Origin of the sequence: Pseudomonas sp. G5(2012), assembly GCF_000408945.1 — a bacterium.
GTDB lineage: Bacteria > Pseudomonadota > Gammaproteobacteria > Pseudomonadales > Pseudomonadaceae > Aquipseudomonas > Aquipseudomonas umsongensis.
The window spans coordinates 1-57,010 of sequence record NZ_APIO01000003.1; the positions used below are offsets into that span (position 1 = coordinate 1).

53 protein-coding genes are annotated in these 57,010 nt (G+C 60.3%); 31 read left to right on the forward strand and 22 right to left on the reverse strand.

All coding sequences use genetic code 11. The features are described 5' to 3' along the window. Positions 1-163: 163 nt before the first annotated feature. The 5 genes from rluB to PG5_RS01785 all read right to left on the reverse strand — a co-directional run bounded on the left by rluB (position 164) and on the right by PG5_RS01785 (position 4,914). Positions 164-1,381 carry a 23S rRNA pseudouridine(2605) synthase RluB gene (gene rluB, locus PG5_RS01765; protein WP_020795368.1) on the reverse strand — a complete coding sequence of 406 codons (1,218 nt, stop codon included), beginning with the start codon at positions 1,379-1,381 and terminating at the stop codon, positions 164-166. A 242-nt stretch (positions 1,382-1,623) separates the two neighbouring features. Continuing rightward, complete coding sequence (gene scpB / locus PG5_RS01770; RefSeq protein WP_020795369.1) at positions 1,624-2,577, reverse strand: SMC-Scp complex subunit ScpB; 954 nt, start codon at positions 2,575-2,577, stop codon at positions 1,624-1,626. A gap of 11 nt (positions 2,578-2,588) precedes the next feature. Beyond that, positions 2,589-3,287, reverse strand: coding sequence for a ScpA family protein (locus PG5_RS01775; protein WP_172901685.1), 699 nt, complete (start codon positions 3,285-3,287; stop codon positions 2,589-2,591). Between the two features lie 120 nt (positions 3,288-3,407). Beyond that, positions 3,408-4,037, reverse strand: coding sequence for an L-threonylcarbamoyladenylate synthase (locus tag PG5_RS01780; protein WP_020795370.1), 630 nt, complete (start codon positions 4,035-4,037; stop codon positions 3,408-3,410). A gap of 13 nt (positions 4,038-4,050) precedes the next feature. Continuing rightward, entirely contained in the window at positions 4,051-4,914 is an 864-nt protein-coding gene (locus tag PG5_RS01785; protein ID WP_020795371.1) for a PHP domain-containing protein, read from the reverse strand. Positions 4,915-5,001: 87 nt separating this feature from the next. Between PG5_RS01785 and PG5_RS01790 the strand changes: the two genes are divergently transcribed. The 6 genes from PG5_RS01790 (at position 5,002) to PG5_RS01815 (ending at position 9,290) form a co-directional block, all read left to right on the forward strand. After that, positions 5,002-5,598, forward strand: a complete 597-nt coding sequence (locus PG5_RS01790; protein WP_020795372.1) for a septation protein A — start codon at positions 5,002-5,004, stop codon at positions 5,596-5,598. 1 nt (position 5,599) lies between these two features. After that, a complete protein-coding gene (locus PG5_RS01795; RefSeq protein ID WP_008021382.1) occupies positions 5,600-5,899 on the forward strand; it encodes a YciI family protein in 300 nt (99 codons plus the stop codon). Positions 5,900-6,009: 110 nt separating this feature from the next. After that, positions 6,010-6,423 carry a hypothetical protein gene (locus PG5_RS01800; protein WP_020795373.1) on the forward strand — a complete coding sequence of 138 codons (414 nt, stop codon included), beginning with the start codon at positions 6,010-6,012 and terminating at the stop codon, positions 6,421-6,423. Between the two features lie 7 nt (positions 6,424-6,430). Then, positions 6,431-7,108, forward strand: a complete 678-nt coding sequence (locus PG5_RS01805; RefSeq protein WP_008055526.1) for a response regulator transcription factor — start codon at positions 6,431-6,433, stop codon at positions 7,106-7,108. A 226-nt stretch (positions 7,109-7,334) separates the two neighbouring features. Next, positions 7,335-7,793 carry a pilus assembly protein gene (locus tag PG5_RS01810; RefSeq protein WP_020795374.1) on the forward strand — a complete coding sequence of 153 codons (459 nt, stop codon included), beginning with the start codon at positions 7,335-7,337 and terminating at the stop codon, positions 7,791-7,793. 159 nt (positions 7,794-7,952) lie between these two features. Next, complete coding sequence (locus tag PG5_RS01815) at positions 7,953-9,290, forward strand: HAMP domain-containing sensor histidine kinase (RefSeq protein ID WP_020795375.1); 1,338 nt, start codon at positions 7,953-7,955, stop codon at positions 9,288-9,290. 34 nt (positions 9,291-9,324) lie between these two features. Here PG5_RS01815 and PG5_RS01820 read toward each other — a convergent pair whose 3' ends face one another. After that, positions 9,325-9,888 carry an NAD(P)H nitroreductase gene (locus PG5_RS01820; RefSeq protein WP_020795376.1) on the reverse strand — a complete coding sequence of 188 codons (564 nt, stop codon included), beginning with the start codon at positions 9,886-9,888 and terminating at the stop codon, positions 9,325-9,327. Between the two features lie 119 nt (positions 9,889-10,007). Here PG5_RS01820 and PG5_RS01825 point away from each other — a divergent pair, with 119 nt between their 5' ends. After that, a complete protein-coding gene (locus PG5_RS01825) occupies positions 10,008-11,462 on the forward strand; it encodes a TrkH family potassium uptake protein (protein ID WP_020795377.1) in 1,455 nt (484 codons plus the stop codon). Here the strand turns inward: PG5_RS01825 and PG5_RS01830 are convergent. After that, the gene (locus tag PG5_RS01830) at positions 11,419-12,480 is read right to left on the reverse strand and encodes an AraC family transcriptional regulator (protein WP_020795378.1); all 1,062 of its coding nucleotides are present in this window, start codon (positions 12,478-12,480) and stop codon (positions 11,419-11,421) included. The two genes, PG5_RS01825 and PG5_RS01830, sit on opposite strands and share 44 nt — an antisense overlap. Positions 12,481-12,641: 161 nt before the next feature. On the opposite strand from PG5_RS01830, the gene PG5_RS01835 reads away from it, so the two are divergent. Together PG5_RS01835 and PG5_RS01840 are read left to right on the forward strand one after the other, a co-directional pair. Further along, entirely contained in the window at positions 12,642-12,953 is a 312-nt protein-coding gene (locus tag PG5_RS01835; RefSeq protein WP_033043007.1) for a DUF962 domain-containing protein, read from the forward strand. An 18-nt stretch (positions 12,954-12,971) separates the two neighbouring features. Next, the gene (locus PG5_RS01840) at positions 12,972-13,562 is read left to right on the forward strand and encodes an HD domain-containing protein (protein WP_020795380.1); all 591 of its coding nucleotides are present in this window, start codon (positions 12,972-12,974) and stop codon (positions 13,560-13,562) included. 136 nt (positions 13,563-13,698) lie between these two features. Here the strand turns inward: PG5_RS01840 and PG5_RS01845 are convergent, their stop codons facing one another. Then, positions 13,699-14,514: a UDP-2,3-diacylglucosamine diphosphatase gene (locus tag PG5_RS01845; protein ID WP_020795381.1), complete on the reverse strand. Its 816-nt coding sequence runs from the start codon at positions 14,512-14,514 to the stop codon at positions 13,699-13,701. 172 nt (positions 14,515-14,686) lie between these two features. Here PG5_RS01845 and PG5_RS01850 point away from each other — a divergent pair, with 172 nt between their 5' ends. Beyond that, positions 14,687-15,445, forward strand: coding sequence for an AraC family transcriptional regulator (locus tag PG5_RS01850; RefSeq protein ID WP_020795382.1), 759 nt, complete (start codon positions 14,687-14,689; stop codon positions 15,443-15,445). A 72-nt stretch (positions 15,446-15,517) separates the two neighbouring features. After that, positions 15,518-16,411, forward strand: a complete 894-nt coding sequence (locus PG5_RS01855; protein WP_020795383.1) for a DMT family transporter — start codon at positions 15,518-15,520, stop codon at positions 16,409-16,411. Here the strand turns inward: PG5_RS01855 and PG5_RS01860 are convergent. From PG5_RS01860 to recQ, 4 genes are all read right to left on the reverse strand, one after another. Continuing rightward, on the reverse strand, positions 16,405-16,695 hold the full coding sequence (locus PG5_RS01860) for a SelT/SelW/SelH family protein (protein WP_020795384.1): 291 nt from the start codon (positions 16,693-16,695) through the stop codon (positions 16,405-16,407). The genes PG5_RS01855 and PG5_RS01860 overlap by 7 nt on opposite strands. 128 nt (positions 16,696-16,823) lie before the next feature. After that, positions 16,824-17,996 carry a FimV family protein gene (locus tag PG5_RS01865; RefSeq protein ID WP_020795385.1) on the reverse strand — a complete coding sequence of 391 codons (1,173 nt, stop codon included), beginning with the start codon at positions 17,994-17,996 and terminating at the stop codon, positions 16,824-16,826. A 128-nt stretch (positions 17,997-18,124) separates the two neighbouring features. Next, the gene (locus PG5_RS01870; protein ID WP_020795386.1) at positions 18,125-18,559 is read right to left on the reverse strand and encodes a MarR family transcriptional regulator; all 435 of its coding nucleotides are present in this window, start codon (positions 18,557-18,559) and stop codon (positions 18,125-18,127) included. Positions 18,560-18,679: 120 nt separating this feature from the next. Continuing rightward, positions 18,680-20,806 carry a DNA helicase RecQ gene (gene recQ / locus PG5_RS01875; protein WP_020795387.1) on the reverse strand — a complete coding sequence of 709 codons (2,127 nt, stop codon included), beginning with the start codon at positions 20,804-20,806 and terminating at the stop codon, positions 18,680-18,682. A 391-nt stretch (positions 20,807-21,197) separates the two neighbouring features. Between recQ and PG5_RS01880 the strand changes: the two genes are divergently transcribed. From PG5_RS01880 to lapD, 4 genes are all read left to right on the forward strand, one after another. Next, complete coding sequence (locus PG5_RS01880) at positions 21,198-21,785, forward strand: YecA family protein (RefSeq protein WP_020795388.1); 588 nt, start codon at positions 21,198-21,200, stop codon at positions 21,783-21,785. Between the two features lie 10 nt (positions 21,786-21,795). Further along, positions 21,796-22,191, forward strand: a complete 396-nt coding sequence (locus PG5_RS01885) for a YbaN family protein (protein WP_020795389.1) — start codon at positions 21,796-21,798, stop codon at positions 22,189-22,191. A gap of 79 nt (positions 22,192-22,270) precedes the next feature. Continuing rightward, positions 22,271-22,978, forward strand: a complete 708-nt coding sequence (lapG, locus tag PG5_RS01890) for a cysteine protease LapG (protein WP_042955209.1) — start codon at positions 22,271-22,273, stop codon at positions 22,976-22,978. Between the two features lie 22 nt (positions 22,979-23,000). After that, positions 23,001-24,941, forward strand: a complete 1,941-nt coding sequence (gene lapD, locus PG5_RS01895) for a cyclic di-GMP receptor LapD (protein WP_020795391.1) — start codon at positions 23,001-23,003, stop codon at positions 24,939-24,941. A 213-nt stretch (positions 24,942-25,154) separates the two neighbouring features. Here lapD and PG5_RS01900 read toward each other — a convergent pair whose 3' ends face one another. Beyond that, on the reverse strand, positions 25,155-30,809 hold the full coding sequence (locus PG5_RS01900; protein WP_020795392.1) for a retention module-containing protein: 5,655 nt from the start codon (positions 30,807-30,809) through the stop codon (positions 25,155-25,157). A gap of 524 nt (positions 30,810-31,333) precedes the next feature. Here PG5_RS01900 and PG5_RS01905 point away from each other — a divergent pair. From PG5_RS01905 to PG5_RS01915, 3 genes are all read left to right on the forward strand, one after another. Continuing rightward, a complete protein-coding gene (locus PG5_RS01905; protein ID WP_020795393.1) occupies positions 31,334-32,692 on the forward strand; it encodes a TolC family outer membrane protein in 1,359 nt (452 codons plus the stop codon). Between the two features lie 134 nt (positions 32,693-32,826). After that, a complete protein-coding gene (locus PG5_RS01910) occupies positions 32,827-34,986 on the forward strand; it encodes a type I secretion system permease/ATPase (protein WP_020795394.1) in 2,160 nt (719 codons plus the stop codon). Positions 34,987-34,995: 9 nt separating this feature from the next. After that, a complete protein-coding gene (locus PG5_RS01915; protein ID WP_020795395.1) occupies positions 34,996-36,360 on the forward strand; it encodes an HlyD family type I secretion periplasmic adaptor subunit in 1,365 nt (454 codons plus the stop codon). A gap of 34 nt (positions 36,361-36,394) precedes the next feature. Here PG5_RS01915 and PG5_RS01920 read toward each other — a convergent pair whose 3' ends face one another. Both PG5_RS01920 and PG5_RS01925 read right to left on the reverse strand, forming a co-directional pair. Continuing rightward, entirely contained in the window at positions 36,395-36,988 is a 594-nt protein-coding gene (locus tag PG5_RS01920) for a tRNA-uridine aminocarboxypropyltransferase (RefSeq protein ID WP_020795396.1), read from the reverse strand. 5 nt (positions 36,989-36,993) lie between these two features. Continuing rightward, positions 36,994-37,887: a LysR family transcriptional regulator gene (locus PG5_RS01925; protein WP_007984914.1), complete on the reverse strand. Its 894-nt coding sequence runs from the start codon at positions 37,885-37,887 to the stop codon at positions 36,994-36,996. Between the two features lie 335 nt (positions 37,888-38,222). Here PG5_RS01925 and speB point away from each other — a divergent pair, with 335 nt between their 5' ends. The 6 genes from speB to PG5_RS01955 all read left to right on the forward strand — a co-directional run bounded on the left by speB (position 38,223) and on the right by PG5_RS01955 (position 43,838). Next, the gene (gene speB, locus PG5_RS01930) at positions 38,223-39,173 is read left to right on the forward strand and encodes an agmatinase (protein ID WP_008060136.1); all 951 of its coding nucleotides are present in this window, start codon (positions 38,223-38,225) and stop codon (positions 39,171-39,173) included. 9 nt (positions 39,174-39,182) lie between these two features. Beyond that, positions 39,183-39,605 carry a nuclear transport factor 2 family protein gene (locus PG5_RS01935; protein ID WP_020795398.1) on the forward strand — a complete coding sequence of 141 codons (423 nt, stop codon included), beginning with the start codon at positions 39,183-39,185 and terminating at the stop codon, positions 39,603-39,605. A gap of 55 nt (positions 39,606-39,660) precedes the next feature. Then, a complete protein-coding gene (locus tag PG5_RS01940; protein WP_020795399.1) occupies positions 39,661-41,172 on the forward strand; it encodes a cytosine permease in 1,512 nt (503 codons plus the stop codon). Between the two features lie 163 nt (positions 41,173-41,335). Beyond that, positions 41,336-42,715, forward strand: a complete 1,380-nt coding sequence (locus PG5_RS01945) for a sodium:solute symporter (protein WP_020795400.1) — start codon at positions 41,336-41,338, stop codon at positions 42,713-42,715. Between the two features lie 86 nt (positions 42,716-42,801). Beyond that, a complete protein-coding gene (locus tag PG5_RS01950; protein ID WP_020795401.1) occupies positions 42,802-43,527 on the forward strand; it encodes an MBL fold metallo-hydrolase in 726 nt (241 codons plus the stop codon). A gap of 59 nt (positions 43,528-43,586) precedes the next feature. Continuing rightward, positions 43,587-43,838: a phosphopantetheine-containing protein gene (locus tag PG5_RS01955; protein WP_020795402.1), complete on the forward strand. Its 252-nt coding sequence runs from the start codon at positions 43,587-43,589 to the stop codon at positions 43,836-43,838. An 84-nt stretch (positions 43,839-43,922) separates the two neighbouring features. Here PG5_RS01955 and PG5_RS34725 read toward each other — a convergent pair whose 3' ends face one another. From PG5_RS34725 to PG5_RS01965, 3 genes are all read right to left on the reverse strand, one after another. Next, complete coding sequence (locus tag PG5_RS34725) at positions 43,923-44,051, reverse strand: PA1414 family protein (RefSeq protein WP_007914492.1); 129 nt, start codon at positions 44,049-44,051, stop codon at positions 43,923-43,925. A gap of 185 nt (positions 44,052-44,236) precedes the next feature. Beyond that, positions 44,237-45,169, reverse strand: a complete 933-nt coding sequence (locus tag PG5_RS01960) for a DMT family transporter (protein ID WP_020795404.1) — start codon at positions 45,167-45,169, stop codon at positions 44,237-44,239. Positions 45,170-45,202: 33 nt separating this feature from the next. Next, positions 45,203-46,039, reverse strand: a complete 837-nt coding sequence (locus tag PG5_RS01965; protein ID WP_020795405.1) for a S1 RNA-binding domain-containing protein — start codon at positions 46,037-46,039, stop codon at positions 45,203-45,205. Positions 46,040-46,387: 348 nt separating this feature from the next. Between PG5_RS01965 and PG5_RS01970 the strand changes: the two genes are divergently transcribed. From PG5_RS01970 to PG5_RS01980, 3 genes are all read left to right on the forward strand, one after another. Further along, positions 46,388-46,576, forward strand: a complete 189-nt coding sequence (locus PG5_RS01970) for a hypothetical protein (RefSeq protein ID WP_020795406.1) — start codon at positions 46,388-46,390, stop codon at positions 46,574-46,576. 202 nt (positions 46,577-46,778) lie between these two features. Continuing rightward, complete coding sequence (locus PG5_RS01975) at positions 46,779-47,501, forward strand: TorF family putative porin (protein WP_020795407.1); 723 nt, start codon at positions 46,779-46,781, stop codon at positions 47,499-47,501. Positions 47,502-47,577: 76 nt separating this feature from the next. Then, positions 47,578-48,438, forward strand: coding sequence for a DUF6279 family lipoprotein (locus PG5_RS01980; protein ID WP_020795408.1), 861 nt, complete (start codon positions 47,578-47,580; stop codon positions 48,436-48,438). 59 nt (positions 48,439-48,497) lie between these two features. On the opposite strand, the gene PG5_RS01985 is transcribed toward PG5_RS01980, so the two are convergent. Then, positions 48,498-48,887 (reverse strand): hypothetical protein, encoded by a 390-nt coding sequence (locus PG5_RS01985; RefSeq protein ID WP_020795409.1) that lies wholly within the window; start codon positions 48,885-48,887, stop codon positions 48,498-48,500. Between the two features lie 179 nt (positions 48,888-49,066). Between PG5_RS01985 and PG5_RS01990 the strand changes: the two genes are divergently transcribed. Continuing rightward, positions 49,067-49,801, forward strand: coding sequence for a thioredoxin family protein (locus tag PG5_RS01990; protein ID WP_020795410.1), 735 nt, complete (start codon positions 49,067-49,069; stop codon positions 49,799-49,801). Positions 49,802-49,870: 69 nt separating this feature from the next. Beyond that, positions 49,871-50,161: a hypothetical protein gene (locus PG5_RS01995; RefSeq protein ID WP_020795411.1), complete on the forward strand. Its 291-nt coding sequence runs from the start codon at positions 49,871-49,873 to the stop codon at positions 50,159-50,161. A gap of 142 nt (positions 50,162-50,303) precedes the next feature. Here PG5_RS01995 and PG5_RS02000 read toward each other — a convergent pair whose 3' ends face one another. Further along, a complete protein-coding gene (locus PG5_RS02000; protein ID WP_033043023.1) occupies positions 50,304-51,644 on the reverse strand; it encodes a DEAD/DEAH box helicase in 1,341 nt (446 codons plus the stop codon). Between the two features lie 192 nt (positions 51,645-51,836). Between PG5_RS02000 and PG5_RS02005 the strand changes: the two genes are divergently transcribed. Both PG5_RS02005 and ycaC read left to right on the forward strand, forming a co-directional pair. Then, complete coding sequence (locus tag PG5_RS02005) at positions 51,837-53,135, forward strand: mechanosensitive ion channel family protein (protein WP_020795413.1); 1,299 nt, start codon at positions 51,837-51,839, stop codon at positions 53,133-53,135. 137 nt (positions 53,136-53,272) lie between these two features. Then, the gene (gene ycaC, locus PG5_RS02010) at positions 53,273-53,905 is read left to right on the forward strand and encodes an isochorismate family cysteine hydrolase YcaC (protein ID WP_020795414.1); all 633 of its coding nucleotides are present in this window, start codon (positions 53,273-53,275) and stop codon (positions 53,903-53,905) included. Positions 53,906-54,055: 150 nt separating this feature from the next. On the opposite strand, the gene PG5_RS02015 is transcribed toward ycaC, so the two are convergent. Together PG5_RS02015 and PG5_RS02020 are read right to left on the reverse strand one after the other, a co-directional pair. Continuing rightward, positions 54,056-55,699, reverse strand: coding sequence for an acetolactate synthase large subunit (locus PG5_RS02015; RefSeq protein WP_020795415.1), 1,644 nt, complete (start codon positions 55,697-55,699; stop codon positions 54,056-54,058). Between the two features lie 179 nt (positions 55,700-55,878). Then, positions 55,879-56,745, reverse strand: a complete 867-nt coding sequence (locus PG5_RS02020) for a carboxylate/amino acid/amine transporter (RefSeq protein WP_020795416.1) — start codon at positions 56,743-56,745, stop codon at positions 55,879-55,881. Positions 56,746-57,010: the final 265 nt, after the last annotated feature.

Genomic DNA, 57,010 nt, shown 5'->3' on the forward strand with positions numbered 1-57,010 from the left:
ACCATAGAATCTCCCACAGGAGACTGCGTTGTTTCATGGAAATGTGATCCCTTGTGGGAGCGAGCCTGCTCGCGAAGGCGCCCTCAAAAACACCACCGGGCTAAAGCCAGGCGCAAAAAAACGCCAACCCGAAGGTTGGCGTTTTTCATGAAGCGCGTACAGATTACTCCGGCTTACGACGACCAAACCCCGGACGCTGGCCGGAACCGGCCGGCGCGCCGCGGCGCTTGCCCGACGGCTTGTCACCGTCGACCAGGCTGATGCCAGGACGTTTCGGCGCCGGCTTGGCCGGGCGCTTGGTGTCGGCCGGACGATCGGCTACCGGCGTACCACGACCTTCGCCACGCTCGGTACGGCCATTGGCCGGACGTGGTGTGCGTGGACCGCGTTCGCCGTCCTGACGGGCGGCTGGCTTGCGTGCTGGACGCTCGCCTTCGATCTGCGGTTCGCGGTTGGCACGCGGCGAGGCCGGTGCGGCGGCACCAGTGGCTGGACGCAGGGTACGTACGCGCTCGGTCTTGGCCATTGGACGCGACGATTTACGCTGCATCCGGTCAAGCTTGTCTTTGCTCTTGGCGTTCATCTGCGGCATCGCCACCGGTGCCAAGCCAACTTCGGCACTCAGGATGTCGACTTCGTACTGGCTCATTTCACGCCAGCGGCCCATCGGCAGGTCCGAATTGAGGAACACCGGACCGAAACGCACGCGCTTCAGACGGCTGACCACCAGGCCCTGGGATTCCCACAGGCGACGAACTTCGCGGTTGCGACCTTCCATCACTACGCAGTGGTACCAGTGGTTGAAACCTTCGCCGCCCGGCGCTTGCTTGATGTCGGTGAACTTGGCCGGGCCGTCTTCGAGGACCACGCCAGCTTTCAGACGCTCGATCATCTCGTCGTCGACTTCGCCACGCACACGTACCGCGTATTCACGGTCCATTTCGTAGGAAGGGTGCATCAGGCGGTTGGCCAGCTCACCGTCGGTGGTGAACATCAGCAGGCCGGTGGTGTTGATGTCCAGGCGACCGATGTTGATCCAGCGACCTTCTTTCGGACGCGGCATCTTGTCAAACACGGTCGGACGGCCTTCCGGGTCGACGCGGGTGCAGATTTCGCCATCGGGCTTGTTGTACATGATCACGCGGCGGACCGCCTCGGCGGCCTCTTCACGCTTGATCACCTTGCCATCGATGGTGATGGCGTCGTGCATGTCGACGCGCTGGCCAAGGGTGGCGTCTTTGCCGTTGACCTTGATCCGGCCGTGGCTGATCCAGGCTTCCACGTCACGGCGCGAGCCGACGCCGATACGGGCGAGGACTTTCTGCAGTTTTTCGCCTGCTGGGCCGATTTCCTGGTCGTCTTTCTGGTCTTTGATACTCATCTGGGCACCTCCCGGTGTGTTCTGAAAACTGGGTACTAGGGCGAAGGGATCGCCGAAGGGTCGCGAATCATACGCGCATGCGGGCGTTTGCGCATCAGAGAGTAGCTGATGGAACGTGACTTACTGATTTTTCCGCCGACCGGTGACACGCTATTAACATCAAGATCAAAAGATCGCAGCCTGCGGCAGCTCCTACATTTGGAATGCGATTCCTGTAGGAGCTGCCGCAGGCTGCGATCTTTTCAATCTTCAAGCTCGCGGCGTTCGGCTTCGATGGCTTCGGCCAGGGCCAATGCTTCGGCTTCCTCGTCGCTAAGCTCGGGTTTCGGCTGTTCCAGGGCGGCGACGGCGGCCAGCAGTTTTTCACGGGCCTCGGCGACGCCGAGGATGTCGTCTTCCTGCTCGGGCTCAGCTTCAGCCCGCAGATCCACCGGCTCCGGCTCGATGTCGATCGCCTCTGGATCAGTCTGCGGCGCATCACCATCACGCAACAAATCATCGAAGTCGGTCTTGATCCCCTCCTCCATGCTGTCCAGTTCCAGCAACAGCGTATGAAAACTGGTCTCTTCCTTGGGTTCTTCCGGTTCGGCGCTGGCATCGGCCAGCTCCTGCAGCCCGGCGGGTACTGGCGCGTCGTCGAAATCGAGCACCGGATCAGGCTCCAATTCGCGCACCTCGGCCAGCGGCGGCAGGTCATCGAGGTTTTTCAGGTTGAAGTGATCGAGGAACGCCTTGGTGGTGGCGAACATCGCCGGCTTGCCCGGTACGTCGCGGTAACCGACGATGCGGATCCACTCACGTTCCATCAGGGTCTTGACGATCTGGCTGTTGACCGCCACGCCCCGCACATCCTCGATTTCGCCCCGCGTGATCGGCTGGCGATAGGCGATCAAGGCAATGGTTTCGAGCATGGCCCGCGAGTAACGCTGCGGCCGCTCTTCCCACAAACGCCCGACCCACGGCGAAAACTTCTCACGGATTTGCAGGCGATAGCCGGACGCAACTTCCTTCAACTCGTACGCGCGGCCATCGCACGACTTGCCCAGAATAGTCAGCGCTTTCTTGAATACCGCCGGTTCCGGGCGCTCGGCCTCTTCGAAGAGCTCGAACAGGCGCTCCAACGATTGCGGTTTTCCGGAGGCCAACAGAAAGGCTTCGAGCAGTGGCGCCAGCTCGCGGGGTTCACTCAGGTTCATGATTGGACTCGTTATTCGGCTCGTGCTCGGACGTGGATCGCGGCGAACGGCTCATTCTGCACCAGCTCGACCAAGGATTCCTTGACCAGTTCGAGGATCGCCATGAAGGTCACGACAACCCCCAGGCGCCCTTCCTCGGCGGTGAAAAGCTCGACAAACGGCACAAACCCGCCGCCCTTCAGCCGTTCCAGCACATCGCTCATGCGTTCGCGGGTGGACAGCGCCTCGCGGCTGACCTGATGGCTTTCAAACATGTCGCCCCGGCGCAGCACCTCGGCCATGGACAGCAGCAACTCTGACAAACGCACATCCGGCAACAGTTTGCGCGCCCGCGCCTCCGGGGCATCGAGCTTGGGCACGACCACGTCGCGACCGACCCGGCTTAAGCCGTCGATACCTTCGGCGGCGGCCTTGAAACGCTCGTATTCCTGCAAGCGGCGGATCAGTTCGGCGCGCGGGTCTTCTTCCTCGTCTTCGACGGTTTCAGCCCGTGGCAGCAGCATCCGCGACTTGATCTCGGCCAGCATCGCGGCCATCACCAGGTATTCGGCCGCCAGTTCCAGGCGCACCGACTGCATCAACTCGACATATCCCATGTACTGCCGGGTGATTTCCGCCACCGGAATATCGAGGATATTGATGTTCTGTTTGCGGATCAGGTACAGCAGCAGGTCGAGCGGGCCTTCAAAGGCTTCGAGAAAGACTTCCAGCGCATCCGGCGGAATGTACAGGTCCAGCGGCATTTCCATGACCGCCTGGCCATAGACCATGGCGAAAGGCAGCTCTTGCTGGGCGCCGGCCTGGCTGTCGACGGGTTCCACTGCGGACATCTAGGCCTCGACCATGAACGGCGCAGGGTCACCGCAACCGACACGGATCACTTCCGGTTCGCCATCGGCGAGGTTGATCACGGTGGACGCCTTGACCCCACCGAAACCGCCATCGATGATCAGGTCCACCTGATGCTCGAGCAACTGGCGCATTTCGTAGGGATCGGTCATCGGGTCATCATCGCCCGGCATGATCAACGTCACGCTCATCAGCGGTTCGCCCAGCTCTTCCAGCAGCGCCAGGGCAATGGGATGGCTCGGCACCCGCAGGCCGATGGTGCGCTTCTTCGGATGCAACAGCAGTCGCGGGACTTCGCGGGTGGCATTGAGGATGAAGGTGTAGGGCCCCGGAAGATGGGCCTTGAGAATGCGGAAAGTGCCCGTATCGATCTTGGCGAACAGACCCAGTTGCGACAGATCGCTGCAGATCAACGCAAAGTTGTGTTTTTCGTCGAGCTGACGCAGGCGGCGAACGCGCTCCACGGCGACCTTGTCGCCGATCTGGCAACCGATTGCGTAGGAGGAGTCCGTGGGATAAATCACCACCCCGCCCTTGCGGATGATCTCGACAGCCTGCTTGATCAGGCGCGCTTGCGGGTTTTCCGGATGAATCTGGAAAAATTGACTCACATTCTCTACCTGTTCAGACGGCGGCAATAATTGGGTCATGTTTGAATCGACACCACAGTGGTGGCAGATCCTCCGGGAGCGGGCGGTATTCACCGATCTCGGACCAGCCTCCAGGGCCATGAAAATCACTGCCGGCGCTGACCAGCAGACCGAACTCGCGGGCCAGGATCGCGAGGCTGCCCACTTGTTCGGCAGGCTGATAGCCATTGACCACCTCGATTGCGTGGCCCCCTGCTTGAATATAGTCGGCAATCAGGCGGCGACGCTTGCTGCGAGTGAATTCGTAATGCCAGGGATGGGCCAGGCTGACCCAGGCCTTGGCCGCGCGCAGGGTCTCGACGGTTTCGTCCAGGGTCGGCCAATGCTGCTTGACGTCTCCCAGCTTGCCGGCGCCCAGCCATTTGCGGAACGCTTCGGCGCGATCCTTGACGAAACCTTCGCGCACCATCCAGTCGGCGAAGTGCGGGCGGGCCGGTGCGTTACCGCTATCTCCCAAGGCCTGCTGGACTTCCCTTGCGCCGTCCAGCGCACCCGGCATGCCCTTGAGCGCCAGTTTGCGGCTGATTTCCTCGGAGCGTAGCCAGCGCCCATCGCGCAACCTGGCAATCGCCTCGACCAACGGCGCGGCATCGACGTCGAAGCCGTAGCCCAGAACGTGAATGGTCGCGCCGCCCCAGGTGCAGGACAACTCGACGCCGTTGACCAGTTGCATCCCCAGCGCATTCGCAGCGTGACGGGCCTCGTCGAGGCCTTCAAGGGTGTCGTGATCGGTCAAGGCCAGGACTCGCACGCCTTTCTCGAATGCACGCGCAACCAGAACCGCAGGCGCCAGGGCGCCATCGGAGGCCGTGCTATGGCAGTGCAAATCAACATTCACAGGGCTTTGTAACCTCAAATCAGCTGGCGCTATCGCGCGCCCATATGTTTGTTATTATGCCGCCACATCCTGCTTCTGGCTGCCACTGTGAAACAATTCATCGATTTCATCCCGCTCCTGCTGTTTTTCATCGTCTTCAAAATCGATCCACGGGTCGTCGACATTGCCGGCCACGAGGTCACTGTAGGCGGTATCTACAGTGCCACCGCGATGCTGATCATCAGCTCCCTGGTGGTCTACGGCACGCTGTTCATCAAGCAGCGCAAGCTGGAGAAGAGCCAGTGGCTGACCCTCATCGCCTGCCTGGTCTTCGGCAGCCTGACCCTGGCCTTCCACAGCGAGACCTTCCTGAAATGGAAAGCCCCGGTGGTCAACTGGCTGTTCGCCCTGGCTTTCATCGGCAGCCACTTCATCGGTGACCAACTGCTGATCAAACGCATCATGGGCCATGCGCTGACCCTGCCTGAGCCGGTCTGGATGCGCCTGAACATCGCCTGGATCGCGTTCTTCCTGTTTTGCGGCGCCGCCAACCTGTTCGTCGCGTTCACCTTCCAGAGCTACTGGGTCGACTTCAAGGTCTTCGGCAGCCTGGGCATGACTTTGCTGTTCCTGGTCGGCCAGGGCATCTACCTGTCCCGCCACCTGCACGACGCCGATACCACAACGCCGAAAACCGAGGACTGACATGCTTTACGCAATCATTGCCACAGACGTCGCCAACTCCCTGGAAGCCCGCCTGGCCGCACGGCCTGCACACCTCGAGCGCCTGCAAGCGCTCAAGGGCGAAGGTCGCATCGTATTGGCCGGCCCGCATCCGGCGGTCGACAGCAATGATCCGGGGGCAGCGGGTTTCACCGGCAGCCTGATCGTCGCCGAATTCGACTCCCTGAGCGCCGCACAGGCCTGGGCCGACGCCGATCCGTACATCGCCGCAGGCGTCTACGCCAACGTTCTGGTCAAACCTTTCAAGCAAGTCCTCCCGTAAGCTCCCTCTGCGCGGTGAACCTTCTCGGTTCATCGCGTTCTCAATCGCTCATTAATCTCGTTTGCCTGCCGACAAACTCCCCAATATCCGTATTGGAATCAGGAGTCGCGATGCGCAAGGGTCCGTTGTGTCTGATGTTGGTCACGTTGTCGATCGTGGCGCCCGCCCACGGGGAAGAAGCCGCCGAGGGCGCGAACTCCACGCCGCTGTCCTTGAGCGCTGGTAGCCAGATCAACGAACTGCAGCAACGCTTGAAGGAAAGCGAGCGGCAACGAGAAGAACTGAGCAAACAATTGAACAATGCCGATGGCGAGCGCGAAAGCGTCCAGCTGGCCCGATTGCGCCAGGAGAATCAGCGACTCAAGCTGCAACTTCGGGAAGTACAGGCCGGCAGTTCGATCCCGCGCTTGTTGACCGATCAGCAACAGTGGTTCGTCATTGGCGCCGGGGTGGCGCTATTCGCCCTGCTCTGCGGTATCTTCGCCAGTGGTGCGAGGCGAAAACGTCGACAATGGCTAAATTGAGTGATCCATGAGCGAGTTGTTATTAATTGATGATGACCAGGAACTGTGCGAGCTCCTGGGCAGCTGGCTGAGCCAGGAAGGGTTTCAGGTGCGCGCCTGTCATGACGGCCAGAGCGCGCGCCGCGCGTTGGCCGAAACGTCCCCGGCGGCCGTGGTACTGGACGTGATGTTGCCGGACGGCAGCGGCCTGGAACTGCTCAAGCAACTGCGCAGCGATCACCCCGACTTGCCGGTGCTGATGCTTTCAGCCCGCGGCGAACCCCTGGACCGCATCCTCGGCCTGGAACTCGGCGCCGACGACTACCTGGCCAAACCCTGCGACCCGCGGGAACTGACAGCCCGCCTGCGCGCCGTGTTGCGTCGCAGCCATCCGGCGGCAGTGTCCAGCCAGATGGAGCTGGGCGACCTGTGTTTCAGCCCGGTGCGTGGCGTGGTCAGCATCGATGAACAGGAATTCACCCTTACAGTTTCCGAGAGCCGCCTGCTCGAAGCCCTGCTCAAGCAGCCCGGCGAGCCGCTGGATAAACAGGAACTGGCGCAAATCGCCCTCGGCCGCAAGCTGACCCTGTACGACCGCAGCCTCGACATGCACGTCAGTAATCTGCGCAAGAAGATCGGTCCTCATCCTGATGGCCGCCCGCGTATCGTGGCTTTGCGTAGCCGTGGTTACTACTACAGCCTCTGAATAGAACGCGATCCCTGTAGGAGCTGCCGCAGGCTGCGATCTTTTGATCTTAAAAAGCAAAATCAAAAGATCGCAGCCTGCGGCAGCTCCTACAGGGTTTGTCTTTGTCAGGTCGTCGGCAATCGGTCTTTACCCAAGCTTTACGTATCGCTGACCGCTGCTGACCTTGATCTGCGTAATCTGTACTCATCCGGAACGTACCGGGAATGAGACAAGGAGATTCACCATGCGCAAGACTCTTATCGCTCTGATGTTCGCCGCCGCCCTCCCGACCGTTGCCATGGCCATGCCCGAAGGCGCAGGCCCGATGGGTGGCGAGATGGACGGTTCGCACCACGGTGGGCAGATGCACGGCATGCATGGCATGCACGGCAAAGGCCCGTACAGCCAACTGGACCTGAGCCGCGAGCAGCGCGAGCAGATCCGCAAGATCATGGGCGAGCAGATGCATGAGCGTAAGCAAGTGGTCGACAAGTACCTGGAAAAACTCTCGCCAGCCGACCAGAAAGCCATGAAAGATGAAATGGCCGCCAACCACAAGAAAGCCGAAGCCGACGTGCGTGCGTTGCTGAAACCGGATCAACAGAAGAAATTCGACGAGATCCAGAAGAAACAGGCTGAACGTCGCGCCGAATGGGCCGAGTTCAAGGCGTGGAAAGCGCAACAGGCACAAAAAGCGCAATAATGCGCTAACCCCTAGGCCCAACAGCTGAACTGTGGGAGCGAGCCTGCTCGCGATGGACTTCAACGATAATGCGGGGCATCAGGTAGCCCGTGTGTCCTTGAGTTTTTCGCGAGCATGCTCGCTCCTACAGGTGATTTTGTGTTTGCTTGAGGAATTTCCGTGCGCTCATTGTTCTGGCGGATCCTGGCCAGCTTCTGGCTGGCCATCGCCCTCGTTGCAGGGCTCTCCATTCTGCTCGGGCACATGCTCAACCAGGATGCGTGGATACTCAGTCGCCACCCAGGTCTCAATACACTGGCTGAGCAATGGACGCAGACTTACGAATCCCAAGGCGAAGACGCGGCGCAGGATCTTCTGCAGAAGCGCAAGCGCCAGTATCACATCGATGTCCAGGTCCTCAACGAAAGCGGCGACCCGGTAGTACGCGGCACCTTCCCGCGACGTGCCGCTGCGTTTGAAGCGCGGCAGAACAACGATGACCGTCGCTTGCCATGGCGTCGCCTGACGGATGAATACACCAGCGACAAAAGCGGTGACACCTATCTGTTCATCTACCGGATTCCACATCCAGAACTCGACGCCTGGCACCGCGAAAGCCTGCTCTGGCCGTTGAGTGCACTGGGGATCGCATTAGTGGTGCTGACCCTGTTCAGCCTGTTGGTCACCTTATCCATCACTCGCCCTCTCAGCCGCTTGCGCGGTGCGGTGCATGACCTGGGACAAACCACCTATCAACAGAACAGCCTGGTCAAACTGGCCAACCGCCGCGATGAATTCGGCGTGTTGGCCAACGACTTCAATCGCATGGGCGCGCGCCTGCAAAGCCTGATCGGCAGTCAACGCCAGCTGCTGCGCGATGTGTCACACGAACTGCGTTCGCCCCTCGCTCGCCTGCGCATTGCGCTGGCTCTGGCCGAGCGAGCCACGCCGCAGGAACGAGAGAAACTCTGGCCGCGCCTGACCCGCGAATGCGACCGCCTCGAAGCGTTGATCAGCGAAATCCTCGTGCTGGCACGGGTTGACGCCGATAACGCCAGTGCCGAAGAGGTGGATCTCAACGCCCTGCTCAATACGTTGCAAAAGGATGCACAACTGGGTTCACCCGATCAGCTCGTGCACCTTGAAGCCGAGTCGCAACTGACCCTCAAGGGTTGGCCGACGATGATTGAGCGAGCCGTGGACAACCTGCTGCGCAACGCCCAGCGCTTCAACCCGGCGGGCGGCCTGCCGATTGAAATGCAGGCGCTGCGGAAAGGAGAACGGATTGTAGTGACCGTGCGTGACCATGGGCCGGGGGCGGACGAGGAACATTTGAGACAGCTGGGTGAGCCGTTCTATCGTGCGCCCGGACAGTCGGCGCCCGGGCATGGCCTGGGCCTGGCGATTGCGCGCCGTGCGGCGGAACGGCATGGCGGAAGCCTGGTGCTGGCCAATCACCCTGAGGGCGGGTTTATAGCCAGCCTGGAATTGCCACTGGTGCCGGGGGCTGTCGCCTAAGTAATCATTCCCACGCTCCGCGTGGGAATGATCTTTATGCGGCTGGCCAGGCGCTGACGAACTTGGCCAGGTCAACCTTCTCCGCTACCCGCGGCTCTTTTTGCGGCGTGCCAAGGTACAGGAAGGCAATCACCTCTTCGCCTTCGGCCAGGCCCAAGCCCTTGGCCACATGCGGCGAATAGGCCAGGTCACCGGTACGCCAGACCGCACCAATGCCTTGCGCATAGGCCGCCAGCAAGATCCCGTGGGCTGCACAACCCGCCGCCAGCCGTTGCTCGGACTTCGGATACTTGACGTGATCCTGCACCCGCGCGATCACGACCACCACCAAGGGTGCCCGCAGTGGTCCGTTACGCGCCTTGTCGATGGCCGCTTCGGTCACTTCAGCGTCCTGCAACTTTGCCGCCTCGGCCAGCAACTCGCCCATTTGCTCGCGCGCCGCACCTTCGACAGTCAGGAAACGCCAAGGCTGCAAATGACCGTGGTCCGGGGCACGCATGGCCGCGGCAAACAGCACTTCACGTTGCGCCTGGGTGGGGGCCGGTTCGATCAGGCGCGGGACGGAAACACGGTTGAGCAAAACGTCGAGAGCCTGCATCGGCCACCTCCAGAAAAAATTGTGCGGCTATTCTAGCTGTAACTACTGAGGCAGTGCGGTTTACATGCCCCGCCCCGCAGGTAGAATGGCGCCTTCCTTACTTCAGCCGAGCGGATTTCATGGCGTTGCCGACCTTACGTCTCATTGGTTTCATCATCGGCATCTTCCTGATAACCCTGGCCATCGCCATGGTCGTACCCATGGGTACGCTGGTGATCTTCGATCGCACCGGCGACCTGCCGTCGTTCCTCTGGGCCAGCATGATCACCTTTGTCGCCGGCCTCGCCCTGGTCATTCCCGGGCGCCCCGAGCATGTTCATCTGCGACCACGGGACATGTACCTGCTAACTGTCAGCAGTTGGCTGGTGGTGTGTATCTTCGCCGCGCTGCCCTTCCTGCTGACCCAGCACATCAGCTACACCGATTCGTTCTTCGAAAGCATGTCCGGGATCACCGCCACCGGTGCGACGGTGCTCAACCACCTGGACGACATGTCCCCCGGGATCCTGATGTGGCGCTCGCTGCTGCACTGGATCGGCGGCATCGGGTTTATCGGCATGGCGGTGGCGATCCTGCCGCTGCTGCGCATCGGTGGCATGCGGCTGTTCCAGACCGAATCCTCGGACCGCTCCGAGAAAGTCATGCCCCGTTCACACATGGTGGCGCGCCTGATCGTCGCAGCCTATGTCGGCATCACCATTTTCGGCAGCCTGGCGTTCTGGTGGGCCGGAATGAGTCCGTTCGACGCGATCAACCATGCGATGTCGGCGATTTCCACGGGCGGTTTTTCCACCTCGGACCAATCCCTGGCCAAGTGGACGCAGCCGGCGGTGCATTGGGTAGCCATCGTCATCATGATTCTCGGCAGCCTGCCGTTCACCCTGTATGTGGCGACCCTGCGCGGTAACCGCCGGGCGCTGATCAAGGATCAACAGGTCCAGGGCTTGCTCGGGATGCTGCTGGTGACCTGGCTGGTGCTCGGCACCTGGTACTGGTGGACTACCCAGCTGCATTGGCTCGAAGCGCTGCGGCATGTGGCGCTGAACGTGACGTCGGTGGTCACCACCACCGGCTTCGCGCTGGGGGACTACAGCCTGTGGGGAAATTTCTCGCTGATGCTGTTCTTCTATCTGGGTTTTGTTGGCGGCTGCTCCGGCTCAACCGCTGGCGGGATCAAGATTTTCCGCTTCCAGGTCGCCTATATCCTGCTCAAGGCCAACCTTAACCAACTGATTCACCCGCGGGCGGTGATCAAGCAGAAGTACAACGGTCACCGCCTCGATGAAGAGATCGTACGTTCGATCCTGACCTTTTCGTTCTTCTTCGCGATCACCATCTGCGTGATCGCGCTACTGCTGTCACTGCTCGGGGTGGACTGGATGACCGCCCTGACCGGTGCCGCCAGCACCGTGTCCGGCGTCGGCCCTGGGCTGGGCGAGACCATCGGTCCGGCCGGCAACTTCGCCTCGCTGCCGGACGCCGCCAAATGGATTCTCTCGTTCGGCATGCTCCTGGGCCGACTGGAGATCATTACGGTGTTTGTGCTGTGTATTCCGGCGTTCTGGCGTCACTGACCGGCAGCGGCGTTCCCGTCAATCGCGCCCGGTACTCGCCGGGCGTGGTGTCAAACCAGCGGCGGAACGCGCGGAAGAAATTGCTCGGATCAGCGAACCCCAGCAGGTAGGCAATTTCCAGCAGGGTCATGGTCGGTTGCGCCAGATACTGTTCGGCCAGCTCACGGCGGGTGTCGTCGAGCAACGTCTGGAAACTCGTGCCCTCCTCCTGCAGACGCCGTTGCAGGGTGCGTTGCGACAGGTGCAACGTCTGCGCGACCGCATCGCGCTTGGGTTCGCCCTGGGGCAGTAATCGGCACAAAACCTGCCGCGCCTTGTGCGTGACTCGACTCTCGGAAAATCGCGCCAGGTATTCGCCGGCGAAGCGGTCATGCAACAACGCCATGGCTTCGTTGGCCGTCGGCAGCGGCGCCTCCATGTCCGCCCGTTCGAAAATCAGCGCATCGTAGGGTGCGTTGAATACCAGTGGCGCGTGGAAGGCTTGTTTGTAGGGTTCGAGATTGAGCGGTTCAGCGCCTTGCACCAGGACCTTGCGCGGATGCAGCGTGCGCCCGGTCAGCCAGCCACACAGCGCCAGGGCGCAAGCCAGCGAGGCTTCGGCGCTTTGCCGGGTAGGCGGCAAATGGTCGCCATGCACCGTCAGAATAAGCGCATAGCCCTCATCCAGCAGGCGAAAACTCAGGTCGGCGCTTTCGGCGATGATCCGCTGGTAGCGCACCAGCCGCTTGAACCCTTCGGCCAGGGTCTGGCTGGACATCAAGGCATAGCCCGTCACATGAAACTGTGCAGGCCGCACCACCTTGCCCATGTTCAGGCCAATCGCCGGGTTACCGGACAGTTCAACCGCCCGTTGCCACAGTCGTGTCATGGAATCTTGCGGGAAGCGTGCATCCGGATCATCGAGTGCCGCGTAGTCGAGCCCCAGCTGCTTGAACAGAACCCGGCAATCCAGGCCGTCCATTTCCAGTGCTTTGACAATCCCCATCGCCCAGCTTGCAGAAGTCGTTCGTTCGCTCATGGCGTTTACTGTCTTGGTGAGCCGTCTGTCGCGGCAAGTTTTCCGAAGGATACTAAAGTGGCGCCTATTGTCACTGGCTGGCGCCAATGATCACTCTAGACTCAAATAAGCTACCCGCCGAACAACTTGCGGCCAGAACAATGACCACAGAGATCGCAGTCGTGGAAAACATCAAGCGTTTCAACAGTTTCGCTGAGTTTTACCCGTATTACCTCAGTGAACACAGCAACAGCACCTGCCGACGATTGCACTTCATCGGCACGACGCTGGTGATTTTCATTCTGGCGCTGACCATCGGTCGTGGCGCCTGGATGCTGTTGTGGGTTTTGCCGCTGGCAGGTTATAGCTTCGCCTGGGTTGGGCATTTCTTCTTCGAGAAGAATCGTCCTGCGACCTTCCAGCACCCTTTCTACAGCCTGCTCGGCGATTTCGTCATGTATCGCGACATGATTCTGGGACGTGTGCCGTTCTAGATCACCAGAGGATTGCCGATGAATGCCAATGCCCGTTTTACTCACATGAAGGATGGTACGCAGGAAGACTGGGCGATCATCGCCGCGGACTTCAGCGCCTATGCTCGTCAGTTGCCAATACGGATCGTCGCGCACCTGAAGTTACTGGAAGGTGACTTCGGCGGTTTCCCCGTGGACCGCCTGACCCACTCGCTCCAAACCGCCACCCGTGCCTGGCGCGATGGCCGCGACGAAGAATACGTGGTCTGCGCCCTGCTCCACGATATCGGCGACACCCTGGGTTCCTATAACCACCCGGACATCGCCGCCGCGATCCTCAAGCCTTTCGTCAGCCCTGAAAACCTGTGGATGGTGGAGAAACACGGGATTTTCCAGGGCTACTACTTCTTCCATCACCTGGGCATGGATCGGCACCTGCGCGAGCAATTTTGCGACCATCCGCAGTATCAGGCGACCATCGAGTTCTGTGCCAAGTACGATGCGGCGGCGTTTGATCCAGCGTATGACACGCTGCCGCTGAGTTTCTTCGAGCCTATGATGGAGCGCTTGTTTGCCCAGCCGAAGAATTCGATCTACAAGGCGGCGATGGAAGAGTATTCACCAGCCTGACAGATCTGCAGTGCCCGTGCCGGCCTCTTCGCGAGCAGGCTCGCTCCCACAGTTTGATCGCACGTTACTGAAGGAATTCGGTCACCTGGTGGGAGCGAGCCTGCTCGCGAAGAGGCCAGTCCAGACGCCAAAACTCTTAGGCCAGTTCCGCCACCTTCGCCGCCTTCACCTGCGCCTCCCGCGCCTGCGCATCGGCCAACCGATACAATTCGATCGTGCCATCCCAATGTTCGATCAACGCGGTGCACGACTCCACCCAATCACCACAATTGAGGTAATCCACCTCGCCGACCTTGCGGATCTCGGCATGGTGAATATGCCCGCACACCACCCCATGCAGCTCGCGCTTGACGCACTCATGGGCAATGGCCTCTTCAAAATCACTGATGAAGCTGACCGCGGTCTTGACCTTGTGCTTGAGGTACGCCGACAGCGACCAGTAACCGTAGCCATATCGGGCGCGCCAATGGTTGAGCCAGCGGTTGAGGGTCAGGGTGAATTCGTACGCTGAGTCGCCAAGAAACGCCAGCCAGCGGTGATAGCGAGTGATCACGTCAAACTGATCGCCGTGGATCACCAGCAGGTGCCGGCCATCGGCGGTCACGTGCACCGCTTCGTCCACCAACTGGATATTGCCCAGGATCAGTTTCGAATAACGGCGCAGGAATTCGTCGTGGTTGCCGGTGACGTAGATGACCTCGGTGCCGCGCTTGCTCATGGTCAACAGGCGCCGGATCACATTGGTGTGCGCCTGGGGCCAGTACATGCCGCCGCGCAGTTTCCAGCCGTCGATGATATCGCCGACCAGGTAGATCTTGTCTGCGTGATAGCCCTTGAGAAACTGCGACAGGTGCTCGGCCTGACAATCGCGCGTGCCCAGGTGCACGTCGGAAATCCACAAGGTGCGCACACGTTGCTTACGACTGGGTTTGGCGAGCTCGGCGCTGGTCATGGGCGACCCTCAGGACAAGTTTTGGCAAGCTTGAACCGGTCGGGTTAATGACCCATGACAATGGCAAGTCAGTCCTGTGACAGCGCGCGCAAGCCGTGTCGGTGTAGACTGGGCCCTGACTCATCAACCCTGCAATGAGAGCCTGTAACGAAAGCTTGTAACGAGAACCGCGATGAGACCGATCCTTACCCTGCGCCATTACACCCATGACCTGATCGTCCACAGCCACGAGCACGCGCAATTGGTGTTCGGGCTGTCGGGTGCGCTGGATTTCGAGGTCGACGGGCGTGGCAGCCAGGTGGTCCAGCAAAGCTTCGTGGTGATTCCCTCCGGTTTTCACCATGCCTGCGGCAGCCCCAATGGCAGTCGATGCCTGGTCCTGGACGTGCCCGGCGATCAATGGCTTGGCCAATCCCTGGGCGATCATGCCGATGCCAGTCGGCGCCTGCTCGACAACGCCGGTCGCTTGTCGCTGGATGCGGGACAGAGCCAACTGGTCGAATGGCTGGCCAACAGTCAGGTCGATGACCCGGTGATCGCTCAACAGGGCGCGGTGCTATTACTGGCCAGCCTCAACAACACCAGGCCGGACCCGGTTGGTGGCCGGCGCCTACCCTACGCCGCGTTGAATGCGCACATTGACCAATACGCCGCCTACCCGCTGCAAGTCGCCGACTTGGCCCGCGTAGCCGGTCTTTCCAGCGCGCGTTTGCATGCGCGGTTCGTGGCCGAATGCGGGCAGACGCCGATGGAATACATCCGCAGCCGACGCTTGCACAAGGCCATGAGCTTGCTGCGCCATTCGGCGCTGCCTATTGGCGAGATTGCCTGTCGGGTCGGCTACAGCTCCCAAAGCGCCTTTGCCGCTGCAGTGCTGCGCGAGTTCGGCGCATCGCCCGGTAAGCTGCGGCGCGAGGCTGGCGACAAATAACGCGAGTCTGGCGACAGACACAGCGCCAGCGGGCGCGGTTAAATGACCGTGCTCACTTCCTCAAGGATTGCCATGACTCCCCGTACCGCCCTGGGCGCCCTGCATATCGGCGCATTGATGTTCGGCTTGACCGGCGTGTTCGGCAAACTTGCCGTCGCCTCTGCGTCAATCATCGTCTTCGGCCGGGCGGCGTTCGCGGTGCTGGCGCTGGCGTTCTTTGCACGCTTCGCCAGCCAGACCCGCTGGCAGAAACTCGAAGCCGTGGATGTGCGCCGACTGTTGCTCAGCGGTTTGCTGCTGGCCGGGCACTGGGTGAGCTTCTTCGTTTCGGTGAAGATCGCTGGCGTGGCCATCGCCACCCTGGGCTTTGCCAGCTTCCCGGCCTTTACCGTGATCCTTGAAGGGCTGATTTTCCGCGAGCGCATCCGCGCCAATGAAATCCTGCTGGTGGCACTGGTCAGTGTCGGGCTGGTGCTGGTCACGCCTGAGTTCGACTTGGGCAGTGGCGCCACCACCGGCCTGCTCTGGTCGATCGCCTCGGGCCTGCTGTTTTCCCTGTTGTCGCTGACCAACCGCGCCAGCTCCGCGCGCATCCCGCCGGTGCAGGCGGCGTTGTGCCAGAACGTGGTGGTCGGATTGTGCCTGCTACCGGCAGCGGCCCCCCACCTGAGCGAAGTGCGAGCCATCGACTGGCTGTGGATCGGCCTGCTCGGGGTGTTCTGCACCGGCGTTGCCCATAGCCTGTTTGTCGCCAGCCTGGCGGTGATCAAGGCGCGGACCGCTGCGGTGGTCTTCGCCCTTGAGCCGGTTTACGGGATCACCATGGCCTGGCTGTTATTCAATGAAAACCCGACCCTGCGCATGCTGCTTGGCGGCGCATTGATCATCGTCGCGATCATGGTGTCCAGCAGGCTTTCCAGCGGATCAGGCAAGAAAGCCGTTGCTGCGGAGGCGGTGTCTCACTGAGTGGTGCGATCGTTGTGGCCCAGGTCGCGGTCCGGATCGATCTGGTCGCGGACTCGCTGCTTGAGCACCTTGGCCTCGGGGAAACCGCCGTCTGCCTTGCGCTCCCAGAGCTGCACCTGATCACAGAAAATGTGAAAGACCCCGCCCGTGCCGGGCACCAGCGACACCTTGCCCAGGTCATCGCCAAAAGTGCTGAGCAGTTCCTGGGCCAGCCAGGCCGCACGCAAAAGCCACTGGCATTGGGTGCAATAGGTGATGACGATTTCCGGTTTGCTGGTGGTCATGATCGGCGCATTTCCTGAAACGGAGGGGACGACCATGATAACGGTCGTTATTGCCCGCGAAGAACGATAACGCGGTTTGGCAATTACACCGCAGCGCCTGGTTCGCCAGCAAGCCTGGCTCCTACGGGTTATCTGTTGGTTCGAAGGCTTTCGTCAAGGGAAGCGGGCTCGATGGTCCATTCGATTTCAGGTTCGGGTAACGCAGGCGCTTCGCAGGGCTGGATGTTTTCCATCGGGCCCAAATCCCAATTCGTATCCATCGACAAATCATCCAGATTCAACTGGAACTCCTCGGTGGGTGGCGGCTGCGAGGATGCTGCCGGGGCCAAGACCGTCGATGTAACGAGCGCGACCGGCGCAAGAGTGCGCGATTGAGGAGAATCCACGCGCACTTCCTGAAATGTCGGCCCAGCGTGCATTTCGGGTGGACTAGCCTGGGGGTGATGTGGTGATGGCTCTGGTGAAACCTGATCCTGCTGTCGTTGACGACGTCCCCATGCAAGCAGCAGCGCCACGGCCAACAGCGTCACAAACCCCAACATCCATAGCCAATTCACCCTTGGTTCCTCAACCACGACCGGCGCTGGCGCCACGGCAACCGGCGCAGCTGGCTCTGTCGGTGCCTGCTCGACCTCGGCCAATCGGGTTTGCAACTCGGCCACCTGCTTTTTCTCAACGGCGATTTGCTCGTCCTTTGCCTGTAGCTTCCCGTTAAGCTCATCGATGGTTGCCTGCATCTGCTGGTTGTGCAGGACTCTGGCGGCCAGTTGTTCAGCCAGGGGATTCGTTTCCGGGGCGGCGACAGGCGTCGCCGGCTGCACACTCGGAAATGCAGAAGCAGAACGATCCGGCGGCGGTTCATCGTCAATCGGCGCAATGTCCGCGGCGCCCGGAGGATCGATGAGCACGGTGTACTCGCGCAACAAGCGGCCATTGGGCTGGTCGAGCTGAACGAGAAAATCCAGGTAGGGTTCCTTCACCGGTTTGCTGGAGCTGACCCGGATCAGGCTGCGATCGCCTCGCAGGATGGGCGTGAATTTCAGGTCGTTGAGGAAAAACACACGCTCGACCCCGGCGCGGCTGAACTCGTCAGCCGTTGCCAGGCGGACCGACAACTCGCCCTCTTCCAGTCCGGCAGCATCCACCAGGGCGATGTCAGCGCGCAGCGGCTGATTCAAGGCCGAATGAAGGGTGATTTCACCCAGGCCCAACGCCGGCACCCAAGCCGAGTACGTGACGGCGGCACTGGCCAGCAACAGCCTGGCACCATACCGTACAACCAACAGCCGACTCTTGAGCATGAACATCCCTTAGGTAACCAAAAACCAATCTGCACGTGTTCGCGCATCCGGTACGAACACGATATTGCCGAGTAGTTCTTATAGTCTGCCCAATGCGCTCACTAAAAAGTCTGACGGGAAGCTTTGTCTCAGGATTTTTCGAGGTTGGCCAGAATGTGCCCATGAACCCGCATGCAGACCTTTACATCGGCCTCATCGACACCCTCGAAGAGTTCATGTCGCAGTTGGGTGGCAATGGTTTCAATTTGTTCGATCAGGGGAAGCGCCGGGGCACACAACACGATTTTTTTCGCCCGACGGTCTTCTACCACCGCCTGACGTTGCACCAGGCCCTGGCCTTCCAGGCTGTCGAGCAACCGAGCCAGGGTCGGTCCCTCGACACCGACGCTTTGCGCCAGCTCACGCTGGGTCGGGGCCTGTTCGAAGCGCGCCAGGTGCAGCAGCACCAGCCAGCGGGCCTGGGACAACCCCAGGCCGGCAAGACGACGGTCAAGCTCGGCACGCCAGCCACGCGACATCTGGGCCAGTTGCATGCCAAAACGGTGTTGATCGGTCAACGGCATAAAACACTCATGATCAGACTGAAATTAGGGAAATACTAATAATTAGTCAGCTAAGCATGAGCCTTGGCTGGAGGCAAGGCTTGTTCTGTACTGAATCGTTACATCAGCGGGACCGGGCGCTCAAAGTTCAAATTCGGACTGCAGGGCGGCGCGAATACAGTACAAAACCCCTTCCGGCACCCGACCGGCAAACAGCGCGGAAATTTCCGACACAGGTGGCAGTTCGCCCTCACCGTCGAGGAACGCATCCTGGACTTCGCCCATCAAGTCCTCCGGTAGATCCAGCGCCTGTTCCAGTGACAGCTGCTGTTTGCCAATGGCTTCGGCGAGCATGGTGTAGACGTTCTTTTCCGAGCATTGCAGCTGCCCGGCGATCTGCAACGGCGTCATGCCGGCACGCGCCAGGGAGATCAGCTCGTGGCGTAGGTCTGCCACCACTTTCGGTGCTTCGGCCTGGCCACCGAGGACTTCGAGGAAAGCCTCGCCATAACGCTCCAGCTTGCGCGCACCGACGCCACTGACACGGGCCATTTGCGCCAGCGAGGTGGGCTGGCTGCGCAGCATTTCCAGCAAGGTCGAGTCGGGAAAAATGACGTACGGCGGTACGCCATGTTCTTCGGCCAACTTGCGGCGCAGGGCACGCAGGGCTTCCCACTGTTCGCGCTCTTCGCCCCGGACGAGCTGGCTCGCCTGGCTCTTGCTGCTCTTGGCTGTGGTTTGCGCCTTCAGGTCGCGACGCAGCTCCAGGGTCACTTCGCCTTTGAGCAATGGCCGGCACGTGTCGCTCAGGCGCAGGCCGCCATAGCCTTCCAGATCGATGTCGGCCAGGCCACGGGCGACCAACTGGCGGAACAACGAACGCCACTCGCCTTCGGCCATCGCCTTGCCGACTCCGTACACCGAGAGGTGCTGATGCCCGAAGTTGCGCACCTTTTCGTTGTCCTTGCCCAGCAAGACATCCACCAGGTGTCCGACACCGTAGCGCTGGCCTGTCCGGTAGATCGCCGACAGCGCCTGGCGGGCGGGCTCTGTGGCGTCCCAGGTTTGCACGCCGTCGACACAGTTGTCGCAATGCCCGCAGGGCTCGGGCATTTCTTCGTCAAAGTAGGCCAGCAATGTCTGGCGACGGCAGCGGGTTTCCTCGCACAGCGACAGCATGGCATCGAGCTTGTGTTGCTCCAGACGCTTGTGGCGTTCGTCGCCTTCGGAGTTCTGCAACATTTGCTTGAGCATCACCACATCTTGCAGGCCGTAGGCCATCCAGGCGTCGGCCGGCAAACCGTCACGGCCGCCGCGTCCGGTTTCCTGGTAATAGGCCTCAAGCGACTTTGGCAAGTCGAGGTGAGCGACAAAGCGCACGTTGGGTTTGTCGATGCCCATGCCAAAGGCCACGGTCGCGACCATGATCAGGCCTTCCTCGTTGAGGAAGCGCTTCTGGTTGTGAGCGCGCAGATCGTTGGGCAGGCCGGCGTGATACGGCAGCGCCGGGAAACCTTGTTCAGTGAGGAACGCGGCCACTTCCTCGACTTTCTTGCGCGACAGGCAATAGACGATGCCGGCATCGCTGCGACGCTCGGCGAGAAACGCCAACAACTGCTTGCGCGGCTGTTCCTTGGGCACGATGCGATAAAAGATGTTCGGCCGGTCGAAGCTCGAAAGGAAGCGCTCGGCGTCCTGCAGGTGCAGGCGTGTGACGATCTCTTCGCGGGTCCGCTTGTCGGCGGTGGCGGTCAGGGCGATGCGCGGGACGTCGGGGAACAGTTCCGCCAACTGGCCCAATTGCAGGTATTCCGGTCGAAAGTCATGGCCCCATTGGGACACGCAATGGGCTTCGTCGATGGCGAACAGCGAGATATCCAGCCCTTGCAGGAAGCTCAGCATGCGCGGCTGGACCAGACGCTCGGGTGCGAGGTAGAGCATTTTCACCTCGCCGCGCCGGATCCTTGCCGCCAGGTCACGCTGTTGTTCGGCACTGAGCGTTGAGTTCAATGCCGCGGCGGCCACACCGAGCTCTTCGAGGGTCGCGACCTGATCGTCCATCAGCGCGATCAACGGCGAAACCACGACCGCCAGGCCATCGCGCAGCAGCGCCGGCACCTGGAAGCACAGGGATTTACCCCCCCCGGTAGGCATCAGGACCAGGGCATCGCCGCCACTGGCCACGCGCTCAATGATTGCACCCTGGCGGCCACGGAAACTGTCGTAGCCGAAGATGTCCTTGAGGACGCGCTGAGCCTGTTCGAGCATAAAAACTCCAAAAATCACCGAAACATCCCTGCAAGGCTGGTACAGGACCCGCAACTTTGCACCGACAAATAGTAAGTACAGATTGCATGACGCTGTGTATTCGAGCCGCGAAGCCAGCAGGGCATCACAAAACGCGCGAGTATACCCGACCCCTGTCCGGCAAAGGGCGCCACTGAGAAGAGGGAATCAACATGAGTTCTATGTAGGAGCTGCCGCAGGCTGCGATCTTTTGATTTTGTTTTTTTGCAAGCAAGATCAAAAGATCGCAGCCTGCGGCAGCTCCTACGGGAAATGCGGTGTCCATTAGGGTGCAAATATGCCGTGCGGCTGGCCCAAGCGCTCAAGAAGGCCTAGAATTCCCGCATCGAATATTCCCCAAGGTAGCCCTTTAATGTCCTTCGCTGAGCAACTAACCCGCCTGCAAGTCTTCCTCGACGCCGATGAACTGCATGACGAGGCGCTGGACTACGTGGCCGCCCACGGCTACCTCACCGCGCTGTCGATCTGTTCCGAAGTCGTTCCCGATCGTGAATGGATCGATGCCCTCTTCGCTGAAGAGCCGCATTACAGTAGCGAAGCCCAGCGCGAAGAGATCGAAGCCACGCTGATCGGCCTTAAAGCCCACATCGCCCGTCAACTGGCCTCCGATGAAGAGTTCGAGCTGCCGTGCGACCTGGACCTGGGCGAAGACCCGGACGATTCCGACCTGCGCGGCTGGTGCATCGGTTTCATGGAAGGCGTATTCCTGCGCGAAGAAGCCTGGTTCGAAACCGCCGAAGACGAAGTCAGCGAAATGCTGCTGCCGATCATGGTCGGTTCGGGCCTGTTCGACGAGCAACCGGAATTCTCCGACATTGCCGCGGACGCCAACCTGATGGACGACATGATCGTGCAGATCCCGGAAGCCCTGACCGCGCTGTACCTGCTGTGCAACGCACCGGACGAGAAACCGGCGATCCTCAAGCCACGTCACCACTAAGGTTTTGCCTATGGACAACCCCATAGGCAACCGCTCCCTGATGTTGCGCTACGTGCTGCTGGCTATCGGCTGGCTGAGCGTAGCGCTGGGGGTGCTCGGGATTTTCCTGCCGGTGTTGCCCACCACGCCCTTCCTGTTGCTGGCAGCAGCCTGCTTCGCCCGCAGTTCTCCGCGTTTCTATCATTGGCTGGTGGGGCACCCGCGGCTCGGGCCGTGGATCCGTGACTACCTCGAGGGTAACGGCATTCCGCTCAAGGGCAAGGTCTACGCCATCGGCCTGATGTGGACCAGCATCCTGTTCTCCTGCTACCTGGTGCCAATGCCTTGGGCCCGAGGGTTCATGCTGACCAGTGCGGTGTTGGTGACCCTGTACATCCTTCGGCAGAAAACCCTGCGTAAATCCTGACGGCTACTCCCCCGCCCAAGGGTCGACGCCTACCCAACCACCACCTAGACTTCATCTCTCTGCATTCGAGCAGCCAGGCATGCCACGAAGTCCGGGTGGTCCAGAATGGTCAACATTCCGACTTCGGTTTGGCGCATGGCTGTTGCTGGTCAGTTTTCCTTTGGTTGTACCTGGCAGTGCCTGGCCCCGCTGGGATTTCGCGCAGATCGCGCAAACCGCCGAAAAGCGTTATGCCCGCCTGGGACCGACACAGGGACGTATCCAGTCCTGGAGTGAAATGCTGCAAGGCGAACGCAACCTGCCCGAGCAGGAGCAATTGAAGGCGGTGAATCGCTACTTCAACCAGCAGCTGGATTTCCAGGACGATGCTCGCATCTGGCACCAGAATGATTACTGGGCCACGCCGGTCGAGGCGCTGATCAAGGCCGCCGGCGATTGCGAAGACTACGCCCTGGCGAAATATTTCAGCCTGCGCCAGCTGGGCATTCCCAGCGACAAGCTGCGCATTACCTATGTGAAGGCCCTGAACCAAAACCAGGCGCACATGGTGCTGACTTATTACAGCAGCCCCGGCGCCGAACCGCTGGTGCTCGACAACCTGATCGGCGAAATTCGCCCCGCTTCGCAGCGCAAGGACCTGTTGCCGGTGTATGCGTTCAACGCCGAAGGCCTGTACCTGCCCGGCAAGCCTGGTAACCAGCGCAGCGGCGACTCGAAAAAGTTGTCTCGCTGGCAAGATGTCTTGCAAAAAATGCAAGCCGAAGGATTCGCCGTGGGCGACGGTTAGCCGCCACGCCAAGGAGCGCTTGATGAAACTGCGCAACCAGTTGTTTCTCGCCATCTGCCTGTTCTTGCTGGTGGCCTTCAGCGGCAGTTTTTATGCCAGCCTGGAAAGTTCTCGCGAGCAGACGCTTGGGCAGTTGCGCGCCCACGCCCAGGACGCCGCAACCGCCCTGGGCCTGACCTTGACCACACAAATCGACGACCCGGCCATGATGGAGTTGATGGTCAGTTCGATTTTCGACAGTGGCTATTTCAGCGATATCCGCGTCACCCACCTCGAGAATCGGCAGGTGTTGGTGCAGCGCAGCAACCCTGAACAAATCGATGGCGTGCCTGGCTGGTTCGTCAACCTGGTTAATTTGCGTCCCGAGGGTGGCGATGCACTGATCACCCGGGGCTGGCAACAGGTGGCGCGGGTCGAAGTGTTGAGCAATCCACAATTCGCCCTGGCCAAACTCTGGGACAGCACACTGGGCAGTCTTGTCTGGCTGCTGCTCTGCGGGCTGCTCAGTGCGGTGTTTGGCGGCTGGTTGCTGCGTCGACAATTTCGTCCGCTCGACAGCATGGTCCGCCAGGCCGAAGCCATCAGCAAACGCGAGTTTCTCAGCTTGCCGACGCTACCACGCACACCGGAATTGAAACGTGTAGTGCTGGCGATGAACCAGATGGTCGAGAAACTCAAGACGCTGTTCGCCGAAGAGGCTGCGCGCAGTGAAAAACTGCTCAACGAATCCTATCAGGACAGCCTGACAGGGCTGGCCAACCGGCGATTGCTCGACGAACAACTGGCCGATCAATTACTGGTCACCGAGCAAAATGGCGACGGTCACCTGCTGATGCTACGGCTAAACGACCTGGCCGGCCTCAATCAACGCCTCGGCGGGCAGCGCACCGATGCGTTGATCCGCGCGGTCGGCGAATTGCTCAAGCGCCTGACTCAAGTTCCGCAGCGTCGCACCTGGCTGGCAGCACGCAATCGCGGGGGCGAATTCAGCCTGCTGGCACCGGACCTCGATACCGAGGATGCAACACGCCTGGCCGCCGAGATCAGCGCCACCCTGGAGAACCTGCGCCTGACCGGTGAAAGTGATTGCATGCCCGTCGCCCATCTGGGCATCGTCGCCTTCCACCCCGGCGATCCGGCAAGCCACGTACTGCATCAACTGGACCAGGCACTGAACGAAGCCCGGCAGCATCCCGAGCGCCCCTGGGCCGTGTTGGGCCGTAGCGACAGTGCGCCAAAGCTGGCACAACAGCACTGGCATGCCTGGCTCGACGACGCCCTGAACGAAGGTAAACTGCAGTTGTATTTCCAACCGGTGGTGCAATGCGCCGACACCCACCAGGTGCTGCATCACAAAGTCCTCGCACGCCTGCTCGATCCACAGGGCGAAGCGATTGCCGCCGGCCAGTTCTTGCCGTGGATCGAGCGTTTTGGCTGGTCGGCGCGATTCGACCTGGCGATGCTTGAAGCCACCCTCGAATACCTCATCATCAACCGTTTGCCCCTGGCGTTGAGCCTGTCCGGCAGCACCTTGCGCGATCAGGCGCAGGTGCAACTGATCCTCGACATGCTCGAATCCCTGCCGGAACTGGCGCCCTTGCTGACCCTGGAAATCGATGAGCGCCAACTGCCGCCGCCGGACCAGTTGCAACGCTTGAGCCACAGCCTGCTCGACACCGGTTACCGTATCGGGTTGCAGCATTTTGGCGGTCATTTCAGCCAGATTGGCAACCTCACTCAACTGGGATTGGCGTACCTTAAAATCGACGGGGCCTATATCCGTGGCATCGATGAGGAGACCGACAAACAGTTGTTCATCGAGGCGATTTGCCGCACGACCCACAGCATCGACTTACCCTTGATAGCCGAGAGAGTGGAAACCCAAGGCGAGCTGGAAACGATCAAGGCACTGGGGGTACATGGCGTGATGGGGCGTTTGATCGGACAGCCGCTGCCGATGTGATTTGCAAAGGTTCGCACACAGAAAAAACCGCAGCCCCTTGCACAGGGACTGTGGTTTTTTGGGCTTATCCCCTGTAGGAGCGAGCATGCTCGCGATGATCTCAAGTGCACCGCGTGCATCCAGGATCCCCGCGTCATCGTTGACGTCCATAGCGAGCATGCTCGCTCCTACAGGGATATCGGCGTTCAACCAGTTTTTCATTGCGGTTTCAGGTCACACGGTATCCACCTTCAGCGAGTGGTCATTGAGCATACCGTTGATGATGGTGGCCGTGTCCGCGCCGCCGATGACCCCGCCCGCCCCCGGCGTCACCCCATAGTGACTGGCCAGGTTGACACCCGCCAGGTCGATGGTCTGGTTCGGCGCCGCGCCAGCCATGGCACTGACGTCGATGCTGGTCACCAGAGAAGCGCCGCTGCCGCTGACGGTGAAGTGCAGGTAGTCATCCAGTGAGGCGGCGGTACTGTTCTCCCCTTGCAGCAGTTGCGACAAGTCGAGCTTGTCGGCCCCCGGCGTAAAGTCGGTGATGACGTCGTGGCCGCTGTTGCCGTTGAGCCACTGGAAGGTATCGGCGCCGCTGCCGCCGGTCAGGGAGTTGTTGCCCAACCCGCCGATCAGGAAGTCGTCGCCACCCTCGCCGTTGAGCACGTCGTTGCCCAGGCCGCCGGTGATGAGGTTGCCGTTGTTGTCTCCCGTGAGGGCATCATTGAAGTTGGAGCCGGTCAGGTTTTCGATGGCGGTCAAGGTGTCAGTGCCGGCACCGAAGGTGTCCTGTGCGCCGGTCTCGCCGAGATTGACCGTGACGCCGGCAGTGGCGTGGGCATAACTGGCGGTGTCGATGCCCGTACCACCATCGAGCAGATCGTTGCCAAGGCCGCTGTAGAGCAAGTCATTGCCGTCACTGGCATGGATGATGGCGTCGCCATTGCCGGCTACCAGCGTGTCATCCCCCGCTGTCCCGGTGAGGGTGTGGCCATCCTGGTAGCTGATGTCGCTGCCGCCATGGTTATCGCTGGCGCTGTAGGTGTCATGGTTGTCGGGTGCCATGTCGTGGGCCCCGGAGTAATCGACGGTCAGCTTCAACTGGTAGTTTTCAGCATCGCTAGCACTTGGGTCCGGACCATCAGGGAGGCTGGTGACGTGGATGTGATAGGTTGCATCCGTCGTCGCCGTAATGGTCTGGCCGTCAGCGACGGCGACGTAAGCGCCATCGTTGATCGAGTACTCCATGCTGACGTGGCCGGCGGCGAGATTGTGATCCAGGTTGAGGGTTTCGCCCTGTTTGAGATTGACGGTGATCAGGTCATGGTCGTGGTTGCCGTTGACTGACCCCAGCGCTCCGCTGACCACCAGCACTGCGGTCATGGCTGCCGTATTGGCGACGAACGCACTGCGGGCAATGGCGGCATTGCTGCCGGTCAGGCTGTAGATCTGTTGGGTCCCGGTAAAGTCCGCGCCTTTGGCTATCAGGTCCTGACCGTCCTGGTTCAGGGTTTTGGCGTAGACGGTCACGTCGCTGTCGCAGGACGGCACGAGGCTGCTGTTGTGCACGTCGATGGTGATGGTGGTGGTGCTTTCGTCACCGTCGCCATCGCGCAGGGTGTAGGTGAACACGTCGCTCGCACCCGGGCCGCTGACCGAGTTCGGGTAGCTGTGGTACAGCGCATTACCCGCCGCGTCCAAAGTCAGGTAGCCGTAGGTGCCGTTGATCTGGCTGTTCAGGCCGCCATGCACCGGGGTTGAGGTGTCATCGCCGGCACGCACACCGACCACGCCGCCGCCGGCGAACTGGCCATCGGCTCCTACGTGGTCGTTCCACAGCACATTGCCGCCGATGTAGCCGCCCTCTCCCACCGAGGTGGCATCGGCGATAGCGGTCGGTACGTCATCGACGATGTTGACCACGATGGTGCTGGTGGCGATGTTGCCCAGGGCGTCGGTGGCCTGGTAGGTAAAACTTTCGTGCAGGGTGTTGGCGCCATCGTTGGCAGCCGGCGTGGTGCTGGCCGGGCCGGCCAGGGTGTAGGTGTAGCTGCCGTCGGGGTGCAGCAGCAGTTGGCCGTAGGTGCCGATGGCGTTGCTGACCAGGCTGTAGGTGATGGCGCCGCTGCCGCCATGGACCGCACCGACCAGGGTGCCACTGGCGATTTCGCCGGTGTTGCACGGCTGGGCCAGGGCATTTTCGTACACGGTGACGTCCTGATCGCTGGCTGCGACCAGGCAGCTGTTGTGCACGTCGATGATGATGGTGGTGGTGCTTTCGTCACCGTCACCGTCACGCAAGGTGTAGGTGAACACGTCGCTCGCACCCGGGCCGCTCACTGAGTTCGGGTAGCTGTGGTACAGCGCGTTGCCCGCGGCATCCAGGGTCAGGTAGCCGTAGGTGCCGTTGATCTGGCTGTTCAGGCCTCCATGCACCGGGGTCGAGGTGTCCCCGCCTGCACGCACGCCGACCACGCCGCCGCCGGCGAACTGGCCGTCGGCCCCCGCGTTGTCGTTCCACAGCACATTGCCGCCGATGGAGCCGCCCTCTCCCACCGAGGTGTGGTCGATGTTAGCGGTGGGCATGTCATCGACGATGTTGATCACGATGGTGCTGGTGGCGACATTGCCCTGGGCATCTGTGGCCTGGTAGGTGAAGCTTTCGTGCAGGGTGTTGCCGCCGTCGTTGGCCTGCGGCATGGTGCTGGCCGGTGAGGTCAGGGTGTAGGTGTAGCTGCCGTCGGGGTGCAGCAACAGCTGGCCGTAGGTACCGATGGCATTGCTGAGCAGGCTGTAGGTGATGGCGCCGCTGCCGCCATGGACCGCGCCGACCAGGGTACCGCTGGCGGTTTCGACCGGGCTGCTCGGCTGGCTGCCATTCACGTTGCCGGGGGCCAGGTCCTGGCCGTCCTGGTGCAGGTCCAGGGCTTTTTCGTAGACGGTCACGTCGTGGTCGCTGGTCGCCACAAAGCAACTGTTGTGCACGTCGATCGTGACGGTGGTGGTGCTTTCGTCACCGTCGGCATCGCGCAGGGTATAGGTGAACACGTCGCTCGCACCCGGGCCGCTGACCGAGTTCGGGTAGCTGTGGTACACGGCGTTGCCCGCGGCATCCAGCGTCAGGTAGCCGTAGGTGCCGTTGATCTGGCTGTTCAGGCCGCCATGTACCGGGGTCGAAGTGTCATCGCCGGCACGCACGCCGACCACGCCACCGCCGGCGAACTGACCATCGGCTCCTACGTGGTCGTTCCACAGCACATTGCCGCCGATGTAGCCGCCCTCTCCCACCGAGGCTATATCGGGAGTAGCGATCGGCACGTCATCGACGATATTGATCACGATGGTGCTGGTCGCAACATTGCCCTGGCTGTCGGTGACCTGGTACGTGAAGCTTTCGTGCAGGGTGTTGGCACCATCGTTGACCTGCGGCATGGTGCTGGCCGGTGAGGTCAGGGTGTAGGTGTAGCTGCCGTCGGAGTTCAGCAGCAGTTGGCCGTAGGTGCCGATGGCGTTGCTGAGCAGGCTGTAGGTGATGGCGCCACTGGCACCATGGACCGAGCCGACCAGGGTGCCGCTGGCGGTTTCACCGGCGCTACTCGGCTGGCTGCCATTCACGCTGCCGGGGGCCAGGTCCTGGCCGTCCTGGTGCAGGTCCAGGGCTTTTTCGTAGACGGTCACGTCATGATCGCTGGCCGCCACCAGGCAGCTGTTGTGCACGTCGATGGTCACGGTGGTGGTGCTTTCATCACCGTCGGCGTCGCGCAGGGTGTAGGTGAACACATCGCTCGCGCCCGGGCCGCTCACCGAGTTCGGGTAGCTGTGGTACACGGCGTTGCCTGCGGCATCCAGCGTCAGGTAGCCGTAGGTGCCGTTGATCTGGCTGTTCAGGCCGCCCTGCACCGGGGTCGAGGTATCTGCGCCGGCGCGCACGCCGACCACGCCACCGCCGGAGCCATCGGCACCGCCGACGTCATTCCACAGTACGTTGCCGGTGACAGTGCCACCCTCCACCACCGAGGTCGCATCGGGTTTGGCGGTCGGCAAGTCGTCGACGATCTTGACGTTGATTTCCCCACGCGCCTCGCTGCCGTCGGCATCGATGGCGATGACCTCGAAGTTCTCGCTGACGCTGTTGGCGCCGTCGGCGTTGGGGTGGGCCTCGGTGTAGTTCAGGGTGTAGCTGTAGCTCACCACGCCGGTGGCCGGGTCAAAGCCGGTGACGGTCAGGGTGCTGCCCAACCAGGTACTGCCGGAGATCGGCAAGGGCTGCACCACGCCACCGCTGATGATCGAGACGCCGGAAATGCTCAGGCTCTGCAGGCCGTCCGGGGCGATGACGGTGAAGGTCCCGTGCTGGGTCAGCGCCGGGGCATCGGGGTCGCTGCCGTACATGAGGTTTTTTTCGTAGACGGTCAGTTCGCCGCCTGCGACGTCCAGGCCGCCGAGGGTCACCCCGTCATCGTTGTTGTGCACGTTCAGCACCAGGTTGGCAGTACTGGTATCGCCGTCGGCGTCGGTCAGGGTGTAGGTGAAGGTCTCGGTGCCATTGCCGCCCGCGTGCAAGGCCTTGAAGTCGGCATCGCCGGGATTGAGGGTATAGGTGTAGGTGCCATTGGCGTTGAGCACCAGGGTGCCGTAGGTGCCGATGAACGTGCCGGGGGTGATTGGGCCGCTGTTGGGTCCGATCGCTACACGGTCGGCACCTTGCACGTCATTGCCCAGGACGCTGCCTTCGAGGGTGAGTCGGGTTTCCGAGGCGGTGTCGAGGTTGTTGTCATCGTTCGCCTTGGGCATGTCGTCGACGATGGTGACGTCCAGGGAACCGGTGGCGGAGTCGCCATTGCTGTCACCGGCAATCACGGTGAAGTGTTCGCTGAGTTGAGTGCCGTCGCCGCTCGAATGGTTTTCGTTGTCGTTGAGGGTGTAGCTGTAACTCACTACGCCTGTTGTTGGGTTGTACCCGGTGATGGTCAGGGTGCTGCCCAGCGGCGTGATGATCGACTGCGGAAAACCGTTGGCTACGCCAGCGCTGATCACGGCGATCCCACCGATGCTCAGGCTGGTCAGCCCGTCAGGCGCCGTGACGGTGAAGGTGCCGTTCTGGGTCAGTGCGGCGGGATTGCTTGCCGAACCGTCAGGCAGGTTGGCTTCGTTGACGGTCAGTTCACCACTCTCCACTGACAGACCATCGAGGATGACCGGATGGTTCACCGGTGGCGTGATGACCGGGGGCAAGACTTCAGGTGGCGTGACGACAGGTGGCGTGACATCCGGTGGTATGACGGCTGGCGGCGTGACCTCCGACGATGGGACTTCGGGCAGTGTGACCACTGGCGGTGTAATCAGCGGCGCAGGCTCAGCGTTGTCAGAGTTGTTATCGCCGTCGTGCCGTGCAAGCGGGAACTCTGGAATGCCATTGAACCCGGCGGTGGGGAAGCCAATGGTCGGCTCGACCCGCCCCCCGACTTCCTCGAGCATGACGAAACTGTGGCCCCCACCCTGTGCTCCATCGGCAGGTTCGGTCGAACCCGGGCCGGCCGCCGTCGCTTCGGCGGTCTGGGTTGGGTCGTCACCGGCGGCGATGGCTTTTTGCAATTGCTCGACATCGGTCAACTGTGCCTGGCTCGGAGTCGTCGCTTCAGCCGTCTCCACATGGGGCGACGAATGCGCCAACAACTGGGCGGTCATTTGCAGGCTACTGCCGCGACCCAGCGTCAGTTCCTGGCCATTTTGCAGATGCACCGCCACTGCGCCTTCGGCCCCGGTCACCAGTTGATCGCCGGCAAACAACCGGTCCCCCTCGATCAACACTCGACGGGTGCCGTCACCCGCCACCGCGAAGACCTGACCGATAACCTTGCTGACGATACCGATGAGCGTAGCCATGTGCATTCCCTCCGCTGCCAACGCTTTGTCGGCACCCTGTCTGAATGCGGAGAACATGCCTGTGGGCTCAATTGGATTCCCTGGCGAATTGTGTGCGCTGTCCGCGATCTCGATAAACCCTTTGCAATCAATGGCATTGGGCTAGCCGCCTCTACAACGTCATCCACCAGCGTTGCGTAACAGTCCTGAATCACATTGGCGACAAAAAACCGTCACCCCAGTCTGCGCCGCATCCCTCCCCTCCAGCACCTCTCCGTCCTTTTTCGATAATTGGACTTGAACTTTCCTTAAGCCCTGATGATCGCCATAAGGCACATAAATCAAGGGCTTTCGCAGTGAACAATGTGCTGGATTTGGCAGAGTACATAAGTTTTTTTTGGCATAAGTCTTATGAGAAAAACTTCTTAGGTTCGCCTCAAAATGTTCTTAGCTCTCTTGTTACAAGCATGAAACGGTTTTACCTATAAATGTCGTCAAATAATTGGCGACTCATAAAGCATCATTAGGATTCAGGGAGATGAACCATGCGTCTTTTAAACCCCCTCTGCAGCGCGGTTCTGCTGGCGATTGCCTGCGGTACCCAAGCGCATGCAATGTCACTGACGGAAGCGATCCAGAGCACTATCGCCACCCACCCGGAGCTTGCATCGCGGGTGGACAGCCGTCTGTCGGCTGATGAAGATGTGAAGGTCGCCAAGGGGGGCTTTTATCCATCGGTGGACCTCAATGCCGCGTACGGGCGCGGGTACAGCGACAACACCAACACCCGCGCGTTGGGTAATCACCACACCGAAATCCTCAATTACACCCAATCAGAACTGCGCCTTCGTCAAATGCTCTTCGATGGGTTCAACACCGCCAACGAAGTCGAGCGGACCAAGGGCGTCGTCAACTCCCGGGCGTACTACGCCCAAGGCACCGCCCAGGACCTGGCCCTGCGCACCGCCGAGGTTTACCTCGAAGTGCTCAAGCGCCGTGAACTGGTGACCCTGGCCAAGAACAACCTGCAAGCGCACCTGCGAGTCAACGACCAGATCGGCATGCGCACCCAGCGGGGGATCGGCAGCACCGCCGACGCCGACCAATCCACTGCCCGTCGGGCACTGGCGGAAAACAACCTCGACACCGCCGAAGTCGATTTGGCCGATGCCGAGTCGAACTTCGCCGCCGTCGTCGGGCGCCTACCCGATGAACTGGAAGCCCCGCCGTCGATCCGCGGCGAGGTGCCAGCCTCCCTGCCGGATGCCCAGCAAAGCATGGTGGAGAACAACCCCTACCTGAAATCCGCCCAGGCCGACGTGCAATCAGCCGAGAGCCAGTACGAAGTCGCCAAGTCGCCGTTCTACCCGCGCTTCGACGCCGAAGCCGCGGTGGGCGCGAACAACAACATCGCGGGCGAAGAAGGCCATGACAACGAGTGGCGGGGCGGGGTGGTGATGAACTACAACCTGTTCCGCGGCGGCAGTGACAAGGCGCGCCTGCAGTCCGATGCCCACAAGATCAATCAGGCGATGGACATTCGCAACAACGCCCTGCGCCAGCTCAACGAAAACATCCACCTGGCCTGGAACGCGATGGTCAACGCCAAGAAGCAAACCCCGACCGCCCGCGAGTATGCCGAAACCAGCCGACGCGTACGCGTGGCGTATCAGGATCAGTTCGGCCTCGGCCAACGGACCCTGCTCGACCTGCTGGACAGCGAAAACGAGCTTTACAACGCCAATCGCCGCTACACCGAAGTACGCTACACCGAGGAGTTTTCGATGTACCGGGTGCTGGCGAACATGGGTCAGTTGCTGAGCAAACAGCGCGTGGTGCTGCCGGCCGATGCAATCGCCCAGGCCGAAGTGAAAAGCGAAGCTCGCCTGCCTGAACTCAAATAACCCCCTGTAGGAGCTGCCGCAGGCTGCGATCTTTTGATCTTTTCTTTCTTAAAATCAAAGTCAAAAGATCGCAGCTTGGGGCAGCTCCTACGGGCTGATGTGCAGGTATCTATGCAATTACCGGAGCGATCAATGTGACCAGCATGGAAACCGCCAACACCGGTGTCGATCCACGCCTGAGCTTCGATGACCCGCTTCTTGACGGTCTGTTGATCCTCTGCAAACTCCACGGCGCGACGGTCAGTCGCGCCAGCCTGAGTGCCGGGCTGCCTATGGCACACCAACGCCTGAGCCTGGACCTGCTGCCCCGCGCAGCGGCCCGGGCCGGATTGCAGGCGCGCCTGTTGCGCCGCGACCTCAAAGACATCTCTGCACTTAACCTGCCAGTGTTGCTGTTGCTCAACAACGGTCGTACTACCGTGCTGCGCCGCTTTGGCGAGGATGGCCGGGTCCTGGTTTTGCCCAGCGAAGCCGATGGCGGCGAACAATGGACCACGACGCAAGAGCTTGCCGGGCATTACAGTGGCCAGGCGCTGTTCGCCCGGCCACGGCATGAACTCGAAGACCTTCGTTCACCGCTGGTGCCACGGGTAGAGGCGTGGTTTCGCGACACCCTGAAGCTGTCGAAATGGTTGTACAGCGACGCGATCCTGGCGAGCTTCCTGATCAACCTGCTGGGGCTGATGGTGCCGCTGTTCGTGATGCAGACCTACGACCGCGTGGTGCCGAACCAGGCCACCTCGACCCTGTGGGTGTTGTCCATCGGCCTGCTGATCGGCACCGGTTTCGAACTGGTGCTACGGGTGGTGCGCGCGCATCTACTGGACACTGCCGGCAAGAAAACCGACGTGATTCTCTCGGCGACCCTGTTCGAACGCATCACCGGCATGGCGATGAAAGCCAAGCCTGCGACCATTGGTGGCTTCGCCCAGAGCATTCACGATTTCCAGGGCCTGCGCGAGTTCCTCACCGCCGTCACCCTCACCAGCCTGATCGACCTGCCCTTCGCACTGCTGATGCTGGTGGTGATCGGCCTGCTGGGTGGCTGGCTGGTGGTGATTCCGCTGCTGGCGTTTCCGATCACGATCATTTTCGCCATGATCATTCAGGCGCGCTTGCGTGACACCGTGCAGAAAAGCCTGGCCCTGGGCGCCGAACGCCAAGCCCTGCTGATCGAAACCCTGGGCGGCCTGGAAACCCTCAAGGCCTGCAGCGCCGAAAGCGAACGCCAGCACAAATGGGAAAGCACCCACGGCGCCCTCACCCGCCTCGACAGCCACGCGCGCAATCTCTCGGCGCTGGCCACCAATGGCACGCTGTTCATCCAACAGTTTTCCGGCATGGCCACCATCGTCGCCGGGGTCTACAGCATCATCGCCGGCAACCTCAGCGTCGGTGCGTTGGTAGCGACCTACATGCTCGGCAGTCGCGTCCTGGCGCCGCTGGGGCAAATCGCCGGCCTGATCACCCGCTACCAGCAAGCGCAACTGACCATGAAAAGCACCGACGCGCTGATGTCCCTGCCCCAGGAGCGCGATGCCAGACAACGGCCGCTGGAACGCACACAACTGCAAGGCGCCCTGGATGTCGTCGGCGTGACCTTCCACTACAACGGCCAGAACGCCCCGGCGCTGGCCAATGTCAGTTTCAGCGTGAAACCCGGCGAACGGATTGGCATCATCGGTCGCAGCGGCTCCGGCAAAAGCACCCTGGCGCGCCTGGTGATGGGGTTCTACGAACCGGCGCAAGGCCAATTGCTGCTCGATGGCCTGGACCTGCGCCAACTGGACGTCGCCGACCTGCGCCATCAGATCGGTTACGTTGCCCATGACCTGCCGTTGCTGGCCGGCAGCCTGCGTGACAACCTGACCCTGGGCGCGCGCTACATCAGTGACGCACGCATGCTCGAAGTGGCTGAACTGACCGGCGTCACCGAACTCGCCCGGCAACACCCGCAAGGCTTCGACCGCCCGGTCGGCGAGCGTGGGCAACTGCTGTCCGGTGGTCAACGCCAAGCAGTATTGCTGGCCCGCGCTTTATTGCTCGACCCACCGATCATACTGCTCGACGAGCCCACCAGTGCCATGGACAACAGCAGCGAAGACGCCTTGCGGCAAAAACTCCACGCCTGGGTCCAGGGCAAGACCCTGCTGCTGGTGACCCATCGCACCTCGATGCTCAGTCTGGTCGATCGCCTGGTGGTACTGGACAACGGGAGGATCGTCGCCGACGGCCCGAAAGAAGCGGTCATCGATGCACTGCGCAAGGGCCGTGTCGGCTCTGCGGCCGTCTAGGAGTCGCCTATGCCTGCTTCATCGAATGCATCGAAAGCACGTGGCTACTTTGACAGTTTCGGCAAAAGTGCCGAAGCCGAGTACATGCCGGAAACGGCTGGCGCCGCTCTACAGGACTCCCCACGCTGGTCGCGGATCACCGTGTGGCTCGCCGCCGCGTTGCTGATCAGCGCTTTGGCCTGGGCCAAGTTCGCGGTACTGCAGGAAGTCACCATGGGCGAAGGCAAGGCGATTCCGTCGAGCAAGGTCCAGGTGATCCAGAACCTTGAGGGCGGCATCGTCACCGAGATCTTCGTGCGTGAAGGGCAAATGGTGAACAAGGGCGATACCCTGCTACGCCTGGATGACACGCGCTACCTGTCGAACAAGGGCGAAAGCGAGGTCGATCGTTACGCGCTGACCGCTCAGGTCGAACGCCTGTCGGCCGAAGCCGAAGGACGGCCATTCAAGCTGTCGGAAGAGGTGATCGCCAAGGCGCCGCAAGTCGCCGAAGACGAACGCTCGCTGTACGAACAGCGCCAACGCCGACTGGCCAGCGAACAACGCACGTTGACCGAACAACTGCGGCAAAAAACCCAGGAACTGGCGGAGTTTCGTTCCAAAGCCGGGCAGTACGGCTCCAGCCTGGCGTTGGTCAACCAGGAGATGGCAATGTCCGAGCCCCTGGTCAAGACCGGCGCCGTGTCGCCGGTGGAGATCCTGCGGCTCAAGCGCAGCGCGGTGGAAATCCGCGGCTCACTGAACGCCACTACCCTGGCCATTCCCCGGGCGGAATCGGCCATTGCCGAGATCCGCAGCAAGATCGACGAGTCCGAACAGTCGTTTCGCTCGGATGCAGCGAAAGAGCTGAATGAGAAACGCACCGACTTGTCGAAAATCACTGCCTCGAGCATTGCCATCGACGACCGCGTGACCCGCACTACCGTGGCCTCGCCGGTCAAGGGCATTATCAAGCTGTTGAAGGTCAACACCATCGGCGGTGTGGTCCAGCCCGGCAGTGACATGGTGGAAATCGTACCGCTGGAAGACAACCTGCTGATCGAGGCCAAGGTTCGACCACAGGACGTGGCGTTCCTGCATCCGGGCCAGAAAGCCATGGTCAAGTTCAGTGCCTACGACTACACGATCTACGGTGGCCTGAGTGCCAAGCTGGAATTGATCGGTGCCGACACCATCACCGACGACAAGGGCAACAGCTTTTACCTGATCCAGGTGCGCACCGATAAAAACCACCTTGGCGGGGACGCGAAACCATTGCTGATCATTCCGGGGATGGTGGCGACGGTGGATATCATTACCGGGGAAAAGACGGTGCTGGACTACCTGCTTAAACCGGTGCTGAAAGCACGGACCGAGGCGATGCGCGAGCGCTAGCTAACGATCGTTCCCACGCTCTGCGTGGGAACAATCAGTGAGTGTGATTGCGTAGGAAAGTCTCCTCCCCCATCGCCGCAATCTGCCCCTCGATCAGTGCTTCAAACGGCTTGAGCAACGGCGCAAACGAGGTCGGCGCCTCTAGAGTTTCCAGCGCCTGCACTATCGCCTCCACCGTCGACAAAGCCCCGGGCCCTGGCGCCTTGCGCAGTCGATAGCGGGACACGCCACCCTCGGCCAGGGTTACCCTGGGCAGCGCCGCCAGCAACGGGTTCAAGTGCAACATCTTGCGCGCCTTGCGCCAGGTTCCGTCCGGGACCACCAGCAACAGCGGCTCATCGGATGCGGTATACGCCTGCATCGGATGCGCATCCTCGCCGGGAAACAACAACCGCGCCTGATAGCCCGTCTGACTTAATAACCTCGGCAGATCCTCGAACACCTCACCGACGATCAGCTCGGCGTTCTTCAACCCAAGCGCCGCCAACCGCGCGGTGTTCAGCGCATGGTTCACTTCGCTCGGGTGTTGCAGCAGCAACACTCGGGTGCGGCTGTCGAGGCTGGGGATCAGCGGGCACAGGCAATGGCTCTGAGGACGCAGGCAGCGGGGGCATTGAATTCTCGGCATCTTCTTCACGCCTGGTTGAGTTGTGCTTTGAGCAAATCGCGAAAGGTCTGGATCAACGGCTCGCGACTACGCCCCCGGCGCACGATCATCGAGAACGGAGCCTGATAACCGAAGGTCGCCGGCAGCAACACACGCAGGTCACCCTTGTCGGCCCACGCCTGGGCATAGTGTTCCGGCAAGTAACCGATGTAGGCGCCGGACAGCACCAGAATCAGCTGCGCCTCCATACTCTCCACGGTCGCGGCACTGTGCTTGAAGCCGTGACGGGCCAGCTCGGCCTGACTCCAGTAGCCTCGGCCGACCATACGTTGCTGGGTGATGACTTGCTCGGGAATGCGCCGTTCATTGAACAACGGGTGCCGCGTGCTGCAATACAACCAGTGCTGTTCGCGGTACAGCGGCATGTACACCAGACCGCTCATGCGCGTGGAAAACGCGCCGATGGCCAGGTCGAGGCGGTTGTCCTGCACACCCAGTTGCAGTTCATAGGGGCTCATCACCGACAAGTGCAAGTGCACCGCCGGGTGCTCCTGGCTGTAGGCGCCAATGGCTTCGGCGAACGGCAAGGCTTTGTCGCTGACCGTGGAGTCGATCACCCCCAGGTTCAGCGTGCCACGCAACTCGCCCTTGAGCGCGGCGGCGTATTGTTCGAAACCTTCGAGCTCACCTAGCAAACGCAGGGTTTCCTGATGAAACAGCTCACCCTTGCTGGTCAGGCTGAACCCGCCACGGCCGCGATGACACAGCACCAGCCCCAGGGCGGATTCGAGCTGGCTCATGTAGGTGCTGATGGCTGACGTCGAAAGGTTGAGCTCTTGCTGGGCGTTGGCGAAGCCCTGATGGCGGACCACGCTGACGAAAATGCGCAAAAGTTTCAGGTCGGGTAAAGCGTTGGCCATGGGGGCTCCGATTACAAAATAGCGCGTGATGCTCATGGCGATGGAGATCAACTGTGGGAGCGGGCTTGCTCGCGAAGGCGGTGTATCAGGCAACATTGATATCGACTGACACGACGCCTTCGCGAGCAAGCCCGCTCCCACATGGGTTGCGGCGTTCAACCTGTGAAGTCTATCTCTCCCACTTCCATTAGTTTAGAAAAATCTGAACTAAGTATTTGCCCGTAGCGATTCTTCCCGGCCACTACATTTCGCAGAATCGCTGCCACAAGGTTCGCCCGTGCCCTCCGTGAACGGCGAAACCCAATAAATAAAACAACGACGATGAGGCCTTACCCGTGGACAAGATTCTTCACCAACCACTGGGCGGCAACGAAATGCCGCGCTTCGGCGGCATCGCCACCATGATGCGACTCCCCCACGTACCGACCGCTGCAGGTCTGGACGCCGCTTTTGTCGGCGTGCCGCTGGACATCGGTACTTCCCTGCGCCCTGGCACCCGCTTCGGGCCTCGCGAAATTCGCGCTGAATCGGTGATGATTCGCCCGTACAACATGGCCACTGGCGCTGCGCCTTTCGATTCGCTGTCGGTTGCCGATATCGGCGACGTGGCGATCAACACCTTCAACCTGCTGGATGCCGTACGGATCATCGAAGAATCCTACGACAATATCCTCGAACACGATGTGATCCCCCTGACGCTGGGTGGCGACCACACCATCACCTTGCCGATCCTGCGTGCCATCCATAAAAAGCACGGCAAGGTCGGCCTGGTGCACATCGACGCCCACGCCGATGTGAACGATCACATGTTCGGCGAGAAAATCGCCCACGGAACCACGTTCCGTCGCGCCGTCGAAGAAGGCCTGATCGACCCGGACCGTGTGGTCCAGATCGGTCTGCGCGCCCAGGGCTACACCGCTGACGATTTCAACTGGAGCCGCAACCAGGGCTTCCGCGTGGTTCAGGCCGAAGAGTGCTGGCACAAATCCCTGGCCCCCCTGATGGCCGAAGTGCGCGAGAAAGTCGGCGGCGGTCCGGTGTACCTGAGCTTCGACATCGACGGTATCGACCCGGCCTGGGCACCTGGCACCGGCACCCCGGAAATCGGTGGCCTGACGACCATTCAGGCAATCGAGATCGTTCGTGGCTGCCAAGGCCTGGACCTGGTCGGTTGCGATCTGGTAGAAGTCTCGCCCGCTTACGACACCACCGGCAACACCTCGCTGCTGGCCGCCAACCTGCTGTACGAAATGCTCTGCGTACTGCCTGGTGTGGTCCATCGCTGAGTATCGGTCATGAATGAACGCGATCAGGTATTGAAAGCGGCTGCCGATCTGGTATCCGCCTTCGCCCGCAACGATCGCGAAGCCTACTTCGGCGCGTTCAGCGCCGATGCCAGCTTCGTCTTCTACACCCTCGAACAGCCCCTGCTGTCGCGCGATGCCTACCAGGCATTGTGGGACAGCTGGCGCGCCGAGGACGGCTTCGAGGTGCTCTCATGCACCTCGAGCAACGCTTTCGTCAGCCTGCAAGGTGACGCGGCGATTTTCATCCATGACGTGGCCACCGAGCTGCGCATGCAAGGGGAGCAGCACTTTAGCCAGGAGCGCGAGACGATTGTTTTCAGGAAACAAGCGTCTGGCCAAGAACAACAAGGCCTATGGCTGGCCTGCCACGAACATTTGTCCGCGATGCCGGAAGGGCTGCCATCCCCTTAGCCAACACAGGTGACGCTCACGCACGATGAGCGCGCCTTTATGATCGGAGCAGATCATGAATAACAACAACAACGACCAAAGCCTTACGCAAATTGAAACCCACGGGGTCGAACAGATCCCCGACAACGAACGCACCGCAGGCCCGACGGACTTGTTCCGGATGATCTTCGGGGGTTCCAACACCTTTGCCACCGCCGTACTTGGCAGCTTCCCGGTGCTGTTTGGCCTGTCCTTTCAGGCGGGCGTGCTGGCGATTGTGCTGGGCGTGTTGCTGGGTTCGCTGATCCTCGCGCCGATGGGCCTGTTCGGCCCGATCAACGGGACCAACAACGCCGTGTCTTCCGGAGCGCACTTCGGTGTGCACGGGCGGATCGTCGGTTCGTTCCTGTCGCTGCTGACCGCCATCGCCTTCTTCTCGCTGTCGGTATGGAGTTCGGGTGATGCGCTGATCGGTGGCGCCAAGCGCCTGATCGGCCTGCCGGAAACCGACCTGACCCTGGGCCTGGCCTACGGTCTGTTCGCGATCCTGGTGCTGACCGTGTGCATCTATGGTTTCCGTTTCCTGCTATGGGTCAACAAGATCGCAGTGTGGAGCGCCAGCCTGTTGTTCCTGCTGGGCGTTTTCGCGTTCGCAGGTCCCTTCGATGTTAACTACGCCGGCACCGTGAACATGGGACAACCGGGTTTCTGGGCGGCGTTTATCGGCGCCGCGCTGGTGGCCATGAGCAACCCGATCTCCTTCGGGGCGTTCCTGGGCGACTGGTCGCGCTACATTCCGCGTGAGACCTCCAAGCGCCGGATCATGGCAGCGGTGGTGATTTCGCAGATCGCGACCTTCATCCCGTTCCTGTTCGGCCTGACCACCGCCACCATCGTAGCGATCAAGGCACCGGACTACATCGCAGCCAACAACTATGTCGGCGGCTTGCTGGCGGTATCGCCGAGCTGGTTCTTCCTGCCTGTCTGCCTGATTGCGGTGATCGGCGGCATGTCCACGGGTACGACTTCGCTGTACGGCACTGGCCTGGACATGTCCAGCGTGTTCCCCCGGGTACTGTCGCGGGTCAAGGCCACGCTGCTGATCGGTGTGATGTCGATTGCCTTCATCTTCATCGGTCGCTTCGCGGCGAACCTGGTGCAGAGCGTCTCGACCTTCGCCGTGCTGATCATCACCTGCACCACCCCCTGGATGGTGATCATGATCATCGGCCTGCTGGTGCGTCGCGGCTTCTACTGCCCGGATGACCTGCAAGTGTTTACCCGTGGCGAGAAAGGTGGCCGCTACTGGTTCACCCACGGCTGGAACTGGCGTGGCCTGGGTGCCTGGATCCCGAGCGCGGCTGTCGGCCTGTGCTTCGTGAACCTGCCGGGGCAATTCGTCGGACCACTGGGCGAAATGGCTGGCGGTATCGACATCAGCCTGCCGGTCACCTTGGGCCTGGCCTCGCTGGTGTACCTGGCGCTGCTGAGCCTGTTCCCGGAATCGAGCGCGGTGTTCGGACCCAATGATTCACGCAGCAAGAGCATCAACACCACGCTCAAACCCGAAATTCGTCAGCCCGCCTGACATCGGTCCACCTGTGGGAGCGAGCCTGCTCGCGAAGACGACGGCACATCCAACATTAATGTGACTGACTGACCGCTTTCGCGAGCAGGCTCGCTCCCACAGAAAGCAGCCCCACAGAAACGCTTTTGTTTCACATAAAAAAGACAATCGGAGACACGCCACAATGGCTTTGGATTTATTCGTCGTACTCATCTACGCCGCCGCGATGCTGATACTCGGCTATTACGGCATGCGCAAGGCCAAGACCCACGAAGACTACCTGGTTGCCGGTCGTAACCTCGGCCCGAGCCTGTACATGGGCACCATGGCCGCCACCGTCCTCGGCGGCGCGTCCACAGTTGGCACCGTGCGTTTGGGCTACGTACATGGCATCTCTGGCTTCTGGCTCTGCGCTGCACTGGGTTGCGGGATCATCGCGCTGAACCTGTTCCTTGCCAAACCTTTGCTGAAACTCAAAGTGTTCACCGTCACCCAAGTGCTGGAGAAACGCTATAACCCAATGGCCCGTACCGCCAGCGCGACCATCATGCTGGCCTATGCCCTGATGATCGGCGTGACTTCGATCCTGGCCATCGGCACGGTGCTGCAGGTGTTGTTCGACCTGCCATTCTGGATATCCGTGCTGCTGGGTGGTGGCATCGTCGTGATCTACTCGACCATTGGCGGCATGTGGTCGCTGACCCTGACCGACATCGTACAGTTCGGCATCCAGACCGTCGGCTTGATGTTCCTGCTGCTGCCGATCTGCCTGTACCGTGTCGGTGGCTGGGACCAACTGGTCGCGCAACTGCCGGCCGCCAGCTTCAGCTTCACCAGCATTGGCTGGGACACCATCATCACTTATTTCATGATCTACTTCTTCGGCATCCTGATCGGCCAGGACATCTGGCAACGGGTGTTCACCGCTCGCAGCGAAAAAGTAGCGAAGTATGCCGGCACTTCGGCCGGTATCTACTGCGTCATCTACGGCCTGGTGTGCGCACTGATCGGTATGGCCGCACACGTTTTGATCCCGGACCTGGATAATGTCAACAACGCCTTTGCCGCTATCGTCAAAGTCTCGCTGCCGGACGGCATCCGTGGCCTGGTGATCGCCGCTGCCCTGGCAGCCATGATGTCCACCGCCAGCGCCGGCCTGCTTGCCGCATCCACCACCCTGACCGAAGACCTGCTGCCGAAACTGCGTGGTGGCAAACAGTCGAACGTCACCATCAACCGCCTGTTCACCCTGTTGACCGGAATTGTAGTGCTGGGTATCGCCCTGGTCGTGAATGACGTCATCAGCGCCCTGACCCTGGCCTATAACCTGCTGGTAGGCGGCATGCTGATCCCACTAATGGGGGCAATTTTCTGGAAACGCGCCACCACGGCAGGGGCAATCACCGCCATGGCACTGGGGTTTATCACCGCCCTGGTCTTCATGTTCAAGGACGGAATGGATGCCAACACGCCGATCTACTACAGCCTCGGTGTCAGCCTGGTGAGCTTCGTGGTGGTCAGCCTGTTGTCCCCTCGCCCCGCGATGCAGGCAAGCGCCGCCTAAGCTGAAACATAACGACTTGATGCTTTCTTCGACGAGTGTGGCGTCGGTTGCCACACTCGTTTTTTTTCGCCTGAAGGAAACTGCCCATGAAGATCGTCAGCCGCGATCACTGGTTCGAAGTCAAACAGCTCAGTGATGGCATCCGCCTGATTCACGAGCCTTACATTCGCCCCTTCTATCGCTGCAACCTCTGGCACATACAAGGCCGCGACAAAGACCTGCTACTCGACAGCGGCTCGGGGCTGGTCAGCCTGCGCGAACAACTGCCGTGGATTACCGAGCGACCCTTGGTGGCAGTGGCCAGTCACTGCCATTTCGACCACATTGCCGGGCATCACGAATTCGCCGAGCGCCTGGTGCACCCGGCCGAAGCGGATATCCTCGCCGCGCCGGACGGCGAAAATGACTTGAGCAAAGCCTTTGTCGGCGATGACATGTTCGAAGCGCACCCCGACTGCCCATTGTGCTACGCCGAGTACCGGGTCAAGGCTGCACCGGCCACCGCCACGATCGACGAAGGCGACGTACTGGACCTGGGTAATCGGGTCTTGCAAGTGCTGCACACCCCCGGCCACTCCCCTGGCGGCATCAGCCTGTACGAAGCGGCCACCGAGACCCTGTTCAGCGGCGACATCATCTACGATGGGCCGTTGATCGAAGACGCCTACCACTCCAACCTCGATGATTACGCACGCAGCCTGCAGCGCTTGCGCGCCCTGCCGATCCGTACGGTACATGGCGGGCACTTCGGCAGTTTTTCCGGGGACCATCTGCGGCACATGATTGACCAGTGGCAGCGCTCACACGCCTGAAGCCTGCTGTACTCAACCTCAGGAACAACCAGCACGGACACAATCGTAGAAGACCTGCCATGAAGAAAGCTGCCGTGCGTGCCGCTGTACATCAATTCATCAGCCGCCTGCTGGAAGGCCAGGTTGACTTCGACGACAACGCCAGCCTGGCGCAGTTGGGATTGGATAAAGCGGATATCGAAGACTTGATCTTCCATCTCGAAGACGAACTTGGCTTGACGGCTTTCACCGCCGAGGAAGACCAGATGCTCAAGACCGCCAGGACGGCGAACGACTTGAGCCGGTTCTTGATGGAGATCGGTCGGCATTGACCTGGCCGATCTTCCTGCACGCATCACTGCGCATGGAGCAGCGAGCAGCAGCCCTTGGCTGCTGCTGCAAAGACGGCGTCGCGATTACCGGCGACGCTGCTGGCGTCGGCGCTGTTCGTCGTCGGTGCGAATAGGCACAGGTTGCAGAGGCGGTTCGATCAAACCGAGTGCAACACCCAAGTCGTGCAGCCAGTTTTGAATTTTCTCTTTCATGATGCCCCCTTCAGGGTAGTGCCGGGCGACCGGAATTCTGTAGCCGCTTCGCACTGATAATAGTCCGAAGTGTCGAGCAATGCTCGTCGAACATCACAACGATCTGTTACTGAATGGATCACAATCCGACGGCCTGACTTCATCTTGGCGCATCACAGACCGCGGGCGGCCTGCATGCCAGCCGTTCAAGCCTGCCCAAGGACCCTGCGCAACCGGCGACGTACCCACTGTTCAGCGCTGACGAAGGTAATCCCCAGCAACACCAGCACGGCACCGATGACGAAGTTGAGGCTCAGCGCCTCCCCCAGCAGGACAACCCCGAACGTGACGCCAAACAAGGGCGTCATGAATGAAAAAACCGCGAGGTTGGCCGCCAGATAACGGCGCAGCAACCAGAACCAGACCAGATAGCTGAAGAACGACACCACGATGCCCTGGAACAGCACACTGGCCAGCGCGACGCCGGTCAAGCTGACATGGGTAATCTGGCCGCTGAGCAATGCAATCAGCAGCAGGCCGACAAAACCGACGATCAACTGGTAAAACAAAGTCAGGGTCACCGGCGCCTCCGACAGACGCGACGCGCGCACCACCACAGTGGTCGCCCCCCAGCAAGCCCCCGCCAGTACCCCCAACGCATCGCCCAGCAACATGCGGCGATCGAGGTTATCCCAGGACACCCCTGCAGCAAACGCAATGCCGATCCCGACGAAGGCCAGGAAAATGCCCAGCCATTGCACAGGCCGCAGACGCTCACTCGGCAGCAACCAGTGCACGCCCAACGCCGTAAAAATCGGCGCGGTGTAGAGGAACACCGACATGTGCGCCGCCGTGGTCAATTGCAGGCCTTCGGAAATGAACAGGAACTCCAGGCCAAACAAGGCCCCGGCCAACAGCCCGCCACGCCAGGTGGCGCCTACCTGATCCCAGCCACCCTTCCAGCAGATCAACAACCCCACCAGCAGCGCGGACATTCCCGAACGCCCTGCTGCCTGCATGACCGGCGCAATATCGGGCGCCGCCCACTTGATCATCACCTGCTGGATGCCCCAGACCAGGCACAACCCCACCATCACTTGCAGGGCAAATCCATCGGCGCTGCGCCGGGTGGCGCTCACCCTGATACCTCGACATCAAAGCACATGGGCGACTCAGCTCAATTCGATACGATCGGCATGAATCACGATCTGGCCGTTCTTGTACAACGCGCCGATAGCCTTTTTGAAGTTGCCCTTGCTGACGCCGAACATGCTGCTGATCAGGGTCGGATCGCTTTTGTCGCTGACTGCCAGGCTGCCGTTGTTCTCGCGTAACTTGGCGAGGATCTTGGAGTTCAGGCTACTGGCCGCTTCGACGCCTACGGGCTGCAGGCTCAGGCTGATCTTGCCGTCGCTACGAACTTCCTTGATGAAGCCCTTCTCTTCCTTGCCAGCGCGCATGAACTTGAAGATTTCGTTCTTGTGAATCAGGCCCCAGTGCTTGTTGTTAATGATGGCCTTGAAACCCATGTCGGTGGCTTCGGCCACCAGCAAGTCAACTTCCTGGCCTGGGGTGTAGTTGGCGGGCGTCTTGTCCAGGTACCGATCCAGGCGCGCGGTCGCCGTAATGCGACGGGTATGCTTGTCGAGGTAGACATGCACCACGGCGTATTCCCCGGCCGTCATCTGGCGTTTTTCTTCCGAATACGGCAGCAGCAGGTCTTTGGGCAGCCCCCAATCCAGGAATACGCCAATGCTGTTGACTTCCACAACTTTCAAACTGGCAAATTCACCGACTTGAACTTTCGGCTTTTCAGTCGTTGCGATGAGTTTGTCATCGCTGTCCAGATAAACAAAAACGTTTAGCCAGTCTTCATCTTCACTGGGAATATCTTTTGGAATATAACGATTAGGCAACAGGATTTCGCCATCCGCGCCACCGTCCAGATATAAACCGAAGTTAGTGTGTTTAACTACTTGCAAACTGTTGTAACGCCCGACTAAAGCCATGTCCAATACCCTCATTGCGTGGCGGCATTCTACCCGGTTTTAGCGGCCAGGATCGCCAGTCAGCCCGATGGCGCCAGAAATTCCCTGCAAAGCCTTAGTTTTTCCCGGTTTTGCCATTTTCTGGCCGCCGCTCGTCAGACCGGAGCGGCGATTGTCCTTGTCGCCCGCCCAAGGCGAAAACGCTCTATTTTCACCAGGTTCTTAGTTAAAACAGCGGCTTAGGGCGATATTTCAAAATACAACTTGCCAATTATGGCCCCCCGCTCAATGTGCCCCAGCGGATATTTGCCAAGCAAATAGGCAGTTAATCCTGTACGATGCCTGGCCAAGTTAATTTTCTACAGGTTAATGGCCGCCATGCGCGTAAAAGCATCCAACAGCAAAGCAAAGCCAGCTCCAGCCGTCGAAACCAGCGAATCGATCAACAACCAGATCGCTGCGTTCCTCAAATCCGGTGGTGAAATCCAGCAAATTGCCAAAGGTGTCAGCGGCCAGTCGTTCGGCCCATCCAAGCAGATCACCCTGGGCAAGAAGTAATAGCCTGCGCTGCACCTGGTCCCTAAGCGCTTTGAGCTTCGAAGCGCTTGGACTGGAACCTGGCAACATCCTCGCCTGACCCTCCTTTCTTGTAAAAATCGACGAACGGCCTACGCGGCTCATTATTCGTCGGTATCCTTGCACGCGTCTAGATCAAGCGTTTCAGCAGGCCTTAGCCTGTCCGCGGTTCATGGAGTGACGCATGCGCACACCTTCTTTTTTATCCTTGCTGCTCGGCGGCCTGCTGGCGAGCCAAGCGGTGCACGGGCAAATCTTTCAACGCGAGTTGGGGGATTTCGACCTCAAGCTCGGGAGCAGTCCCAGCCGCAGCATGGCCCAAGGCCTCGTCAAGCCATCGGCCATCGGCTCGTTCCATGGCGGCCTGGACCTGACCCATGACAGCGGTTTCTACGTCGGCCAATGGTCGCCGAGCATGGGCATCAGCCCGGGAAAAAACCTTGAAATCGACTCTTACGCGGGCTTCAAGCAACCCTTCGACCAGGTCCTTGGCTACGAAGTGGGCATCATCCATTACAGCTACCCCGAAGTTGCGACCCTCGACAGCCAGGAAATCTTCGGTGGCCTGACCCTGCTGGGCAGCCGCTTCGGCGCAGCCTTGAGCAACGATCCAGACAAGCAGAACAGCACGCTGTTTGCCGACCTGCGCGGCAACCAGCCGTTCGGCATCGGCGTCAGCATGAAATACACCACCCATCAGTTGAACACGCCGGTCGCCGTGGACGGTGGGTATGTCGGCAGCTTCACCGATTGGTCGGTAAAACTGTCCCGACCGTTCATGGGCATCGACCTCGATTTAATCTATAGCGATTCCAGCCTCAGCGGCAGCTATTGTTCAGCCTATACCGGGCAAAACAGCCAGTGCGACGCACTCCTCACCCTCAAGGCCGAACACACCTTCTACTGATGGGCTGAACTGCCGGGTTCATTGCGCGTTCAGATGAGAATCAGCGCCAGAAACCAGGCTTCGCAAGGATTCGCCCATGTCACGCTGGATCAAACACATTGCCTTTGTGCTCATGTTCACCCTCGCCCTCGGCGCGTGCAACCGCATGGGCCTGGCTTATCGCAACCTCGACGTGATCATTCCCTGGACGCTCAGCGATTACCTGGACATGAACGGCGAGCAGAAAAGCTGGCTCAATGAACGCCTGAAGGAACACCTGAGCTGGCATTGCACGACACAAATGCCGGGTTATCTCGACTGGCTGGACCGCTTGCAGACCATGATCGCGACCAATCAGGTCACCGATGACGCGCTGAAGGCGCGCACGGCGGAAGCCGAAAAAGCGATTGCCGAAACAGCCCGGGAAATCACCCCGTCAGCCATCGAATTGCTGCAAGGCCTGGACGACAATCAGGTCGCGGAAATGAACGAGGCCTTCGCCAAGGACCAGCGCAAGCGCCAGGAGCGATACGTGAAACCACCGCTGGACCAGCAGATAAAACAGCGTGGCGAGCGCATGGTGAAGCGCCTGAATGAATGGCTCGGACCACTCGGCCCCTCGCAACAACAGCGAGTCATGGCCTGGTCGAATGCCTTGGGCGACCAGAACACCGAGTGGATTGCCAACCGCGTCCACTGGCAGAAACAGTTCAGTGCCGCCGTGGCGCAGCGCCAGGCACCACAATTCCCACAGCGAATCGAGACGCTCCTGGTCAACCGCGAAAGCTTATGGACACCCGCCTATCGACAGGCCTTCGCCAACACCGAAGCCCAAGCGCGGGCGCTGTTTGTGGATTTGATGGCGCAAAGTACGCCACAACAACGTGAGCGTTTGTTGACGAAGATCGAGGGCGTGAAGAAGGATTTCAGTGATTTGAAGTGTCTCAGATCAGGTTGAATGCCACGTATACATCGTGGGAGCGAGCCAGCTCGCTCCCACAGGAGCATTAAATACAATCAGGCAATCTGCGCTTTGGAAGCCACTTCATCAAACGTCAATTCGTTTAATGCGTCCTCCTGCTCGTCCAGCACCTGACGCGGATGCTCATCGCCCGGAATACTGCTGTCAATCAGGCTCAACAGCCTCGAACCACGCATCGTTAAAATGTAGTTCGAACCAGTACCGCCCTGCTCTTCGGGCCGCGGCTCGATATAACCGCGCATTAACAGTAACTTTTCATACTCGCCGGCCACCGCCTTCAGGTGGTCCAGGTTTTCAGGCTGCTCACCTTCAGCGGCTTTCTGAGCGGCGTACTGTTCGGCGTAGTGGCGCGGGGTAAAGCTGGAGTCACCGTTCTGCACTTCATGCAGTAAGCGCTCAATCAAATCCCAGTTATAAGTCATCATCCTGAATCAACCTCCGGTAGCCGTGAGTGAGAGGGTCTTCATAGTTGTGACAAAAGAGCACGGCAGCCGTTCAGCCCGAGTTTCCATACCGCTACCGACCGACGGTATGTCGATTTACCGGTACGTCAAACGACTAGGCTGTGTAAGTCGCCTCCCCGCATCACGCAGGAGAAAGCCAAATGAATATTCAGAACCACCCCGTTGTGTCGCGGGAAGAATGGCTCGCCGCGCGCAAACAACACCTGGCCCATGAAAAAGCCTTCACCAAGGAGCGGGACAGGCTCAGCGCAGAGCGCCGCGCCTTGCCCTGGGTGAAAATCGACAAGGACTACCACTTCCAGGGGCCTGACGGTGAACTGAAACTCGCCGACCTGTTCGGTGGCCGTAGCCAATTGATCATTTACCATTTCATGTTCGCCGACGGCTGGGACGAGGGCTGTCCAGGTTGCTCCTTCCTGTCCGACCACATCGATGGGGCCAACCAGCATCTGGCGCACCACGATGTCTCTGTGGTGGCGGTATCCCACGCACCGTTCGCCCAGTTCCAGGCGTTCAGGCGGCGCATGGGCTGGAAATTCGACTGGGTGTCGTCCGAAGGCTGTGATTTCAATTATGACTTCGGTGTGACGGCCCGCCCCGAAGACGTCGCCGCCGGAAGGGCCACCTACAACTACGAAAAAACCGACGGTTCGGAAGAAGAGCTTCCCGGCCTCAGTGTGTTTTATCGCAACGACACCGGCGAGATTTTCCACACCTACTCCACTTATGCCCGAGGGCTGGACCTGCTGGTAGGGACCTACAACTACCTCGACCTGACGCCCAAGGGACGCAACGAAGATGAAATCATGGATTGGGTGCGACATCATGATCGGTATGAGGATAAAGCACCGACGAGCTGCTGCCATGGGGGATGAGGGTGAACTTTTTCCCTGCTGCAAGCCTCAACCGGTTAACCCGCCTTAACCGGAACCGAGGCCCGACAGATGAAAATCCTGCTGAAACTCACCCTCGCCACTACCCTCGCCTGCGCCCTGCCCGCCTGCGCCCTGCCCGCCTGGGCCTGCACCCCGGAGGAGGCCACTCTCAAGCGCGAACAGCTGGCCAAGGAAGTCACCAAGCTCACCGAGCAGAACCCGGCCAAGGCCAAGGAGATCAACGACGAGTTGCAGAAGATGGATCTGGGCACTGCTTCCAAGGATTTGCCGGACAAGTGCCAGTTGATCGATCAGCGGCTAAAGGAACTGGGTACCGCAGAGAAGAAAGCGGAAAGCTAAAGATCAATAGATCAAAAAATCAAAAGATCGCAGCCTGCGGCAGCTCCTACCGGTGATTTGGTGTAGGAGCTGCCGCAGGCTGCGATCTTTTGATGTAAAAAACCCGGACACTGTCCGGGTTTTATTGAGCTAGCCGAAGCGCTTATTCAGCGGCCGGCGCTTCTGGCTTGCGACGCTTGAGCGGGGCCATTCCGTCTTTGCTGACCAGAGAGTCGCTCTTGGGCCGGTTGACGCTCTTGCGCTTGGTTGGAGTCTTGGCGGCGACTTTTTTCTTGTCGCCCTTGGCGTCGGTCTTTTTCTTCTTCACGCCGACAGCCTTGCCGGAGGCCTTGACCTTTTTCGGTCCGCCGTAAGCGCCTTTGACTTCCTTGATGGTGCGACGCTCGAAGCTCTGCTTGAGGTAGCGCTCGATGCTCGACATCAGGTTCCAGTCGCCGTGGCAGATCAGCGAGATGGCCAGGCCATCGTTGCCGGCGCGGCCAGTACGACCGATACGGTGTACGTATTCGTCGCCGCTGCGCGGCATGTCGAAGTTGATCACCAGGTCCAGGCCGTCCACGTCCAGGCCGCGAGCGGCAACGTCGGTAGCCACGAGGATTTTCACCCCACCCTGCTTCAGACGGTCGATCGCCAGTTTGCGATCCTTCTGGTCCTTGTCGCCGTGCAGCACGAACGCCTTGTATTCCTGGGCTACCAGGCGGCCATAGATGCGGTCGGCCATGGCCCGGGTGTTGGTGAAGACGATGGCCTTCTGGTAGGTCTCATTGGCCAGCAGCCAGTTGACGATCTGTTCTTTGTGCTGGTTGTGGTCAGCGGTGATGATTTGCTGACGGGTGGTCTCGTTCAGCTGGCTGACCGCGTTGAGCTGCAGGTGCTCAGGGTTGTTCAACACCTTGGCGACCATCTCGCGCAAGCCAGAACCACCGGTGGTGGCGGAGAACAACATGGTCTGCTGGCGGTTGGTGCACTCGTCCACCAGACGCTGCACGTCTTCGGCGAAACCCATGTCGAGCATGCGGTCGGCTTCGTCGAGCACCAGCACTTCGACTTCTTTCAAATCGAGGTTACCGGCGTTCAGTTGCTCAATCATCCGCCCCGGCGTACCGATCAGGATGTCAGGCACCTTGCGCAGCATGGCAGCCTGGACCTTGAAGTCTTCACCGCCGGTGATCAGGCCGGACTTGATGAAGGTGAACTGCGCGAAGCGTTCAACCTCTTTCAAGGTTTGTTGGGCCAGCTCGCGGGTTGGCAGCAGGATCAGGGTCTTGATGCTGACACGGATCTTGGCCGGGCCGATCAAGCGGTTGAGGATCGGCAAGACAAATGCAGCGGTCTTGCCGCTACCGGTTTGCGCTGTCACCCGCAGGTCACGCCCTTGGAGCGCCAGCGGAATAGCCGCTGCTTGCACTGGCGTTGGCTCGACAAATTTAAGCTCGGCCACGGCTTTGAGCAGGCGTTCGTGCAAGGCGAATTCGGAAAACACGGGTGCTACCTCGAAGAAATACAAAAAAACAGCTGCATAGGTTACCGGTTTCGAGCGCGTAGGCCGAGTTTCTTTGTACAAAAGGCGGTAAACAGTGGTTTTTTTATTGCCCGATTTGTCACCGACGGTCATACAAAACGTCTTAAGTGCTCTAATCGTCCCCCGTGTCCCATTAAAGAATCGTTTTTGCCCATGGATATCAAACAGCTCTGGCTCAATGCCCAAGACCTCTGGGGTGCCCTTGACCAGCACCCGCTCGTGCATGCCAGCCTGGCACTGGTGGTGTTGCTGGTCATTGCCCTGGTCCTCGGACGAGTGGCGCGCTACCTGATCCTGCACGCCAGCAAAATCCTCGGCCGCCAGCCGGCGCTGCACTGGATCAACGACTTGCGTCACAACAAGGTGTTCCAACGCTTGGCACAGATCACACCGTCGCTGGTCATCCAGTTCGGCCTGCACCTGGTCCCTGAGCTGAGCAAAACCGCGATGGTCTTCCTCGGCAACGTGGCACTGGCGTTCACCATTCTGTTCCTGCTGCTGTCGATCACGGCCCTGCTCAATGCCCTGCTGGACATCTACGCCCGCACCGAACACGCCCGCACCCGCTCGATCAAGGGCTATGTGCAACTGGCGAAAATGGTGTTGTACGTGTTTGGCGCGATCATCATCGTCGCCACATTGATCGACCGTTCGCCGCTGTTGCTGCTGTCGGGCCTGGGCGCCATGTCGGCGGTAATCCTGTTGGTCTACAAGGACACCCTGCTGTCGTTCGTCGCCAGCGTGCAGCTGACCAGCAACGACATGCTACGGGTCGGCGACTGGATCGAGATGCCACAGGTCGGTGCCGATGGCGATGTCGTCGACATCACGCTGCATACGGTCAAGGTGCAGAATTTCGACAAGACCATCGTTTCGATCCCGACCTGGCGCCTGATGTCCGAATCATTCAAGAACTGGCGCGGCATGCAGCAGTCCGGCGGCCGGCGGATCAAGCGCAGCCTGTTCATCGACGCCAGTGGCGTGCGGTTCATCCGCGATGACGAGGAACTGAGGCTGTCCCAGGTACACCTGCTGACCGACTACATCAGCCGTAAACAGGCCGAACTCAAGGCCTGGAACGAAGCCCAGGGCAATGTCGCGGCGATGTCGGCCAACCGCCGGCGCATGACCAATATCGGCACATTTCGCGCTTATGCGCTGGCGTATCTCAAGAGTCACCCAGAGATTCAGCCGAATATGACCTGCATGGTTCGACAAATGCAGACCACGGCCCAAGGTATTCCGCTGGAAATCTACTGCTTCACCCGCACCACGGCGTGGGCCGATTACGAGCGGATCCAGGGGGATATTTTCGATTACCTGCTGGCGGTGTTGCCGGAGTTTGGCTTGAGCCTTTATCAGCAGCCGAGTGGCGGGGATTTGCGGGCCGGGCTGTTGCCAGCGGTGCTGGGCGCGAGCCACATGCCGGAGGCCGAAAAACACGTTATGTAGCAACGCAAACCCTGTCCAGATTGTCTCTTCCAGGTTGACAGTTAAACGCTTTTCACCGGCTTTTTCTGCCTCATCGCAAACCCTAATCTGTGCTCATGTTGAACGACGCCACTCACCTACCTCGAAAGGATTTCATCATGAGCAACGCTACCTACAACCGCCTGAACAAAGACGACGCCGTAGTTTTGTTGATTGACCACCAGACTGGCCTGATTTCCCTGGTTCAAGACTTTTCGCCCAACGAGTTCAAGAACAACGTACTGGCACTGGCCGACGTGGCAAAATTCTTCGAGCTACCCACCATCCTCACCACCAGCTTTGAACAAGGCCCCAATGGCCCACTGGTACCCGAACTCAAGGAAATGTTCCCGGACGCGCCCTACATAGCCCGACCTGGCCAGATCAACGCCTGGGACAACGAAGACTTCGTCAAGGCCATCAAGGCGACCGGTCGCAAGCAACTGATCATCGCCGGTGTGGTGACTGACGTCTGCGTGACCTTCCCAACGTTGTCTGCCCTCGCAGAAGGGTTTGAAGTGTTCGTAGTCACTGATTCTTCCGGCACCTTCAACACCACCGTACAACAGGCAGCCTGGAACCGTATGACCCAGGCCGGGGCGCAAATGATGAACTGGTTCTCGGTCGCTTGCGAATTGCAGGGTGACTGGCGCAACGACATTGAAGGCCTGGGCAACCTGCTGTCCCAGCGCATCCCGAACTACCGCAACCTGATGAACAGCTACTCGGCAATGGCAGCGCGCCAGGCTTGATTGGCCATTGAGTTCAGACGACGCGTACGCCAAAAGGGCCCTTGAAGGGCCCTTTTGTATTTGCACCTGCCAGGACTTCAATGCTTCAGCCTGCGCCCGCCTATGCTCGCGATCAGGTATACCAGCTCGTCAAAAAATCTTGCTGCGAAATCAAATGGCCGCGCTACGCTGGCGCAACTCCATGTTCAGGATGCGGTCGTTTTCGCTGTAATCGACAGGACAGTCGATCACATGCACACCAGGTGTCTTGACACAGTGTTCCAGCAGCGGCAGGAAACCCTCGGCGCTCTCCACGCGGTGGCCATTGGCGCCATAGGCCTCGGCGTACTTAACGAAGTCCGGGTTACCGTAATCCAGGCCGAAATCGGTAAAACCCATGTTCGCCTGCTTCCAGCGAATCATGCCGTAGCCGTCGTCCCGCAGGATCACCACGGTCAAATTCATGTTCAGGCGAACCGCTGTCTCCAACTCCTGGCTGTTCATCATGAAGCCGCCGTCCCCACACACGGAGATCACCGGACGATCCGGGTACACCAAATGCGCGGCCATGGCCGAAGGCAGCCCTGCCCCCATGGTCGCCAGCGCGTTGTCCAGCAGCACGGTGTTGGGCTTGTGAGCCTTGTAGTTGCGGGCAAACCAGATCTTGTAGATGCCATTGTCCAGGGCAACGATACCTTCAGAAGGCAACACGCGACGAATGTCGGCAACCAGGCGCTGTGGGTAGACCGGGAACCTGTTGTCGTCCGCCCCTTCGATGATCTGGGCTTCGTTCGCATCACGAATCGCCATCAGCCGTGTGAAATCCCAATGGCTGGTATCGTTCAGCGCTTCGCCGATCTGCCAGACGGCGTTGGCGATATCGCCAATGACTTCAATCTGCGGGAAATACACGGCATCGACTTCAGCAGAGCGGAAGTTGATGTGGATGACTTCGGTGCCGCCACGCACCATGAAGAATGGCGGCTTCTCGATCACATCGTGGCCGATGTTGACAATCAGGTCGGCAGCCTCGACGGCGCGGTGCACGAAGTCTCCCGACGACAACGCGGCATTGCCGAGAAAGCGCGGGTGGCGCTCATCAACCACGCCCTTGCCCATCTGGGTGGTGATAAAGGGAATGCCGGTATCGTCGATCAGTTGCTTCAAAACCTTGGCAGTCATCTTGCGGTTGGCACCTGCGCCAATCACCAGGATTGGACTGCGAGCGTTCTGCAACTTCTCGACGGCGGCCTCGACAGCCTTGTGCTCGGCCAATGGACGGCGATGCAGGCTCCGCGGCATCGGCATGCTATCGGTTTGCTCGGCGGCGATATCTTCCGGCAGTTCCAAGTGGACGGCTCCGGGCTTCTCCTCTTCAGCGAGACGAAACGCTTCACGCATCCGCGCCGGGATATTGTCTGCCGAGGCGAACTGGTGGGTGTACTTGGTGATCGGCGCCATCATGCCGCAGACGTCAATGATCTGAAAACGGCCTTGCTTGGACTTCTTGATCGGCTTCTGACCCGTAATCATCATCATGGGCATGCCGCCCAGGTAGGCGTACGCGCTGGCAGTCACCAAATTCGTTGCACCAGGGCCGAGGGTGGAAAGACTGACGCCAGTCTTACCCGTGAGGCGGCCGTAGGTGGCGGCCATGAAGCCGGCGGATTGCTCGTGACGCGTCAGCACAAGCTTGATCGTCGACTTGCGTAGGGATTCAAGCAGGTCAAGGTTTTCCTCGCCGGGAATGCCGAATACATACTCGACGCCTTCACTTTCCAGGCATTGCACAACCACATCGGCAGCTTTGGCCATTTTCTTGTCTCACCTACGCTCGGCGGAAATCCGGTAATTGTTGAGTTTGTGTGCGCTCGACTCCTTGGACGCGCCACATACAGTGCCTTATAAAAAAACATCGACGTTCTATTTTCTCAATCGGTCGATTTAAAGGCGCACGCTAGAATGATAGACGGCCGTTTGCGCAAGCCGACGGATCAGTGCGCGATGGCTGGTTGGCGTACACCCAGCCGGCTGATCCACACCGCCATCAAGATCACCGAACCACCGAGCAATAATCGTCCCAATTCTTCATGCTGATTCCAGATAAGCAGGTTGATCAGCAGCCCCACCGGCACATGCAGGTTGTTCATCACCGCCAGCGTCCCGCCATTCACCAGGCATGCGCCCTTGTTCCACCAGTACAGCCCCAGCGCGGTCGAGACCAGGCCGAGGAACAACAGCACCGCCCATTGCAGCGGTGCTTCAGGCAGGAAGTTCTGTTTGCCGAACAGCAGGAACGCCGGCAATGCCACCGCCAATGCCCCCAGGTAGAAATAGCCAAAACGCCGGTAATGTGGCAAGTCGCTGGGGTGACGTGCGACCAGATGTTTGTAGAGCACCTGCCCGGCGGCGTAGGTGAAGTTGGCCAGTTGCAGCAGCAGGAAACCCATGAAGAAGTCCGGGTTGATCCGGTCGAAGCGAATCACCGCGGCCCCCGCCACCGCCACCAGTGCCGCGATCAGGGCCCAGGGGTTGAAGCGACGGTTCAATGCGTCTTCGATCAGGGTCACGTGCAGCGGCGTGAGGATGGTGAACAGTAGCACTTCCGGCACCGTCAGCACGCGAAAGCTCAGGTACAGGCAGACGTACGTCACACCGAATTGCAGTGCGCCGATCAGCAACATGCCGCGCATGAAGGCCGGTTCCACCGAACGCCAGCGGGTCAGCGGGATAAACACCAGCCCCGCCAACAGCACGCGTATCAGCACCGCAAAGTAGCTGTCGACATGACCGGCCAGGTACTCGCCGATCAAACTGAAGGAAAACGCCTGGATCAGCGTGACAAAAAGTAGATAGCCCATGCTCGCCTCATTTCGAATGGCGGCGAAGATAGCGGTTTTTGACGGGGATCGCGAACAGTCAAACGATACAAAAACCCTGTGGGAGCGAGCCTGCTCGCGATAGCGGTGCGAAAGGCAACATCGATGTCGTCTGACACTCAGTCATCGCGAGCAGGCTCCCACAGGGGATCCAGGTACACCCGTAACAGTCAGGTCGGCTTTAAGGCCGCCTCGCTTTTGTTTTTGATCGCAGGCGCCCCGTTAAACCACGATGGCCGAACGCAGG

Bases quoted from the DNA above. Each gene is read 5' to 3' on its own strand.
- PG5_RS01980 (WP_020795408.1), top strand. From the start codon at position 47,578: ATGTCACGCTGGATCAAACACATTGCCTTTGTGCTCATGTTCACCCTC.
- scpB (WP_020795369.1), bottom strand. From the start codon at position 2,577: ATGAACCTGAGTGAACCCCGCGAGCTGGCGCCACTGCTCGAAGCCTTT.
- PG5_RS01975 (WP_020795407.1), top strand. From the start codon at position 46,779: ATGCGCACACCTTCTTTTTTATCCTTGCTGCTCGGCGGCCTGCTGGCG.
- PG5_RS01850 (WP_020795382.1), top strand. From the start codon at position 14,687: ATGAGACCGATCCTTACCCTGCGCCATTACACCCATGACCTGATCGTC.
- lapD (WP_020795391.1), top strand. From the start codon at position 23,001: ATGAAACTGCGCAACCAGTTGTTTCTCGCCATCTGCCTGTTCTTGCTG.
- PG5_RS02005 (WP_020795413.1), top strand. From the start codon at position 51,837: ATGGATATCAAACAGCTCTGGCTCAATGCCCAAGACCTCTGGGGTGCC.
- PG5_RS01825 (WP_020795377.1), top strand. From the start codon at position 10,008: ATGGCGTTGCCGACCTTACGTCTCATTGGTTTCATCATCGGCATCTTC.
- PG5_RS01900 (WP_020795392.1), bottom strand. From the start codon at position 30,809: ATGGCTACGCTCATCGGTATCGTCAGCAAGGTTATCGGTCAGGTCTTC.
- PG5_RS01990 (WP_020795410.1), top strand. From the start codon at position 49,067: ATGAATATTCAGAACCACCCCGTTGTGTCGCGGGAAGAATGGCTCGCC.
- PG5_RS01865 (WP_020795385.1), bottom strand. From the start codon at position 17,996: ATGCTCAAGAGTCGGCTGTTGGTTGTACGGTATGGTGCCAGGCTGTTG.
- PG5_RS01935 (WP_020795398.1), top strand. From the start codon at position 39,183: ATGAATGAACGCGATCAGGTATTGAAAGCGGCTGCCGATCTGGTATCC.
- PG5_RS01830 (WP_020795378.1), bottom strand. From the start codon at position 12,480: ATGAGCGAACGAACGACTTCTGCAAGCTGGGCGATGGGGATTGTCAAA.
- PG5_RS01810 (WP_020795374.1), top strand. From the start codon at position 7,335: ATGCGCAAGACTCTTATCGCTCTGATGTTCGCCGCCGCCCTCCCGACC.
- PG5_RS02020 (WP_020795416.1), bottom strand. From the start codon at position 56,745: ATGGGCTATCTACTTTTTGTCACGCTGATCCAGGCGTTTTCCTTCAGT.
- PG5_RS01985 (WP_020795409.1), bottom strand. From the start codon at position 48,887: ATGATGACTTATAACTGGGATTTGATTGAGCGCTTACTGCATGAAGTG.
- PG5_RS01795 (WP_008021382.1), top strand. From the start codon at position 5,600: ATGCTTTACGCAATCATTGCCACAGACGTCGCCAACTCCCTGGAAGCC.
- PG5_RS01920 (WP_020795396.1), bottom strand. From the start codon at position 36,988: ATGCCGAGAATTCAATGCCCCCGCTGCCTGCGTCCTCAGAGCCATTGC.
- PG5_RS01940 (WP_020795399.1), top strand. From the start codon at position 39,661: ATGAATAACAACAACAACGACCAAAGCCTTACGCAAATTGAAACCCAC.
- PG5_RS01870 (WP_020795386.1), bottom strand. From the start codon at position 18,559: ATGCCGTTGACCGATCAACACCGTTTTGGCATGCAACTGGCCCAGATG.
- PG5_RS01955 (WP_020795402.1), top strand. From the start codon at position 43,587: ATGAAGAAAGCTGCCGTGCGTGCCGCTGTACATCAATTCATCAGCCGC.
- PG5_RS01800 (WP_020795373.1), top strand. From the start codon at position 6,010: ATGCGCAAGGGTCCGTTGTGTCTGATGTTGGTCACGTTGTCGATCGTG.
- PG5_RS01805 (WP_008055526.1), top strand. From the start codon at position 6,431: ATGAGCGAGTTGTTATTAATTGATGATGACCAGGAACTGTGCGAGCTC.
- PG5_RS01945 (WP_020795400.1), top strand. From the start codon at position 41,336: ATGGCTTTGGATTTATTCGTCGTACTCATCTACGCCGCCGCGATGCTG.
- PG5_RS02015 (WP_020795415.1), bottom strand. From the start codon at position 55,699: ATGGCCAAAGCTGCCGATGTGGTTGTGCAATGCCTGGAAAGTGAAGGC.
- rluB (WP_020795368.1), bottom strand. From the start codon at position 1,381: ATGAGTATCAAAGACCAGAAAGACGACCAGGAAATCGGCCCAGCAGGC.
- PG5_RS01845 (WP_020795381.1), bottom strand. From the start codon at position 14,514: ATGACCAGCGCCGAGCTCGCCAAACCCAGTCGTAAGCAACGTGTGCGC.
- PG5_RS01925 (WP_007984914.1), bottom strand. From the start codon at position 37,887: ATGGCCAACGCTTTACCCGACCTGAAACTTTTGCGCATTTTCGTCAGC.
- PG5_RS01965 (WP_020795405.1), bottom strand. From the start codon at position 46,039: ATGGCTTTAGTCGGGCGTTACAACAGTTTGCAAGTAGTTAAACACACT.
- PG5_RS01885 (WP_020795389.1), top strand. From the start codon at position 21,796: ATGGACAACCCCATAGGCAACCGCTCCCTGATGTTGCGCTACGTGCTG.
- PG5_RS01995 (WP_020795411.1), top strand. From the start codon at position 49,871: ATGAAAATCCTGCTGAAACTCACCCTCGCCACTACCCTCGCCTGCGCC.
- PG5_RS34725 (WP_007914492.1), bottom strand. From the start codon at position 44,051: ATGAAAGAGAAAATTCAAAACTGGCTGCACGACTTGGGTGTTGCACTC.
- PG5_RS01880 (WP_020795388.1), top strand. From the start codon at position 21,198: ATGTCCTTCGCTGAGCAACTAACCCGCCTGCAAGTCTTCCTCGACGCC.
- PG5_RS01840 (WP_020795380.1), top strand. From the start codon at position 12,972: ATGAATGCCAATGCCCGTTTTACTCACATGAAGGATGGTACGCAGGAA.
- PG5_RS01905 (WP_020795393.1), top strand. From the start codon at position 31,334: ATGCGTCTTTTAAACCCCCTCTGCAGCGCGGTTCTGCTGGCGATTGCC.
- PG5_RS01970 (WP_020795406.1), top strand. From the start codon at position 46,388: ATGGCCGCCATGCGCGTAAAAGCATCCAACAGCAAAGCAAAGCCAGCT.
- PG5_RS01915 (WP_020795395.1), top strand. From the start codon at position 34,996: ATGCCTGCTTCATCGAATGCATCGAAAGCACGTGGCTACTTTGACAGT.
- PG5_RS01950 (WP_020795401.1), top strand. From the start codon at position 42,802: ATGAAGATCGTCAGCCGCGATCACTGGTTCGAAGTCAAACAGCTCAGT.
- recQ (WP_020795387.1), bottom strand. From the start codon at position 20,806: ATGCTCGAACAGGCTCAGCGCGTCCTCAAGGACATCTTCGGCTACGAC.
- PG5_RS01860 (WP_020795384.1), bottom strand. From the start codon at position 16,695: ATGACCACCAGCAAACCGGAAATCGTCATCACCTATTGCACCCAATGC.
- PG5_RS01855 (WP_020795383.1), top strand. From the start codon at position 15,518: ATGACTCCCCGTACCGCCCTGGGCGCCCTGCATATCGGCGCATTGATG.
- PG5_RS01820 (WP_020795376.1), bottom strand. From the start codon at position 9,888: ATGCAGGCTCTCGACGTTTTGCTCAACCGTGTTTCCGTCCCGCGCCTG.
- lapG (WP_042955209.1), top strand. From the start codon at position 22,271: ATGCCACGAAGTCCGGGTGGTCCAGAATGGTCAACATTCCGACTTCGG.
- ycaC (WP_020795414.1), top strand. From the start codon at position 53,273: ATGAGCAACGCTACCTACAACCGCCTGAACAAAGACGACGCCGTAGTT.